Raw genomic sequence first — 57,514 nt, forward strand, 5'->3', positions numbered from 1 at the left:
TCAATCATGCGGTCGATCTGACCCGTGACATCCTCGGTATTCCCGCCACCCACCGCATCGGCATCGTGCCCGGCTCGGACACCGGCGCGGTCGAGATGGCGCTGTGGAGCCTGCTTGGCGCCCGCAAGACGACGATGGTCGCATGGGAGAGCTTCGGAGAGGGCTGGGTCACCGACGTCGTCAAGCAGCTCAAGATCGAGGCCGACGTCGTCAAGGCACCCTATGGCGCCCTGCCCGACCTCGCCGCGCTCGACCAGTCGACGGATATCGTCTTCACCTGGAACGGCACCACCTCAGGCGTGCGCGTACCGAATGGCAGCTGGATCCGCGACGACCGCGAAGGCCTGACCATCGCCGACGCCACCTCGGCCTGTTTCGCGCAGGACATTCCGTGGGACAAGCTCGATGTCGTCACCTTCTCCTGGCAGAAGGTGCTCGGCGGCGAAGGCGCGCATGGTATATTGGTGCTCGGCCCGCGTGCCGTCGAACGGCTCGAAAGCTACACCCCCGCCTGGCCGCTGCCGAAGATCTTCCGCATGACCAAGGGCGGCAAGCTGATCGAGGGCATCTTCAAGGGCGAGACGATCAACACACCGTCGATGCTGGCGATCGAAGATTATATCCACAGCCTCGAATGGGCGAAGTCGATCGGCGGCCTGTCCGAGTTGATCGCGCGTGCGGATGCCAATGCCGCGGCGCTGGACGCCTGGGTGCAGAAAACCGACTGGATCGACCACCTCGCTCCCGATGCGGCGACGCGGTCCAACACCTCGGTGTGCCTAAAGTTCGCCGACCACGCGGTCGAAGGACTCGACGAGGATGCGCAGTTGGCACTCGTCAAGAAGATCGCCGGCGCGCTGGAACTCGAAGAGGCCGCCTATGACGTGGCGGGCTATCGCGACGCGCCTCCAGGCCTGCGGATCTGGTGCGGCGGCACGGTCGACACGGCCGATGTCGAGGCGCTGGGGCCCTGGCTCGACTGGGCCTGGAACCAGGCTCGCGTTCCGGCTTGAGCTCTCGCCTCGCCTCTCCACACTCCGTCATTCCAGCGAAAGCTGGAATCTCCCTGCCCCCTTCGCGTCACGAAGAGAAGTGAGATCCCAGCTTTCGCTGGGATGACGTCCTGAGAATCAAGGACAAAAACGATGCCTAAGGTACTGATTTCCGACCAGATGGATCCCCTCGCCGCACAGATCTTCCGCAACCGCGGGATCGAGGTCGACGAGATTACCGGCAAGACCAAGGAAGAGCTGATCGCGATGATCGGCCAGTATGACGGCCTTGCTATCCGCTCCGCGACCAAGGTCACCAAGGAAGTTCTCGAAGCCGCCACCAACCTCAAGGTCGTCGGCCGCGCCGGCATTGGCGTCGACAATGTCGACATTCCCTCCGCGTCGGCCAAGGGCGTGGTCGTGATGAACACGCCGTTCGGCAATTCGATCACCACCGCGGAGCACGCCATCGCGCTGATGTTCGCGCTCGCGCGCGATCTGCCCGAAGCCGACAAGTCGACCCAGGCCGGCAAGTGGGAGAAGAACCGCTTCATGGGCGTCGAGGTCACCAACAAGACGCTCGGCCTGATCGGCGCCGGCAATATCGGCTCGATCGTCGCCGACCGTGCGCTGGGCCTCAAGATGAAGGTCGTCGCCTATGATCCCTTCCTGACGCCCGAGCGCGCGATCGAAATGGGCGTCGAGAAGGTTACGCTCGACGAGCTGCTGGCGCGCGCCGACTTCATCACCCTGCACACGCCGCTGACCGATTCGACCCGCAACATCCTGTCGAAGGAAAATCTGGCCAAGACCAAGAAGGGCGTGCGCATCGTCAACTGCGCGCGCGGTGGCCTGGTCGACGAGGCCGCGCTCAAGGAAGCGCTGGACAGCGGCCAGGTCGGTGGTGCGGCGATGGATGTGTTCGTCACCGAGCCGGCCAAGGAATCGCCGCTGTTCGGCACGCCGAACTTCATCGCCACCCCGCATCTCGGCGCCTCGACCAACGAAGCCCAGGTCAATGTCGCGATCCAGGTCGCCGAGCAGATCTCGGACTTCCTGCTGGGTGGCGGCGTCACCAACGCGCTCAACATGCCGTCGCTGTCGGCCGAGGAGGCCCCCAAGCTGCGTCCCTACATGGCGTTGGCCGAGCATCTCGGCGCGCTGGTCGGTCAGCTCGAGGGCGATGCGATCAAGGCGGTCGCTATCGAGGTTGAGGGCGCTGCCGCCGAACTCAACCAGAAGCCGATCACCGGCGCGGTGCTCGCCGGTCTCATGCGGGTCTATTCGGACACGGTGAACATGGTCAACGCGCCCTTCCTCGCGAAGGAACGCGGCCTCGACGTCCGCGAAGTCCGTCACGATCGCGAAGGCGACTATTCGACGCTGGTGCGGGTCACCGTCACGACCTCGGACGGCGCCAAATCGGTGGCGGGCACGCTGTTCGCCAACGCCGAGCCGCGCCTCGTCGAAATCTACGGGGTGAAGGTCGAGGCCGATCTCAGCGGCGACATGCTCTACATCGTCAACGTCGACGCGCCAGGCTTCATCGGCCGGCTCGGTTCGGCGCTGGGCGAGGCCGAGATCAACATCGGCACCTTCCATCTCGGCCGCCGCACGGCGGGCGGCGAAGCGGTGCTGCTGCTCTCGGTCGATACCAAGGTGGACGACGCGGTGAAGGCGAAGATCGCCCAGCTACCCGGCGTGAAATCCGCCAAGGCGCTGAGCTTTTCGGTCTAAACCATTGCCCCAGCGAACGCTGGGACGACGTCTCTCCCGGCTAGGCGACGACCTCGCTATACAGGTCGCCCCCAGCCGGGATTGGGCTCTCGTTCCAATTGATCTTTCATGCCCGCTTTCAGGCTTTGATCACAATCACGAAGGTTGAAGTTGAACCGCGTGCATTCGCCGCTATGAGCCTCAGCCGATGACTATCACCCCCGGCCTCCTGCCCGAAGGACTGCGTGATCGCCTGCCGCCGCAGGCGGAAGCCGGGTCGCGCCTGCTGCACAGGGTGATCGTCGCGATCGGCCGCCATGGCTATGCGCGCGTGTCGCCGCCGCTCGCCGAGTTCGAGGAAGGACTCGTCGCGCAGCTCAAATCGGCGCGCGCGCAGGATCTGTTGCGCTTCGTCGACCCTGTCTCGCAGCGTACGCTGGCGCTGCGGCCGGACATCACTGCGCAGGTCGGCCGCATCGCCGCTACCCGTATGGGCCACCGACCGCGCCCGCTGCGGCTCGCTTATGGTGGTCCCGTGCTCAAGCTGCGCGCCACCCAGCTACGCCCGGAGCGCGAACTGACCCAAGCGGGCGCGGAGTTGATCGGCAGCGACAGCCTTGCGGCGGTGATCGAGGTGTTGCGCGTCGCGGTCGAGGCGCTCGAAGTGGCCGGCGTCACTGGCATCACGGTGGACCTGACCTTGCCCGACCTGGTCGAAACGCTAGCCGCCGGCGCCATGCCGCTGCCACCCGAGAAGATCGACAGGGTGCGCGACATGCTCGACGCCAAGGACGCCGGCGGGCTCGCGGGTCTGGGCGCCGACGCCTATCTACCCTTCATCGAGGCCGCCGGACCCGTCGCCCCTGCCCTCGCGCGGCTCCGCGCCATTGCCGGCGCCACGGCGCTCGACAAGCGGATCGAAGCGATAGAGGCGATCGACGCCGCGCTCGGGACACAGGTCACGCTGACGCTCGACCCCACGGAACGCCACGGCTTCGAATATCAGAGCTGGATCGGCTTCTCATTGTTCGGCCGGGGGCTATCGGGCGAGATCGGCCGCGGCGGCAGCTATACGATCGTCCATCCCGACGGGCGCGAGGAAAAGGCGATCGGTTTCTCGCTCTTCATCGATCCGCTGGTCGATATCGGTCTCGGCGTCGTCGAGCATCGCCGCGTCTTCCTGCCGCTCGGCACCGATCCGGCCCTGGCGGCGCGGCTGCGCGCCGACGACTGGATCACCGTCGCCGCGCTCAGCGAAACCGACGAGGCGGCGGCGCTCGGCTGCACCCATATCCTTCGCGGCTCTACGCCCGAATCCCTTTGAATCCCGTGATGCGGGAAGTTGAACAGGACTGACTGATGGCCAACGTCACCGTGATCGGCGCCCAGTGGGGCGATGAGGGCAAGGGCAAGATCGTCGATTGGCTCGCCGAGCGCGCCGATGTCGTCGTGCGCTTCCAGGGCGGGCATAATGCCGGCCATACCCTTGTCGTCGGGGACCAGACCTACAAGCTCAGCCTGCTGCCCTCGGGCATCGTGCGCGGCACGCTGTCGGTGATCGGCAATGGCGTTGTGTTCGATCCCTGGCACTTCCGCGAAGAAGTGGCGAAGCTGCAGGGCCAGGGCGTTACCATCACCCCCGCAAACCTACAGCTGGCCGAAACCTGCCCGCTGATCCTGCCGATCCACCGCGACCTCGACGGCTTGCGCGAAGACGCCTCGGGCGCGGGCAAGATCGGCACCACGCGGCGCGGTATCGGTCCGGCCTATGAAGACAAGGTTGGCCGCCGCGCGATCCGGGTCTGCGACCTCGCCCATCTCGACGATCTCGAGCTACAGCTCGACCGGATCTGCGCGCATCACGATGCGCTGCGGGCCGGCTTCGGCGAGCAGCCGGTCGACCGCGAACGACTCAAGCGCGATCTCGCCGAGATCGCCGACTTCATCCTGCCCTTCGCCAAGCCTGTGTGGCTGACGCTCAACGAGGCGCGCAAGGCCGGCCGCCGCATCCTGTTCGAGGGCGCGCAGGGCGTGCTGCTCGATGTCGATCACGGCACCTATCCGTTCGTCACCTCATCGAACACCATCGCCGGCACCGCCTCGAGCGGGTCGGGGCTTGGCCCGTCGGCAGCAGGCTTCGTGCTCGGCATCGTCAAAGCCTATACCACCCGCGTCGGTTCGGGACCCTTTCCCTCCGAGCTGGAGGACGAGACCGGCCAGCGCCTCGGCGAACGCGGCCGCGAGTTCGGCACCGTCACCGGGCGCAAGCGCCGCTGCGGCTGGTTCGACGCGGTGCTGGTGCGCCAGTCGGCGGCGGTGTCGGGCATCACCGGCATCGCTCTCACCAAGCTCGACGTGCTCGATGGCTTCGAGCAGATCCGGATCTGCACGGGCTATACGCTCGACGGCAAGAGTTATGACTATCTGCCCCCGCATCCTCAGGATCAGGCGCGGGTCGAGCCGGTTTACGAGACCATCGAAGGCTGGAGCGAGTCCACCGCCGGCGCGCGCAGCTGGGCCGAGCTTCCTGCCCAGGCGATCAAATATATCCGCCGCGTCGAAGAACTGATCCAGTGTCCGGTCGCGCTAGTCTCGACCAGTCCCGAACGCGAGGACACCATCCTGGTCCGCGATCCGTTCACCGACTGAGCTGTTCTTCCTAAACTCGTTTTCTTGGCGACCGGATCTGGCCGCCGCCCGGTCCGCTGCGTCATTTCAACGGCTTGAGCCAGCGAGCAATGCCAAAGTGGCCTCGTCTGCCACGCCATCGAACCAGCGGCTGAGGGCACCGTCGAACACGGCGCCTCCGCCCGCTCGTGCGAACAGGGTCAACGAAGATCGCAGCTTGAGCGCGTCCACCGCCCCGAACGCAGCTTCCGCGTCGTGCCGGTCGAGATCCTGCAATTCTGTGACGCATGTACGCAGGCGTTCGCCCAGGATCGGATGCTGGAGATAGGCGCGAGCCTCGTCGAGCGAGCGGATCGCATAATGCCGGGCCATCGCGCTGTTACCGAGCCCGGCGAACTGCGGGAAGATGAACCACATCCAGTGACCGCGCTTCTGCCCATTCCGGATCTCGGCCAATGCGCCGTCGTAAATACTTGCCTGTGCGGACACGAACCGCTGCAGATCGAACCGGTCAGTCGTCACTGTCCTTTGTTCTTACTGTCCTGCGGTGCGTGGCGCCCTGCTAGCGCTGTCATTCGCCCGCTCAGCCACCGGAGCTGTCGGGCTCTCCTGCGTGGTGTGCACTTCGCTTGGGGGGCGCCGTACGCGACGCGAGGACGTAGCGGCTCAGTTCATGCCAGGCCTCGGAAGTGGGCTGCGTCCAACGGGGTCGCGATGTCCCAGACGCACGGCTCGCCTCGTACATGATGCTTCCTCCTGTTGCTCCCCTGCCTCCAGTATAGATGGTTCTCCACCGTTCGGCACGAGAATTCGCGTAACGAGCCAAGTTTCCGTAGCGGAACTGTTCAACCACGCTTGGCGGCGCGCATCTTGCTGTATTTGGTGGTGCGCGTTCCAGGCTTGCCGCCGGTCGCATGGGCTTTGACCGGCGCCCGATGCTCTTCGACCGGCAAGCCGAGCTCCTCCTGTTCGAGCCGGCGGATCTCGTCGCGCAGTCGGCCGGCCTCCTCGAACTCGAGATCGGCCGCCGCCGCGCGCATTCGCGCTTCGAGATCCTCGATATAGCCGCGCAGATTATGGCCGACCATGTGCGAACGCTCGTCGATGCCGGTGTCCACCGTCACCTGGTCCCGTGACGCGAGATGGCCGACGATGTCGGTGATGTTGCGCCGGATCGTCTCGGGCGTGATGCCGTGCTCCGCGTTGTAGGCGGCCTGCTTCTCGCGCCGCCGCGCCGTCTCGGCCATCGCGCGTTCCATCGATCCGGTAATGCTGTCGGCATAGAGGATCACCCGCCCATCGACATTGCGCGCGGCGCGGCCGATCGTCTGGATCAGCGAGGTTTCAGAGCGCAAAAAGCCTTCCTTGTCGGCATCGAGGATCGCGACCAGCCCGCATTCGGGAATGTCGAGGCCCTCGCGCAGCAGGTTGATGCCGACCAGAACGTCATAGACGCCAAGCCGTAGGTCGCGGATGAGCTCGATGCGTTCGAGCGTCTCGACGTCGCTGTGCATGTAGCGGACCTTGATGCCGGCCTCGTGCATATATTCAGTGAGGTCCTCCGCCATCCTCTTCGTGAGCGTGGTGACCAGCGAGCGATAGCCCTGCTTCGCGGTCTCGCGCACCTCATGGACGAGATCGTCGACCTGACTCTCGATCGGCCTCACCTCGACCGGCGGGTCGATCAGCCCGGTCGGGCGGATCACCTGCTCGGTGAAGACACCGCCGGTCTGCTCCATCTCCCAATTGCCAGGGGTAGCGGAGACAAACACGGTCTGCGGGCGCATCACCTCCCACTCGGCGAACCGCAGCGGACGGTTGTCGATGCACGACGGCAGGCGGAAACCATATTCGGCGAGGGTGATCTTGCGGCGATGGTCGCCCCGCGCCATTCCGCTGAGTTGTCCGACGGTCTGGTGGCTCTCGTCAACGAACAGCAGCGCGTTCTCGGGCAGATATTCGAACAGCGTCGGCGGCGGCTCACCCGGCAACCGCCCGGTCAGGAAGCGTGAATAATTCTCGATGCCGGCGCAGCTGCCCGTGGCGGCGATCATCTCCAGGTCGAAATTGGTGCGCTGCTCCAGCCGCTGCGCCTCGAGCAGCTTGCCCTCGCCGACCAGTTCCTTAAGCCGCTCGGCGAGTTCGAAGCGGATCGCCTCCATCGCCTGCTTCATCGTCGGCCCCGGCGTGACATAATGCGAGTTGGCGAACACCCGCACCGACTCGAGGCTGGCCGTCTTTTTGCCGGTCAGCGGGTCGAACTCCACGATCTCCTCGACCTCGTCGCCGAAGAAGGCGATACGCCACGCGCTGTCTTCGTAATGCGATGGAAAGATCTCGAGATTGTCGCCGCGCACGCGGAAGTTTCCGCGCGCGAAAGCGGCGTCGTTACGTTTATACTGGAGCGCCACCAGCTTGCGGATGATCTCGCGCTGGTCGACCGTCTCGCCCTTCTTCAGGTCGAAGATCATCGCCGAATAGGTCTCGACCGAGCCGATGCCGTAGATGCACGACACCGACGCAATGATCAGCACGTCGTCGCGTTCGAGCAGCGATCGGGTCGCCGAGTGGCGCATCCGGTCGATCGCTTCGTTCACCGAGCTCTCTTTCTCGATATAGGTGTCCGAGCGCGGCACATAGGCCTCGGGCTGGTAATAGTCGTAATAGCTCACGAAGAATTCGACGGCATTGTCGGGGAAGAACTGCTTGAACTCGCCGTAGAGCTGCGCCGCCAGGATCTTGTTGGGCGCGAGCACCAGCGCCGGACGCTGCAGCTGCTCGACCACTTTGGCCATCGTGAAGGTTTTTCCCGATCCGGTAACGCCGAGAAGCACCTGATCGCGCTCGCCCGCCTGCGCCTGCGCCGCCAGCTCGGCGATCGCGGCCGGCTGGTCGCCCGATGGCTCATAATCGGACACGAGCTTGAACGCCTTGCCCCCTTCGCTCTTTGCCGGGCGCTCGGGGCGATGGGGTATGAAGGTATGGCCGAGGTCGACATCGTCGAGGCTGGTGCGGATCTGGATCGACATGGAACAAATATAGGCCGAACGCCGCCTCTGACAATCTTGTTCGGCCCTATCCGCGTCGTCGACGAGGAACGACCGGGCGCGCCGGGACCAATCAGATCGCATATCGAATTGCGCGGCATAGCGGTGCTTATGGTGCTGGCCAGGCCAGGCCATCCCCCCAGTCCTGATCGCCACCTCCGCGCCTGCCCCATGACATCGATGATGAGATGGTGGATAAAGCCGCATGAGCATCCTCAGCTTCTCCGATCACCAGGGTGGGCCTGGCTTCGATGCGGCCCAATGCCGGAAGATCGGGGCCGGCCACGCAGCAGCCTATGCGGCAGCGCAGCCCTTCCCGCACATCGTGCTCGACGAGTTGCTCGATCCCGCGCTGTTGCGCGACATGGCCGCCCGATTCCCGTCGGCCGAGGGCAAGAGCTTCTTCGACCGCGATCAGGAGCGGCTCAAATTCCAGTTCGCCCCGGACGAGATCATCGATGCGCGCCTGCGCCATCTACTGCTCGAACTCAACGCCCCCGCTTTCCTGGGTTTCCTCGAAGCGCTCACCGGGATCGGAGGCCTCATCCCCGATCCCTATTATATCGGCGGCGGCCTGCACGAGACGCGGCCAGGTGGGCATCTTTCGATCCACGCGGATTTCAACCTGCACAAGCAGATGCTTGTCGAGCGACGGCTGAACCTGCTCATATACCTCAACGATGATTGGCTTCCCGACTATGGCGGCGATCTCGAACTCTGGGATCGCGACATGAAGGCGTGCGCCGCAAAAGTGGCGCCAATCCTCGGCCGCGCCGTGATCTTCAACACCGATGCCGATAGCTATCATGGCCATCCCGAGCCGCTCGCCTGTCCGCCCGGACGCTCTCGCCGCTCGATAGCGACCTATTACTATACCGCGCCCCAGACCGAGGATCTGCGCAGCCGCACAACCTCCTTCCGCCGCCGCCCGGGCAGCTCGGACCGTCGCGACATGCGGGTAGCGGTCGATCACCTGATCCGGAACTGGGTGCCTCCGCGCCTTCAGCCGCTGGCGCGCCGCCTCAACCGTTTCCGTTGACCCGGGCAAACTTGGTCGCGCCCGGCCGCCTAGGCCGCCCGAGCTGGGACGTGGCGTCAGGCCTTATTCCTTCTTTGGATCTTTGATCATCGGCCTTGGTCGCTGTGCTGAATTTATCGTCGGATTGTCAAAACAGCCTAAATTGGCGATGGACCTTGGATGACCTCGGATGCGGACCTTCGATCGATCACTGCATTTCTGACAGAGCGCTTCGAGGCCGTCGATGAACATTCCATATGTGCGATCAGTCAAGCAAAGCCCCGGCCTGATTCCAACTGCGCATTCCATGTCCGGATCGCCGGAATCCGCCATGTCTTGCTGCTTTCCCCCCAAGCATTTCCGAACCTGATCGAAGTGGAGCTTTTCAAGGCACACCGAATGCGAGAGGTGCTCGGCAAGGACGGTGATGTCCTCCTGCAGCCTTTCGATACAGGACGTCTCGCTGACCGAAGCTATGCAATCCTGCCCTATCGCAGACCTCTCTCCAATCGCCGGCTAATAGGTCGGCTGAGCGAGATGCGCGTACGCAGGCCAGTGCTGAATTGGCTGACACGGATCGCGCGCGATCGGCATAGCGTCATCGATCTCGCCGCTTATCGGAACGCGCTGCACTCCTTGAGTAGAACGGCCAAACCGGGGTGGCCGCCGGACGAACTGCTGAGCCGTTGCTACGCCCGCATCGGCAGGCCGGATTTCAGGCCTTTGGGCGTGCCGATGCATGGCGACATGTGGAAAGGCAACGTCCTGCGCGGCACAAAGGGCGCTGCATTCACCTTGATCGATTGGCGCGGATCGGAAGTCTGCGGCTTTCCTATATTCGACTTGGTCAGCACAGCATCGTCCTTTCGCCTGTCACCCGCCGCACTCCGAAGGGAGTTGAAGGCGCATCGAGCGGCACTGCACTGTATAGATGATGATTTGCCCGTTTATCTGCTCGGCGCATTGGGGCATTATGCGGCCCATCTCGACCATTTCCCGGTTCAGGATTTCCGGGCCATGGCGGCTGATTTCATCGGCCGCCTGGTTGACGCAATCGATTAGTAGCACCGTAGGCCGGTGGTCGCGTGAAGACGTCGCCCGGCCGCTGAGACTTGAACCCTCACCGCCAACCGCTAATGACGAGGATCCCGCCGCCTGGCCATCGAAAGAAGCCGAACATATGCGAATGCTGCCGACCGCCCTGATCGCATTCACCTTGGCGACGCCGGCCGCTGCCGACGGCTTCGCGCCGGGCGTCTGGCAGCATCAGACCAAGACGATCAGCGCCGACGTGCCCGGCGTTCCACAATGGGTGGTGAAGATGTTTGCCGGTAACAGCAGCCGCAAGGCCTGCTACACCGCACAGCAGGCGGCGAGCCGCCCCGAGGCCCTGCTGACCCAGGACGATGCCGCGGTCTGCAAGCTGCGCCGCCTGTCGCTCGTGGGAGGCAAGCTCGCCTTCGACACCTTCTGCGTCAACAAGCGCTTTCCCGATGGGCTGCTGGTCGCATCGAAGGGCAGCTATACCCCCGACAGCTACGAGATTTCGACGATGTCCACCGGCACCAAAGACGGCGAACCGGTCAGGATCGTGACGACCGGCACCGGCCACCGCACTGGCCCATGCAAATAAGCGCACCGATCGACCTCGACGGCTATCTCGCCCGCATTGGCCTTGGGCTGCGGCCGGCCGCCGACGCCGAGGGACTGGCCATCGTGCAGCGCGCGCACCGCCTGTCGATCCCGTTCGAAAATCTCGACGTGCGACTGGGGCGGGGCATCAGCCTCGATCCGGCCCATGTCTTTGACAAACTCGTCCACCGGCGCCGCGGCGGCTATTGCTTCGAGCAGAACCAGCTGTTTCTGCGGGCGCTGACCGCGATCGGCTTTGACGCGCGGCCGTTGCTCGCGCGAGTCTGGCTGGGGACGGTCGAGGTGCCGCCGCGGACCCACACCATCAACCTCGTCCGCATCGATGGCGAAGACTGGATCGCCGACGCCGGCTTTGGCGGCAGCTACGGCCCGCCTATGCGGCTGTTCGACGGATCCGAAGCGACCGCGCCCGATGGCGCCCGGTTCAGGCTATCGCGGACCGAGGATTATGGCTGGCTGCTCGAGCGGCGCGGCGATCCCCGATCAACCGACGGCCGCAGCCACAGCGAGGACTGGCAGGCGCAGTACAGCTTTACCCTCGACAAGGTCACGCCGATCGACCTCGAAATGTCGAACCACTGGACATCGACCCGACCAGGCGTGCGCATGACCTCGCTGTCGATCGTGAGCCTCTGCCTGCCCTCGGGCTTCGCTACCCTCACCGATCGCCATTACACCCGCCGCAACGGCGACCAATATGTCGAGGCCGACATCGAAAGCGCGACCGCATATCGGCTGCGGCTGAACTTCGTATTCGGCATCGCCCTCGACGATGTCGAGATCGGTGGGCTGGGGCTGTTTTGAGGCTGCTTCCGTCTCGCCCTGCGTTCCGTCATCCCAGCGAACGCTGGGATCTCCCTTGTTCTTCAATGCGGCGCGCGAGGCAGAGAGATTCCAGCTTTCGCTGGAATGACGAAATAAGGTGACGCCCGCCCGCCCCCGCAACGCCATCCGCTCGGTCGTCGGCGGATCGCTCGGCAATCTGGTCGAGTGGTACGACTGGTACATCTACTCCGCCTTCTCGCTCTATTTCGCGAAGAGCTTCTTTCCGAAGGGTGATTCCACCGCACAGCTACTGAGCACCAGCGTCGTGTTCGCGATCGGCTTCCTGATGCGGCCGCTTGGCGGCTGGCTGCTCGGCGTGCTGGCCGATCACTTCGGCCGCAAGAGAGCGTTGACGTGGTCCATCACACTGATGTGCGCGGGGTCGCTGATCATCGCCTGCACCCCCACCTATGCGTCGATCGGCATCGCCGCGCCGCTGCTGCTGGTGATTGCGCGGATGGCGCAGGGGCTCAGCCTGGGCGGCGAGTTCGGCACCGCAGCCACCTATCTCACCGAGATAGCGCCCCCCAACAGACGCGGCTTCTGGTCGAGTTTCCAATATGTCACGCTGATCGCCGGGCAATTGCTCGCGCTCGCGCTGCTGGTGCTGCTGCAGTTCGTGTTCCTGACCGAAACACAGCTCGAATCCTTCGGCTGGCGGATCGCGTTCGCGACGGGCGCGATCCTGGCCGTCACCGTCTTCTGGCTTCGCCGCGGGATCGATGAGACCCCCGATTTCCTCGAAGAGGGCACGCAGAAGCGCAAAGGCGGCCTCGTCACCCTCATCCGCGAGCAGCCGAAGCAGGTCGCGCTGGTGTTCGGCCTGTCGATCGGCAGCAATGTCAGCTTCTACGCTTTCACCACCTATATGCAGAAATATCTGGTCGCGAGCGCGGGCTTCGCCAAGGATCAGGCGTCGCTGATCTGCTCTGCGGCGCTCATCTTCTATATCGTCATCCAGCCGCTGCTGGGCGCGCTGTCCGACAGGATCGGCCGCAAGCCCCTGCTCTACTGGACGTGGATCCTCGGGGTCGTCGCCACCGTGCCGCTGTTCACCGCGATCGGCGCGGCGCAGAGCATGCTGAGCGCCTTCCTGCTGATCTGCCTCGCCTATCTGATCATCTCCGGATCGAGCGCCACCAGCGCCGTGGTCAAGGCCGAGCTGTTCCCGCCGCACGTCCGCGCGCTGGGTGTGGGCCTGCCCTATGCCGTCAGCCAGGCGATCTTCGGCGGCACCGCGGAATCGGTCGCACTGTCGTTCAAGGCGGCGGGGATCGAGGCTGCTTTCTTCTGGTATGTGGCGGCCTGCATGGCCATCGCGCTGGTCACCACCTTCTTCCTGCCCGAGACGCGCTGGCCCGGAGGCCGGCCCGTGCGCAAGGCCGCCGGCTGATCCTTGTCCGATCGGTTCAGCGGCGGGAAAGCGCAACTCCCTAGCAGGATCGCGATCGGGTTGCGGTACGCCGCCGCGGCCATTAGGGCCCGTCGATATGCGTCCGGCATTCAAACTTTCCTGGCCGGACAAGCGTCCCGATCTGCTCACCCGCCGCGCTGTCGGGCTGACGCTCGCCATCGCGGTCCACCTGATCGGCTTTCTCCTCGCCTTCCTCATGGCGCCGCCGCTCGCGGTCAGGAAGGCCGAGCCGGAGTATAAGAGCTTTCCACTGCTCGCGCTGCGCGAACCCAAGGCCGAGCGGAAGGCCGCGGCGCACAAGGCGACGCCCAAGCCTGTCGAAGCCGTGACCGCGCCGAAGCTCCCCGATCCGCCGCTGGCGGCTGCAGCACCGCTCAGGATGATGCTCGTCAGCAGCGACGTGTTCTCCGCGAGCGACATCGGCAAGATCCCCTCGCGCACGCAGGGGGCGAGCGGCACTGGTGGCACCGGCACCGCCGACAGCAGCGGCAATGGCGAGGGACCGGGCGGCGCACGGCTCTACAACGCCGAATGGTATCGCGAGCCGACGCAAGCCGAACTGGCCTATTATCTTCCGAAGGGCACGCCCCGATCAGGCTGGGGCGAGATCATCTGCCGGACGATCGCGGATTATCGCGTCGAGGACTGCCGCGAACTGGACGAAGGGCCGATGGGATCCGGCATGGCTCGCGCCATCCGGCAGGCCGCCTGGCAATTCCGCGTCCGCCCCCCACGCGCCGACGGCAAGCCGCTGATCGGCGCGTGGGTCCGCATCCACTATTCGCTGACCGTGAACGGGGAAAGGGGCGGGTGACGAATCTCAGTCTCGACGCGGAGCTAAGCCATTACCCATGTCCCTTTTCCTCGTCATCCCAGCGAAAGCTGGGATCTCCCTTGTTCTTCAATTCGGCGCGCAAGGCAGAGAGATTCCAGCTTTCGCTGGAATGACGGATTTAAGATTCGGTGTACGAGAAACTTCTCGGCCCGCGGCCTCGCGCCCCTCCCTCACCCAACCCTCTCACCACAGGGGAGAGGGTTAGAGTCGGTCCCCTACGCCGTCTCCAGCAGCTTCTCTCTCGCAATCTTCTCGCGCCACACCAGCGGGCCGGTGTGGTGGACGCTCTCGCCGGTCGCGTCGACGGCGACCGTCACCGGCATGTCCTTCACGTCGAACTCGTAGATCGCCTCCATGCCGAGATCGGCGAAGCCGACGACCTTGGCGCCCTTGATCGCGCGCGCCACCAGATAGGCCGCACCGCCGACCGCCATCAGATAGGCGGCCTTGTGCTTCTTGATCGACTCGATCGCGGCCGGGCCGCGCTCGGCCTTGCCGACCATCGCGATGAGGCCGGTCTGCTCGAGCATCATGTCGGTGAACTTGTCCATGCGGGTCGCGGTGGTCGGGCCGGCGGGGCCGACGACCTCGTCGCGCACCGGATCGACGGGGCCGACATAGTAGATCACCCGGCCCTTGAAATCGACCGGCAGTTCCTCGCCGTTCGCCAGCATCTCCTGGATGCGCTTGTGCGCGGCGTCGCGGCCGGTGAGCATCTTGCCGTTGAGCAGCAGCCGGTCGCCCGGCTTCCAGCTCGCGACGATCTCGGGGGTCAGCGTGTTCAGGTCCACGCGGATAGACTCCTTCGACGGCGCCCATTCGACCTTCGGCCATTCGTCGAGATTGGGCGGATCGAGATAGGCCGGACCCGAGCCGTCGAGGTGGAAATGCGCATGGCGGGTCGCCGCGCAGTTCGGGATCATCGCCACCGGCTTCGACGCGGCGTGGGTCGGATAGTCGAGGATCTTCACGTCGAGGATGGTCGACAGGCCGCCGAGCCCCTGCGCGCCGATGCCGAGCGCGTTAACCTTGTCGAAGATCTCGATCCGCAGCTTCTCGATATCGTTCTGCGGCCCGCGCGCCTTCAGCTGGGCCATGTCGATGTCGCCCATCAGCGATTCCTTGGCCATCGTCATAGCCTTTTCGGCGGTGCCGCCGATGCCGATGCCCAGCATGCCCGGCGGGCACCAGCCGGCGCCCATCTTCGGCACCGTCTCGATCACCCAGTCGACGATCGACTCGGACGGGTTGAGCATCGCGAACTTGGACTTGTTCTCCGAACCGCCACCCTTGGCCGCGACCGCGACCTCGACATGATGGCCGGGCACCATTTCGACGTTGAGCACCGAAGGCGTATTGTCCTTGGTGTTGACGCGGCTGAAGGCGGGATCCTTGAGGATCGAGGCGCGCAGCCGGTTCTCGGGATGGAGATAGGCACGGCGGACGCCCTCGTCGACGACCTCCTGCAGGCTGCGCTCCGAATCCAGCATGCACTGCTGGCCCCATTTGATGAAGACGGTGACGATGCCGGTATCCTGGCAGATCGGACGGTGGCCCTCGGCGCACATCCGGCTGTTGGTCAGGATCTGCGCGATCGCATCCTTGGCTGCCGGGCCCTGCTCGACCTCATAGGCCGCGCCCAGCGCCTTGATATAGTCCATCGGATGATAATAGCTGATATATTGGAGCGCGTCGGCGACGCTCTCGATCAGATCGGCTTCCTTGATGATGACGGTCATGGCCCCGGGCTCCCGCGATGCTGCTTTACGCATCCACATAGCCGCCAAAGCCAGCGCCGGTCAGCCCTAAAATGTGCCCGTAGCGGGCAGTGTAAATGGTATCATCTGTTGCTATATCGCTGTTATGCTCAAAACCAACGAGACCATAGCTCCTGCCCCGCCCCCAGGTGCCGCGGCCGACTGGACCATAGCCCAGGCGTGGGACGGCTATACGCCCGCCGAGCATGCAATGTGGGACCGGCTGTTCGCGCGCCAGTCGGCGATGCTGCCGGGCCGGGTCGCGCCGGCCTTCCTCGAGGGCCTCGATATGCTGCGGCTGTCGAAGCGCGGCATTCCCGACTTCGCCGAGCTGTCGGATCGGCTGATGAAGGCAACCGGCTGGCAAGTGGTCGCTGTCCCCGGACTGGTGCCGGAGGACGTCTTCTTCGAGCATCTCGCCAATCGCCGCTTCGTGGCGGGCCGCTTCATCCGCACGCCCGCACAGCTCGATTACCTCCAGGAACCCGACATATTCCATGATGTGTTCGGCCACGTCCCGCTGCTCGCCAACCCGGTGTTCGCCGATTACATGCAAGCCTATGGCCGCGGCGGCCTTCGCGCACTCGAACAGGGCGCGATCGACCGGCTGGCGCGCCTCTACTGGTACACCGTCGAGTTCGGCCTTGTCCGCGACGGCGCCGCGGGCGATGGCGGCCTGAAGCTCTACGGCGCGGGCATCGTTTCCTCCTATGGCGAGTCGATCTTCGCACTCGATGACCCCTCCCCCAACCGGCTCGGCTTCGACCTGAGGCGGGTGATGCGCACGCGCTACCGCATCGACGACTACCAGCAGAATTACTTCGTGATCGACAGCTTCGACGATCTGCTCCGCCAGACGATCGAAACCGATTTCGCGCCGGTCTATGAAGAGATTGCGCGGCAGGAAGACATCGAGCCGGGCGAGATCATGGCGGGCGACATGGTGATTACGCGAGGGACGCAGGCCTATGCACACGGACGGGAGAGGGCAGTCGTGCAGGACTGATAGAGAATGTCGGGCACTTGCGGACGGATTGTTCCTTAAATGATCTGATGGTGAAAGCAGGCATCCACATCATGGCATATCGAACAAGTTTTCTAGGCCGACGCTATGATGCCTGCCAGCGCAAGACGGCGCGTTGCGGATGGAGACTTGGAGTTACACATTATGTGCAGATGAAATCGCCATCGCTTGGGGGTAGGGTTATGATCTAACCGCTTCCTTGGGATCAGCACCATGCACAAAATCACGCGCTTGACCTTGATTGCCGCAACGCTGGGCTGGTGCTCGCTGTCGCTCCCCGCTTTCGCGGCCGGCAATCCCAACAATGGCAACAACGGGAACACGAACTCGAACGGCAATGCCGGTCATGGGAACCCGAACAACGGGAACAACGGGAACACGGGCTCGAACGGCAATGCCGGCGGTGGCGGCAACGGTGGTGGTGGTGGCAACGGCGGCGGTGGTGGTGGCAGCGCTCACGGCACTCCGGCGCCGATCGCCGGCATCGGCCTTGGCGCCCTCCTCCTCCTGGGGGCCGGAGGAAAGATGCTGACGCGGCGGCGCCGCAGCCAGCGCGATGCGGAGCGAGGGTGACCTGACACGGGCGGAGCGTTGACGGCCTTGTGTCGAGGATAGCGCTGAGGCGTTTGCCGTTATTGGCATAATGCCTCGTCAATGCGCTGGCGAGTTTCATCGACGCAAACCTGCTTCAACATATCCAACTCGCAATCGCGGGTTTGGTCGATCCGACAACCCGCACCAGATCGGATCAAACAACTGGAATCGAAGGATTACAGATATTGCCGTGGGTTGGCGGCCGTGATTAACCCGCTGCGATGGATACGAAGGAGTTGGTGCAACCGGACAAGACCGCCTTCAGCGCGTTTCTTCGGTTTTTCTCGGCCGTAATCATACTGCTATGCTCGCCGATCCGGCCGTTCTCGGTTGACGCACTGCGGGCCGCTACCCTTCCTGCCGACAGCCTAAAAGGCAGCGGGAAGAGCACCGCGCACCTTGCGCTGACACCCTTGCAGCTTTTCGATCTCGCGGAGCAGGCTGGTGAGCGAGGCAATCATGCTCTCGCCGAAAAGCTGCTGCGAGCGCTCGCCAGCAATCCCGACATCGAAACCCGCTCGGAAGCGCGCTTTCGCCTGGCGATGTTGTTGGCGCAGAAGGAACATAGGCTGCGGGACGCCGCCACGTTGCTGCGACAGATCCTGGATGAGAAGCCCAAAGCTGCTCGTGTGTGGATCGAACTGGCAAAGATCCAGACAGCTCTGGGCAACATCGCGTCGGCAGAAGCCGGATTGCGTGCGGCTCAGCTGGCAGGTCTACCGCCGGAGGTTGCGCGGGACGTTCGTTTTTTCATGCAGGCGCTGGATGCACGCCGTCATTTCGGCGCCAGCATCGAAGCCACTTTGATGCCCGATACCAACATCAACCGCGGCACGTCGGTAACAACGGTGGGTACGCAGCTGGGCGACCTGGTGCTGTCGCCAGATGCGCGAAAGCATGCCGGGTTGGGATTGAATCTGCGCGGGCAGACCTATGTAAGGCTGAACCTGTCCGATCGTGTCAGGTTTCTGGCGCAATTGTCCGGTGCCGGGACGGCCTATCGCGCAAGCAGGTTCGATGATTTCACCGCATCGCCTCTCGTTGGGCCGGAATTTTCGCTCCACGATGATCGTGTGACCGTGCTGGTCGGCCCGTCATGGCGCTGGTTTGGCGTCAAACCCTATACTGCAAGTGTCGTGACGACCGCCGCGTGGCAGCATGCGCAGTCCCCGCGGACGGCGTTACGCGTCGATGGCAGCTATGAACGGACTGCCAATCGACTGAACAGCGATGAAAGCGGGAGCAGCTATACGCTCGCTGTGGGATTTGACCGGGCTATCAGCACCCGATTGGGTGCCGGCGCGCAAGTGAGAGCCTTCAGAAGGCTGGCCAGACTGGCAGCCTACTCACTCACAGTTGGAGGCATTTCTGCTTATGCCTTTCGAGACATAGGTCATCTGACTGTTTCCGCCGTGGCAGCCTATTCGCATCTCGAGGCGGACGACAGGCTGATCCTGTTTCCACGCCGACGGATCGATGACGCGTGTAATCTGACGCTCTCTACAACCCTGCGAAATATCCGCCTGTCCAACGTGTCACCGGTATTTCGCATTCGCTACGAGGCGAATTTCTCTAGCCTGGAAATATACCAGCATCGTCGACTGTCCGCTGAGATAGGGCTCAGCACATCCTTTTAATGAAGACTCATGGAGACAATTTAATGAGGAAGATTGTGTCAGCCACACGGCGTTTGGCCGGCATTAGCATGCTTTTTGCGTTGACAGGATGTGGCGGGAGCGGCGGAGGCGGCGGGACCGTGAACAGTTTATCGAATAGCCTCCCCACTCCTGCACTGGTTACGCCCAGCACCATTTCGCCCAGTGCCTCATTTTCGAACACCCTGCAGAGCGGCGGCTTCGCGACGATCAGGGCGAGCGGCGATTTCACCCGCGCCGCCGGCGACGGCACTTCCAAAGCCAAGGCCGTCATCTCGCCGAACGATATGACGAACTTCATATCCTATGATGCCGCAACCAATACCTACGCTTTGAACTTTACCAATTCCTCGGGTCAGGCGAGCCAGCAGCTATTCGATCCGCAGCCGGCTGATCGACAGGTTACTGTGTTCGCCGATGGCAATCCTGATCCGACAGAAGTCCGCTATCAAAGGCAGGACTGCTACTTCAGTGGATGTTTTTCTGAGGATTACTTGATAACGCATGCCGGTAGCGGGTCATTCGCTTACACCTACACCGCTGTTGCCATGGTTCAGGACCGGCGAGATCCGGCGATTGGACTTGCGACTGTTCGCAATGATCTTGCGGTGTTCGGCATGCCCACGCCAACGTCTGCCGTGCCACGCACCGGCAGCGCGACCTATGCGTTGGACCTGCTGAGCAGCAGCTACACAGGCTCCGGTTCGGGCAGCGTCAACTTCGGCGCGGGAACCTATGATTTTTCGGGTACGATCAACCAGGTAATAGGGGCTTCTACAAATACCGGCACCTTTCAGTCTTCTGGCAAACTGGCGAGCGGGAGCAGCGGCTTCTCGGGCACCGTCGACCTCTCGGTGGCGAGATCCTACGCTTCGGGGATCCCCGGCGTGACGACAACTGAAAACTATGCGTATCGCGGTCGCATTGGTGGAAGCTTCTTCGGACCTGCGGCGCAGGAACTGGGCGGGGCTTTTGTAGCTCCGGCCACCTCCTTTACCAGCACCGCGGGATCTATCTCGGAACCACCCCCTGTATATGGCGCGATCCTCGGGCACAGGTAGTAACACCCCGCCGCGTCACCTACGCCCTCATCCGCCGCCGCAGATCCGCAACGCACCTTCCCGCCGTGCCCCCATCCCAATATTCCGGCCGCTTGCGATTCTGCTTCGGCTCGGCCAGCGCCGCCAGCAGCCGCTCCAGCAGATTGCCGGCGTTGACCAGCTGGGCCGTCCCCTCGCTGATCGTGATGGGGCGCTCGGTATTCTCGCGCAGCGTCAGGCAGGGGATGCCGAGATAGGTGGTTTCCTCCTGGATTCCGCCTGAATCGGTGATCACCGCCGCCGCGCCTGCGACCAGGCTCATGAAGCGGACATAGGCGGCGGGGCCGACCAGCGTGATGCCGGCGCCCTCAAGTCTCGCGATGCCGGCGTCGCCGAGCCGCTGGCGGGTGCGGGGGTGGACCGGGAAGATCAGCGGCAGCTGCGCCTGCACCGCGACCAGCGCGTCGGCCAGCCGGTCGAGCTGCTCGGGCACGTCGACATTCGACGGCCGGTGCAGCGTGACGACGCCATAGCCGCCGGGCTTGTGGCCGAGTTCGCCTGGATAATCCGCCGCCAGGATCGCGGGGCGGACCAGCTCGTAGCTGTCCATCATGATATTGCCGACGCGGGTGATTCGTTCACGCGGGATGCCCTCGGCGATCAGGTTCTCGTCGGCGTCTGGGGACGGCGTCCACAGCACGTCGGCGAGCACGTCGGTCACCAGTCGGTTGAGCTCCTCGGGCATATCGCGGTCGCGGCTGCGCAGGCCGGCTTCGAGGTGGACGATCGGGATGCGCAGCTTGCCCGCCGCCATGGATGCCGCCGCGGTCGAGTTGACATCGCCGACCACGATCAGCCAGTCGGGCCGCTCGGCGATCGCCAGCGCCTCATAGGCGATCATCACCCTGCCGGTCTGTTCCGCATGGCTGCCCGAGCCGATGCCGAGATGATGGTCCGGCACCGGCAGGCCCAGGTCGGCAAAGATGTCGTCGGACATCGCCGCGTCATAATGCTGGCCGGTGTGGACGATCACCGGCGCGAAATCGTCGGTTGCCTTCAGGGCATGCCAGAGCGGCGCGACCTTCATGAAATTGGGGCGCGCGGCCGCGATCAGGTGGACGATGGCGGGACGGGTCATGCAGCCCTCAATGATGATGCGCGGGCGCACAATCGCGCCTCTGGTCGGCGCAGGCGCCATGCTCGATCTGGAAGGTGGAGTGGCCGATCCGGAACTCTTCGCGCATCAGCTGCGCGGTTTCGGCAAGGAAGGCGTCGTTCTCGCCCGCCTCGCCCGGCGCCGGCATCAGCAGATGCGCGGTCAGCGCCACTTCGGTGGTGCTGGTCGGCCAGATATGGACATGATGGACGGCGCCGACGCCGGGCAGGCTGGCCAGTCGCGCGGTCACCTCGCCGGTGTCGATATCGCCGGGGACGCCATGCAGCGACATGCTCAGCGAGTCGCGGAACAGTCCCCAGGTGCCGGCGACGATGACCGCGACAATGACCAGGCTCATGGCAGGATCGATCCAGGACATCCCGGTCTCCGCGACGATCAGCCCCGCCACGACCACGCCCGCCGACACTGCGGCATCGGCGGCCATATGGAGAAACGCCCCCCGGATATTAAGGTCGTGCTCGCCGCCGCGCAGGAACAGCAGCGCGGTGCCCAGGTTGATGGCAATGCCGACCGCGGCAACCGCCATCATCGTGTCGCTCTCCACCGGCGCCGGGTGCAGCAGGCGCTGCACCGCGCCGAGTGCGATCGCGCCACAAGCGACCAGCAGGAGGATGGCATTGAACAGCGCCGCGAGGATCGACGATCCGCGCAGCCCATAGGTGTAGCGTGCGCTCGCAGGCCGTTTCGACAGGGCATAGGCGGCCCAGGCCATCAGCAGCCCCAGGACGTCGGACAGGTTGTGCCCGGCATCGGCGATCAGCGCGATCGATCCGGACAGCCAGCCTGCCCCACCCTCGACGATCACGAATCCCAGGTTGAGGGTCACGCCTATCGCGAAGGCGCGGCCGAACTCCTTGGGCGCGTGCGAATGCCCGTGGCCATGAGCATGGCCGTGCGTATGATCGGAATGCTCGTGATGGTGACCTGCCATGGCGCCGTCCTACGCCCTCGTGGAGAGCATGAGGAAGGCCGTAGCCGGCGCGCCGCGGAACACCGGCCTGGCGTCATCAGCGGCAACCGAGACACGGCTTTCAGGGGCAGGTTCAAGCGTCATTGCGCAGCCAAGCCATAGCGCCCGGCCAAACGCAAGCGCGGCGCGACCGATTCGCACCGGAAAAGCGACGAAACCCGTCAACAGCTTTTGATGATTTTATCCCATTTTTCATAGGCTTGATCGACCATATGGCCGCTGGGCGCCATGGGCTGCAGATCGCAACTTTACATAGCTGTTATCGCACCATATATCCGCGCCTCCGCTGCCCCATGGGACTTCCACCGCAAGGCAGCTTTCTTGCCAACGTTACACCCGGAGGTCCCTTGAGTTGCACAAGCATCATAGCGCGCTGGGGCTAGCTGCGTCCCTGAAGCCGGTTCAGCCGGTTACGCTCCTTCGTCCCCACGCCGCTGCGCGGGCTGCCCGGTTCTTCGTCGAGAAGTTCCAGGGACGTTCGATGTATGCGGTCAAGGCGAATCCATCGCCCGACCTGATCCAGATCCTGTGGGATAATGGCGTGACGCATTACGACGTCGCGTCGATCGCCGAGGTGCGTCTCGTTGCCGAGCTGCTGCCCGAAGCGACGCTCTGCTTCATGCATCCGGTGAAGGCCGAGGAAGCGATCGCGGAGGCCTATTTCACCTATGGCGTCCGCACCTTCTCGCTCGATTCGATCGAGGAGCTCGAGAAGATCGTCCGCGCCACCAAGGGTGCGACCGATCTGACGCTGTGCGTGCGGCTGCGCGTCTCTTCGGAGATGTCGAAGCTCAGCCTCGCGTCGAAGTTCGGCGTCGAGCTGACCGAAGCCAAGGAATTGCTGTTCCGCACACGCCAGGTGGCGGATGCGCTCGGCATCTGCTTCCATGTCGGCAGCCAGGCGATGAGCCCGTCGGCCTATGTGCAGGCGATGGAGAAGGTTCGCGCGGCGATCGTGCTCGCGGCGGTCACGGTCGACGTGATCGATGTCGGCGGCGGGTTCCCGTCGGTCTATCCCGGCATGGAGCCGCCCGAGCTCGAAGGCTATTTCGACGCGATCCACAAGAGCTTCGAAAGCCTGCCGGTCAGCTATTCGTCCGAACTGTGGTGCGAGCCGGGCCGTGCGCTTTCCGCGGAATATGCCAGCCTGTTGGTCCGGGTCGAACGCCGCCGCGACAATGAGCTGTACATCAACGACGGCGCCTATGGCGCATTGTTCGATGCGGCGCATATCGGCTGGCGCTTCCCGGTGAAGCTGCTGCGCGACCAGCCCTCGCGAGCGCGCGATCTGGCGTTCAGCTTCTACGGCCCGACCTGCGACGACATGGATCGCATGGCCGGCCCGTTCATGCTGCCTGCCGACATCGGCGCCGGCGATTATATCGAGATCGGCATGCTCGGTGCCTATGGCTGCGCGATGCGCACCGGCTTCAACGGCTTCACCGCCGGCGAGCGGGTGATCATGGACGACGAGCCGATGGCGAGCCTCTACATAGCCGACGACGAGGTCCGCGAGGCGGTTCCGTCGAACGTCATCAAGCTGTAAGGGCTGACGATCACATTACTCCGTCATCCCAGCGTAAGCTGGGATCTCTTTTCCTTGGCAGAAACAAGGGAGATCCCAGCTTTCGCTGGGATGACGACTGATATTTACGAGGTAAGACAATGACCGACGTGGCCATCAACGACACCCGCAAGGCCGAGCTGCTCTCGACCCAGGTCGAGCATATCGACATCAAGAGCTTCGACGCGCGCCCGATCATCGACGCAATGGGCAAGATGAGCTTCACCAGCCGTGATCTCGCCCGCGCCACCGGCATCTACAACCAGATGCTTGCCGATCCCGACTGCACCATCTTCCTGGTGATCGCGGGGTCGACCTCGGCCGGCGGCTGCATGGACGCCTATGCCGAGCTCCTTCGCTCGGGCATGGTCGATGCGGTTGTCGCCACTGGCGCATCGATCGTCGACATGGATTTCTTCGAGGGCCTCGGCCACAAACATTATCAGGCGCTCGAGGTGCCCGACGACGATACGCTGCGCTCGCTGCTGATCGATCGGATCTACGACACCTATATCGACGAGGAGCAGCTTCAGGACTGCGACCACACGATCTACGAGATCGCCAACTCGCTCGAGCCGCGTCCCTATTCGAGCCGCGCCTTCATTCGCGAGATGGGGAAATATCTGGTCGAGCACGGCAAGAAGGAGAACAGCCTCGTCAAGCTCGCCTATGAGCATGACGTGCCGATCTTCTGCCCGGCGTTCGTCGACAGCTCGGCGGGCTTCGGTCTCGTCAAACATCAGGTCGACTGCATGAAGGCGGGCCGCCCCTATATGGTGCTCGATGCGATCGCGGACTTCCGCGAGCTCACCGACATCAAGATCAAGGCGGGGACCAGCGGCCTGCTGATGATCGGCGGCGGCGTGCCGAAGAACTTCATCCAGGACACCGTCGTGTGCGCCGAGATTCTCGGCCATGATGACGTCCAGGTCCACAAATATGCAGTGCAGATCACTGTCGCCGACGTCCGCGACGGCGCCTGCTCGTCGTCAACGCTGCAGGAGGCGGCGAGTTGGGGCAAGGTCAACACCGGCATCGAGCAGATGGTGTTCGCCGAGGCTGGTTCGGTGGTGCCGCTGCTCGCGTCGGATGCTTATCATCGCGGTCACTGGAAAGGCCGCGCGAAGCGGGCCTGGGGCAAGATCTTCGATTGATCCGAACCTCGATGTGCGAAAAGACCGCCCGATGACGGGCGGGCGGCGAACAGGCCAATGAGCGATCTGATCGGCTTCGAGAGGGCGGCCTATGGCCGCTCGCCAGACCGCATGACGCGGATGATCGGCGCGCTGCGCAACATGACGGTTGGCACCCTCGTCGAGGATGCTGCCCAGCCCGACAAGGCGATCAACCACGGCGTCCTTATCCACCGTCTGGCCGCCGCGATCATCGCGGTCTTCGCCGATCCGCAGGTGGAACTCAGTGCCGAAGATGCTGACCGCCTGATGGTGGTGGCCGGCACGATGCGGCAGATTTTCGAGCTGTCCGGCTTTGGCGGCCCGGACGTCATCCTCCGCCTGCTGGGCGATACGCCGGTCAGCGCCCCGGTCGGGCAGATCGCGAAGCGGCTCGTCCTGCTCTCGCTGGAAACGCCGTTCGAGTGGGATCCGAAGATCCTGGCTGCGGCGGGGCCGCGTCTCGCCACCCAGCTGCTGGCGAGCCTGATCGCCACCAAGCCGGTGATGACCGTTCGGGGCCAGCAGCGCCGGAACCGGCTGCTCGAGGTTGCAGCGTCGCTGCCGATGGGCGCGTATCCGGCCGGCGTGGATCATCTGGTGCTGATCAGTTCGGCCTGGATGGTCTGCAGCTATGCCGGCACTGCCGGAAAGCATGCGATAAAACGGAACTTCAACGGCGTATTGCGCGACGTGGCGGCGGACCTTGGCTTCCACGACGCGGAGCTGCCGGCATGGCAGGCCGACCGGATGCGTCCGGTGCTGTTGTTCGCTGCGGAGATCATGCACAGCGTCCATGTCCAGTATCGCTATTTCGGCCAGTACCTGCGCCAGCTCCGCACCCGCTTCGACCTTGTGCTGCTGACCGAGAAGCGCGAGGTCGACGATGCCGTGGCGGCGCTGTTCGATCGGGTGCTGACGTTCGAGCGCGGTACGGACAGCGCCTATCTTCGCGACATCGCCCGGATGATCGCCGAAACCGCGGCCGACATTATCTTCTATCCCAGCGTCGGCATGCGGCATTGGGGCCCGCTGTTCGCAAATTTGCGGCTGGCGCCGATCCAGCTGACCGGCCTCGGCCACTCCGCGTCGACCTTCTGCGACACCATCGATTATTATCTGCTCGAGGAGGGCTATGTCTCCGATCCGGCGCTGTTCGGCGAAACCGTCATCACCCTGCCCGACGACAGCCTGATCTTCGAGCGAGCGCCACATTATGCACCGCTCCCCCCCCAGATCCGCGAAAAGCCGCAACCGCTCCGCATCGTCCTTCCCAGCAATGCGCTGAAGCTCAATCCAGCGTTCCTGTCGGTGATTGCACGAATCCGCGCCGAGGCAGGACGCCCGCTCGAACTGCATCTTCTCCCCAACGCGAGCGGACTGGAGCTCGATGCCCTTCGCAGGAGCGTTCAGCAGATCCTGCCCGGCGCGATCGTCCATCCGACACTACGCTACGACCGCTATCTCGAGATCATTTCATCCTGTGACCTGAACCTGAGTCCCTTCCCGTTCGGTGGACTGCACAGCGTGATCGATTCGCTGCGCCAGGGCATTCCGGTCGTCGCGATGGAGTGCCCGGAGCCGCACGGCCGCACCGACGCCATGCTTCTGCGCCGCCTCGGCATGCCGGAATGGCTCGTCGCACGGAACGAAGCAGAATATGTGGCGGCCTCGCTGCGCATCATCCGGGACGACGCGCTTCGGGTGGATCTGAGCAGGTACGCGCTCGCGCTCGATATCGATACGGTGATGTTCGGCGATGCAACGACGCCGCTGCGCAGCGAGGTGGCCGATGCGCTGTGGTGGCTCTACCGCCATCATGAATCCATCCAGTCGGACGGCCGTAAGCTGTGGAACCAAGCGGATCGGCAGGACCTGGGTTCAGCTTGACGAAGGCCTGCCGATCGGCGCCTGCTGTTTGGCGCTTTCCTGCGCCAGCATCCGCATCAGCTTGTACAGTTCCGCGGTCTTCTCGGCCATCGCGACGCTCTCCTGCTTGTTCAGCACGCTCGCGATGCGGTGGTCCATGTAGCTGGCAGTACCCCAATAGGCGAGGCCCCAGGCAGGGAAACGATAGCCATCGATCGGCTTGCGTTCGATGACGGTGACGCATTCGTGCCGCGGATCGTGCGCGATGCTAGCCATCAGTTCGTCCACCGCCACGTCCGGCCCCTCCAGCAATTGCCCGAAATGTCGCTCGGTGTAGATCAGCGCACCGCGCACGGCCAAATGGCCGTTGCGCGCCGTCGAGCCGTTGACGATGCTGCCAATTTCCACCTGCTGCGCACCACGTGCAATCAAGCTGCGGCTGACGTATATCAGGGATATCATCCTCATCGCCCGGTGATGCCATGATCAAGCGACCGGCGCACTTCGCAATTATACCAGTTTAACCATGATTTATGTCGCTCTCTGATGAGGACGCAGCCGCGCCCGGCGATCCGGATGGACAGCGTTGCCGCCAGCCGTCAGTCTGCGCAAATCGGGAGGATGGCGAGATGCACACACAGATTTTAGGCGCAGTCATCGCACTGGTGCTGTGGACTTGCGCGATGCTCGCCTGGCTTTTCGCCACCCGCATACCGGCCATCGTGAAGGGACGTATTGTCTATGATCCGCAGCGGCCGGTCAGCGAGTTCATGGACAAGATACCGGCGCGAGCGCGGTGGAAGGCGGACAATTACAACCATCTTCACGAGCAGCCGACGATCTTCTACGCCACCGCGATCGTCCTCGCCCTATTGGGCGCCGGCGGCGGCCTCAACGCGGCGCTGGCCTGGATATATGTCGGGCTGCGCGTGGCGCACAGCCTTGTCCAGGCGCTGTCCAACCATGTGGGTCTGCGCTTCATGATCTTCCTGGCAGCGTCGCTGGTGCTGTTCGTGCTGGCCGCAAGGGCGGCGCTGATCCTGTTGGCGGGTCCGGCTGCCTAACCCGGCACTCGGGCGAACGCGGCGACCAACTCGACATGGGTCGACCAGCGGAACTGGCCGACCGGGGTGATCCGCTCCAGCCGCCAGCCGCCCTCCACCAGGGTACGGGCGTCGCGCGCGAAGGTAGAAGGATTGCATGAAACATAGGCGATGCGCGCGACCTTGGTCGAAGCGGCGAGCGCCGCCACCTGCTCGCGAGCACCGGCGCGCGGCGGATCGAGCACGACCGCACCGAAGCGGTCGAGTTCGTCCGGCTGCAGCGGGCGGCGAAACAGATCGCGATGCTCGACGCCCACATGGCGCTGCGCCCGCTCGCCGGCAGACTTCAGCGCCAGCGCTGCGTCACGCGCGCCTTCCGCCGCATAGACCCGACGCTCGATGGAGAGCGGCAGGGTGAAGGTCCCCAGCCCGGCGAACAGGTCGGCGACCATGTCGGCATCGCCGACGATCGTTTCGACCGCTGCCGCCAAAGCCGCTTCGCCATCCCATGTCGCCTGGAGGAAGCCGCCGGCCGGGAACGCCACGGGGACCCCGCCGAGCGTGACCGTAGCCGGTTCGGGCTCCCACCGCGGCTGCGGACCGTAGCCGTCGTCGACCGAGAGCCGCGCCAGCCGATGTCGCTGCGCGAAATCGTTGAGCGCCTCGACCGCCGCCAGCCCCTCGACTTCAACCTTGTCGAGCAGCAGATCGACGCCTTGGTCGACGAGCGTCATCTGGACGCCGGCGGCACGCCGGTCGCGCAGCATGGGGTGCAGCAATTTACGCAGCGGATCGACCAGCGCGAACAGCGCCGGGTGCAGGATCACACACATCTTCATGTCGACGATGTGGTGGCTTTGCTCCTCATTGAAGCCAATCAGCATCCGCTTGCCCTGCCGCTCGGCGCGAAGCGAGGTCCGGCGGCGCGTCTCGGGCGCCGACAGGATCGCGGGCGCCAGTTCGGGGGCGGCGACTTTCTGCTGGCCCAGCGCGCTGACGATCCGCTGCCCGATGAACTCCGCGTAGCTGGAGTCGTCGACATGCTGCAGCTGGCAGCCGCCGCATTTCGGAAAATGCCGGCACGGCGGATCGATATGATGCGGGCCGCGGACCAGCGTGCCGTCCATAGCGAGCAGATCGCCGGGGGCGGACAGCGGCGAGTGCCGGCCATCCTCGGTAATGCCTTCACCGCGCGCAGCGATGCGGATGATCGGGACCATATCGTTCACAGGCACTCCGCCATTGCCGCGGAAAGATGCCCAATCAGGTCGTCAGCGATCAGTCCCGGACCCGCCAACTCGGCAGCGCGGCCATGCAGCCATATGCCCCCGCAAGCCGCCTCGAACGGTGGGAGCCCGCGTGCGCAGTTGGCTGCGATCAGCCCCGCCAGCACGTCGCCCGTCCCGGCGCTCGCGAGCCAGCCCGGCGCAGGCGCGGCTATCGCGGCCGCGCCATCAGGCGAGGCGACAACGGTGTCGGCCCCCTTGAGCACGACGACAGCGCGCGCTCGTGCTGCGGCGGCACGCGCCCGCTCGATCCGGCTGCCGGGCAGATCGCCGAACAGTGCCGTGAACTCGCCTTCATGCGGGGTCAGCACCGGCAATCCGGCGAGCGGGCCGGTGCCGGACAGCAGCATCAGCGCATCGGCATCGAGGACGAGCGACTTGCCGCTCGCCAGCGCTGTCTCGAGCAATGCCCGACCCGCCGTATCGCGGCCAAGCCCCGGCCCGGCCAGCACTGCGCCGACCCTCCGATCGGCAAGCAATTCACCCAGGTCGACATCGCGTCGAACGATCGCGGCAGGCCCGCCCGATCCGCGGCCGGCGAGCGTCACATAACCGGCGCCGCCGCGCTGCGCCGCCATCGCCGCCAGCAGCGCTGCACCCGGCATGGCGCCCTCGGCGACGACGACATGGCCGCGGCTATATTTATGATCGGCTGGTCCCGGCGCGGGAAGATGCGGCCGCGCGATTTCGACGAGCAGCGATTTCCCGGGAATGCCGATGTCCGCCACGACCAGCCGACCCATCAGCGCTGCAGCCGGCTGCAGCCGGTGCGCCGGTTTGAGGACTGCCAGCGCGACCGTCACGTCATATCGGATAGCCGGCCCGAGCAGTGCGCCGTCGTCGGTGCCGACGCCGCTCGGCAGGTCGACGGCTATCCGCCGCGTTGCCGCTTTCGCCAGCCGCGCCAACGGCTCCGCCACCGCTGCGTCGAGCGGCCGCGCCAGACCGGTGCCGAACAGCGCATCGATGATCACCGGCGCGGGCTGCGCGTCCGCCAGCGGCTCGACCACTCCGTCCCAGCGCGACCGCATGGCGCGCGCAGCGTCGCTCCTGGGCTCACTGCTGGCTGCAACGCGTACGCTGACGCCCCGCGCCTTCAGCAACCGCGCGATCACATAGCCGTCGCCGCCATTATTGCCGGGGCCGCACAGGATCAGTGTGGGCGCGCGTCCCGCATAGCGCCACGCCACGTCGGCGACCGCGCTGCCGGCGCGCTCCATCGCCTGTTCAACCGTGACGCCCTGCGCGAACACCGCCGCCTCGGCAGCGCGCGTTTCGGCGGCAGTGAGGATCGGCCGTCCAATCACGGCACGATCCGCGCGGGCAACCGATAGACGGCGCCGCCCGCGGCCACGTCGATGCTGTCTTTGCCTGGCTTTACCACGACAGGCTCAGCGCCGTCAGCCGCGATCACGCCACGACCGTCCTTGACGACCAGCAGCCGGCGGAACCCGCCGTCGGGCATGCGCGCCGTCAGAACGACACCATCGGGACTGCGCATCCTGTCGACCGTACAGACCTGGTCGAAGCCGCTCTTGCCGGGTAGTAAGCAGGCAATCGGCTCGCCGGCGATCCTGCCGCTATCGGCTGGGCCGCAGCCGGCCAGCAGCGCAAGCATTGCCCCACTCGCCGTCCGTAGCTCTTTCACACCAGGAGGGTGCGCCTTCATCTACGCAAAGGTCCACCGAAGCTGGGATGACGGTGCTCCAAGTTCAGATATCCGCGAACATGTGAGTCTCGGCCTTGCCGCCGGGATGGGTGACCGCGCCCGCCCAGGCCGGTCCGACATTCTGAGCATAGCGCCACAGCGCGCCCGACTGATAATCGTGCTGGCGCGGTTGCCATTTGGCCTTGCGCGCCGCCAGCACGTCGTCTGGCACGTCGAGGTCGATCGTCCCAGCCGTCGCGTCGATGCGGATGATGTCGCCATTTTCGATCAGCGCGATCGGCCCACCGGCCGCCGCCTCCGGCCCGACATGGCCGATGCAGAAGCCGCGCGTCGCCCCTGAGAAGCGCCCGTCGGTGATCAGCGCAACTTTCTCGCCCATACCCTGGCCGTAGAGCGCCGCGGTGGTCGCCAGCATCTCGCGCATTCCGGGGCCGCCCTTCGGCCCCTCGTAGCGGATCACGATCACCGAACCCTCGATGATCTGGCGCGCCTCGACCGCCGCGAAGCAATCCTCTTCACAGTCGAACACCTGTGCGGGGCCGGTGAACTCGAGCCGCGCCATGCCGGCGACCTTCACGATCGCCCCGTCTGGCGCCAGCGTGCCGCGCAGGCCGACGACGCCACCGGTGGGTGTGATCGGCGTCTTGACGTCGTAGATCACCTTCTGGTCGGGATTCCAGGTGACCTCGTCGATATTCTCGCCCAGCGTCTTGCCGGTGACGGTGATGCAATCGCCGTGCAGCAGCCCTTCGCTCAGCATCGTCTTCATCAGCATGTAGACGCCGCCGGCATTGTACATGTCCCTGGCGACATATTTGCCGCCCGGCTTGAGGTCGGCAAGATAAGGCGTGGTCTTGAAGATCTCGGCGACGTCGAACAGCGAGAAGTCGATCCCCGCTTCATGCGCCATCGCGGGCAGATGCAACCCGGCATTGGTCGAGCCGCCGGTCGCAGCGACGATGCGCGCGGCATTCTCGAATGCGTCGCGGGTACAGATGTCACGCGGGCGGATATTCTTGGCGATCAGGTCCATGATCTGGCGCCCGGCGGCGCGGGCGAACTCGTCGCGGCCGCGATAGGGCGCGGGCATCATGTTCGAGTTGGGCAGCGACAGGCCGATCGCTTCGCCAACGCAGGCCATGGTGTTGGCGGTGAACTGGCCGCCGCACGCACCATGGCCGGGGCACGCCGCCTTCTCGATGGCGGTCACTTCCGAGAGCGGGCATGCATGGGCCGAATAGCGCCCGACCACCTCGAACACATCCTGCACGGTCAGGTCGCGCCCCTGGTAGGTGCCGGGCAGGATCGAGCCGCCATAGACGAAGATCGACGGCACGTTCAGGCGCAGCATCGCCATCATCATGCCGGGCAACGACTTGTCACATCCGGCGAAACCGACGACGGCGTCGTAGCAATGGCCGCGCACCGACAGTTCGACCGAGTCTGCGATCACTTCGCGGCTCACCAGCGAAGACTTCATCCCCTGATGGCCCATTGCGATGCCGTCGGTGACGGTGATGGTGTTGAACCGCCGCGGCGTGCCGCCCGCCTCCATCACGCCTTCCCGGCAAACGTCGGCCTGCGCGTCCAGCGTCGTGTTGCAGGGCGCCGAGTCGTTGCCGGCCGAGGCGACTGCGACGAACGGCGCCGCAATCTGCTCCTCGGTCATCCCCATCGCATAATAATAGCTGCGCTGCGGCGCCCGCTCGGGGCCGACCGAGACATGGCGGCTGGGGAGCTTCGACTTATCGAATGTCTGCGTCATCGGGACTTCCTTGGTTGCGCGGAGCGCTCTAGGCGCTGCGGGGCGGTCGAGGCAAGGCCCCGGCAGGACGAGCTGCCAGAGCGCCTAACGACCTCGAGCGGTTTCAGGCCGACCTGGATGGCGTAATCACCGCCAGGGGAACCTGGCAGCATTATCGGCAGCGACATTCCTATGGTAGGAGGGCGACATGAAATCCCTGCCTTCCATATTCCGATTCGATGAACCGATGCCCATCGGCATTCCGATGGACGGTCGCATAGGCCATGCCTCGCCCAAGCGTGCCGCCATCCTGGCAACCACGCGCAGCATCATCGGTGAGTCCGGATGCGATCAGGTGAAGATGAGGATCGTCGCTGAACGAAGCGCGGTCACGCCGGCGACCATCTACGCACTGGTCGGAAGCCGGCACGACCTCCTGCACGGCGCGCTCCAGGAGGGTTTGCGCGTGAAATTCTCGATAGCAGATCGACGTGCGCTGTTGGAGGACGTCAACCCCTGCCTCGCCTTCGTTGCGACCAAGCTCGACGCGATCGAATCCAGCCCAGGCTATTACCGCCAGATCGATCGGGGATCGCGGCTGGCGATGCTCGATGGCTCGACCGTGCGGATGATCCTAGGTTCGATCGAGCGACAGTTCCTCACCTGGATCGAAGCCATGCAGGCACAGGGCGAGTTGAGCTTGCCTCGGGACATCGCGCTCCCCACCATCGCCAAGACGCTTGCGCACCAGTTGAACATCCCCATCGCTGGTTGGGCGGCGGGGGAATATGGCCTGACCACCCTGAGATCCGATCTGATCGCAGCGATGACCCTCCCGCTTTTCGCCATTGCAGGCGAAGCGGAGAAGGCGCGGATGAACCGCTGGCTCGATCGCAGCGCCTGAGCCGGGGCTGTACCTGTCAGGCGAGGGTAGCCAAAAGTCCCACATCGAATGGGTGCAATTCGTCGTAGCGCCCGTCGCGCACCTTCACGGGCCAATCCGGCTCGGCGATCAGAGCCCGTCCGACAGCAACGAGATCGAAATCACCGCGGGCATGCATCTCGAACAGCCGGTCGAGATTGGCGACGCCGGCGACTACGCTCGGATCCACTCCGGTTTCGAGAAGCTCGCGATCGAGCCCGACCGATCCGACAGTGATCGACGCTTTGCCAGTGATCTTCTTGGCCCAGCCGGCGAGATTGAGATCGCTGCCGTCGAACTCCGGCTCCCAGAACCGCCGTTGCGAGGCATGAAAGATGTCGACTCCGGCATCGGCGAGGGGAAGCAGAAATTGCTCCAGTTCCTGGGGTGAATGAGCCAGCCTGGCGCCGTAATCCTGCAGCTTCCATTGCGAGAAGCGAAGGATGATGGAGAAGTCCGGACCAACCGCCGCCCGGCATGCGCGGGTCATCTCGACCGCAAAGCGCACTCGACCGGCAATGTCGCCGCCCCAGCGGTCCGTCCGCCGGTTGGTCTCATGCCAGAGGAACTGGTCGACCATATAGCCATGGGCGCCATGGATCTCGACACCGTCGAAGCCCAGCTTCCTGGCTGTCGCAGCCGCCGTAGCATAGGCCTCGATCACGGCTTCGGCGTCGTCGTTGCTCATCCCCTCGGCGATCTTGTCGCCAACCGCTACATAGCCGGATGGACTGACCCGTCCCGAAAAGTCTTCTTCGACATCGTCATAGACATTCGACGCCTTCGGCCGATGGGTCAGCCCGACGTGCCAAAGCTGCGGCACGATCCGCGCACCGCCTGCATGAACCTCGCGGACGACCTCCGCCCAGCCTGCAAGCGCGTCCTCGCCGTAGAAGCGAGGCGCATTTTCTTCGTTGGATGCTCCGGGATGCGGAATCCACGTGCCCTCCGTGATGATGAGGCCGACGCCACCTTCCGCACGGCGTCTGTAATAGGCCGCCACGTCCGGCCCCGGAACGCCGCCGACCGAGAAGGTACGCGTCATCGGCGCCATCGCGATCCGATTGGGCAGGGACAGTGAACGATTTTCGAAGGGCTGGAAAAGGCTTTGATTGCGCATATTGACCTAACAGACTGATGATGTTGACTCTCGGGCACCGCTGTAAGCTGCGTCTATCGATGCTTCATCGTCTATCGCTATAACAGATGCGCCGGAGGTTATAGCATCCCTCGCTTGAGTCTCGCCCGCCGAAGCGAATATCCCCGGGCGGCGCGGGGACAGGGCGAGCCTGTTCGGATCACATCAGTTGCTCCAGGGCAGCCAGCAGGCGCCGCTCGCTGGTTGGCTTGCCGGCATTGGGCGCTCCGGCGAGAGCATCGCCCCCGAAATGCTCGGGCTGGGCGTAGGCGCTTGCCACGGCGAAGGGCACGCCGCGCGCTTTAAGGGCCTCGGCTACCGGCGTGATCAGTTCATCTCCCAAATGGACGTCGAGCAGGGCGACCGTCGGCAGTTCCTCTTCGATCAGGCGGAGCGCGGCATTCACCGTGGCCACAGGCCCGATGGCACGCCAGCCGCGGCCCTCGACCCACAGCCGAAGATCCATCGCGATCAAATACTCATCCTCGACGATCAAAACCGTCTTCTGCATGCCAGCCGCCATTTCAGGAGAGATGTCTCCTAAAAGCGGATGACGTTCTCGACCGCAAAACTATCGACTGCATAGACCTGTTCCAGCTTCTGCGGAAGCCCCCGGGGCAGCCATCCTTGCCGACGGGAGGGAGCCGGCGGCCTAGAAGCGACTGGCCACTTTGCCGATCACAGGCGCCAGCTTCTCCGCCCATGTCTCCGCGCCTGCATCGTCGCCGATCAGGTCCTGTCGCACCTCCAGCCCCAGATAGGCTATGCCGTTCCCTTCGGCATGCAGGTTCATCGTCGCGTTCAGAACCTTGCCCGAATAGGGCTCATTGTCGCCTGTGACGACCCCTGCCTCGCGCAGCGCTGCGATGCCCGGCCGCGCCGCGCGGTCATCCTGATTATACAGCACCCCGACCTGCCACGGCCGCTGCTCCTGCGGCCGGGTCGCGAGTTGCGGTGTGAAGCTGTGAAGCGAGATGATCAGCCGCGGGCGATCCGCGGCGACGCGCACGGCGATGCCGCTATGATAGGGGCGCCAGAACCGCTCGACCCGCGCGCGCCGGCCGGCTTCGTCGAGCAGGGCGTTGCCCGGGACGGCGAAGCCGTCGCTCTCGATCGGGATCAGGCCGTGCGCGTCCTCCTCGCGGTTGAGGTCGATCACCAGCCGCGACACCGGGCCGAAGATGCCTTCCATCCCGAGCCGAGCGCAGAGCAGCCGGCCGAGCGGTTCGACGCCGATGTCGATCGCCATATGCTGGTCCAGCAGCGATGGATCGACATCGAGGTCGATGTCGTCGGGCACATGATTGGATGCGTGATCGGCGACCAGCAGCAGCCCGCTCATCCGGCGAACACCGGCCGGCGCCGGGCGTGGAAGGCCGCGACGCCTTCGAGGAAATCGTCGCCGCCGAACGCGTCTTCAAACAGCCGGTCGGCGTCGATATCGTCGGCGAGGATCCGCTTGAGCCCGGTGACGCTCGACGCCGAGTTGACCGAAATCGTCTCCGCGAGCGACAACGCCGCCTTGTCCGCGATTGGCGCTCGCTCCTCGACCAGCCCGATCGCCAGCGCCTGATCGGCGTCGATCGTCATGCCCGACAGCAGCAGCCGGGTGGCCTGGCCGGATCCGACCAGCGCCTTCAGGCGCGCGACATCGCCGGCCGGATAGACGATGCCGACCTTCGCCGGGGTAATTCCAAACGCCGCCTTTGCGCCCGCGATGCGCATGTCGCAGGCCAGCGCCAGCGCCACGCCCGCACCATAACAGCCGCCGTCGATCGCAGCGATCGTCGCGATCGGCAGCGCCGCAAGCGCATCGAAGGTCGTCGCCATGCCGGTGCGAAAGCGGGTTCGCATCGCCGGATCGGCGCCAAGTGCCTTGAGATCGCCGATGTCCGCGCCGGAGCAGAAGATCCCTGACGCCGCGGACCGCAGGATCAACACCCTCGCCCCGGATGCGGCGACCTCCGCGATCGCAGCGGACAGTTGCCCCCAATGCGCAATGGCGATGGCATTGCGGGCTGCAGGCCGGTCGAGGTTGATCCGCGCGATGCGGCCGATCGAATCGATGGTGAACATCCGCCGACTGTTGCCGTTCCGCGCCGAAAATGTCACGACATCGCACGACATATGGAATCCTCGATGGCCCCAGCTGTTTCGCGCCGCCAGTTCGGGTATCTGCTCGGCAGCGCCGCCATCGTCCCAGCCTTGCCTGCCAGTGCCGGATCAGGCCGCCCAGGCCCCTGCCCGATCATCACGCCGATCGACGCGATCGCCGACGATCTGCTCGATCACACGCCGGAAACCGGCTGCTATGGCGGCGTGCCGCGCTCTGCCGGCGGCGGCCCGCTCGCGCGGCGGATGGACGATTATTCGCCCGAAGGGGAAGCAGCCTGGCGTGCCGCGCTCGGTGCGGCCGGCGCGGCGATCGAGCGCATCGACTGCAGCGGCGATCCACTCGGCACGCTGCGGCTGCGCATTGCCGCCGCGGTCATCGAAAACGGCACGCGTTCGGCCGCAATCGGCTATGGCCGCCCCAACCCCTTCTGGTTTTCCGGGCACGAACCCTACATCGTCAATCAGCTTTCCGGCCCCGCGGTCAACACGCCCAATGTGATGATGGCGCAGCAACCGCTGTCGACGCCCACCGAAGTCGACGCCTGGCTGGAGAAGCTCGACGGTTTCACGCCAGGCTTCGCGGGCGTCGTCGAGAAGACACGTTCGGACCAGGCGCTCGGCTGCATCCCGCCGAGAGTGCTGCTCGAAAAGGCCCTGCCCGTGCTCGAGAACTTCCTTGCCGGCCCGCCCGACAGCCATCCGCTGATCGTGGCGCTGCGCGACCGCATGGCGACCGCTGGGCTGGACAGCCGCATCCGCGCCGCCGCCGAACAGCGCGCGATCACCTCGCTCGAAAAGCGCGCGCGTCCCGCCTATGCGAAGCTGCGCGCGCGCGTTCGGGACATGCTCCCCGACGGGCGCGAGGAGGCCGGGATCTGGGCGCAGCCGGATGGCGAGGCGCTCTATGCCGCCAACATCCGTTCGGTCGGCGACAGCCCCTTGTCGCCCGAACAGATCCACCACCTCGGCCTCGATCAGGTCAAGCTGGTGAGTTCACGGCTGGACGCCCGGCTGCGACAGATCGGGCTGCGCAAGGGCACGCTACGCCAGCGGCTGGATACGCTGGCCGCCGATCCCCGGCAGCGTTTTCCCGACACCGCACAGGGCCGCCAGCAGGTCCTCGATTATCTCCGCGCGCTGGTGGCGGGCATGGAGGCGCGCCAGCCGAGCTTCCTGCCGCGCGCGATGATTCCCACCCAGCGGCTCGAGATCCGCGCGGTTCCGCCGGCAACGCAGAATTCGGCGCCCGGCGGCTATTATGACGGCCCCTCGCTCGATGGTTCGCGGCCCGGCGTCTACTGGATGAACCTGCGCGATATGGCCGGCATACATCGTTATGCGCTGCCGACGCTCAGCTATCACGAAGGCGTGCCCGGTCATCACACCCAGGGCGCCACCCTCTTGTCCCTCCCGCAGGCGCCGCTGCTGCTAAGGATCGCCAGCTTCAATGCCTATCAGGAAGGATGGGCGCTCTATGCCGAACGGCTGGCAGGCGAACTCGGAGCCTATGCCCGCGACCCGGCGGGCGATGTCGGGCGGCTCGCCGACGATCTGTTCCGTTGCGTGCGCCTGGTGGTCGACACCGGCCTGCATCAGCTAAGATGGACCCGCGAGCAGGCCATTGCCTATATGCAGGCGAATAGCGGCTCGCCGACGAGCGAGGTCGTCGCCGAAGTCGAACGCTATATGGCCTGGCCGGGCCAGGCGCTTGGCTACAAGCTGGGGCAGTTGCGGATATTGTCGTTGCGAGACCGTCTGAAGGCGCGGCTCGGCAGGCGTTTCGATCTCCGGCAATTCCATGCGATGGTGCTGGGCAACGGCGCCATGCCAATGGATCTGCTCGAAACCGTCGTTCTGCCACCGGTGAAGCGGCGGGGCTGATCCTGCAGCGGCGGTCGCTGCGCGAACGAAGCGTTTCCATTACCGCGATGGTCTGCACCCGTGCCTGCCGATAAGCTTCGCCAGGTGTTGAGCCAACCGCCCAAGGAGATACCGCATGAACGACCGCACCACCGACAGCCAGGTCGATCGCCTGTTCCTCGACCGCTGGTCGCCGCGCGCGTATGACGCATCGTCGCTCGATGAGGCCGAACTGCGCGCGCTGTTCGACGCGGCGCGCTGGGCGCCCTCCTCCTTCAACGCGCAGCCATGGCGTCTGCTCTACGCGGTGCGCGGCGACGCGAACTGGGACCGCTTTCTCAACTTGCTCGTACCGGGCAACCAGGCCTGGGCGAAGAACGCTTCGCTGCTGATTTTCTTCGTGTCGGCAACGACATCTCACGACCGGCCGTCGCACACCCACAGCTTCGACACTGGTTCGGCCTGGATGTCGCTGGCGCTGCAGGCGCAGCTGATGGGGCTCCACGCACATGGCATGGCAGGGATCGACTATGACGCCGCGCGGATTGAACTCGGCGTGCCCGACGATTTCCGGATCGAAGCGGCTGCGGCGGTCGGACGCCAGGCCGATCCCTCGATCCTGCCCGAAGCGCTGCGCGACAAGGAGAGGCCCAGCGGCCGCAAGCCAATCGAGGAGGTGGCCTTCGCGGGAAGCTTCGTGGCATAGCCGGCCGATGACCCGCCTGGCACAAGCATGATCGCAGCCTCTGCAATCGACTATCGCGAACTGGCCCGGCGACGGCTGCCGCGTTTCCTGTTCGATTATATCGATGGCGGCGCCTATGCCGAGGTGACACTGCGGCGGAACGTCGCCGATCTCGAAGACGTCGCGCTGCGCCAGCGGGTGCTGCGCGACGTTTCGCAGCTCGATCTCGGCACGACATTGTTCGGACAGAAGCTCGCGCTGCCGGTGGCGCTCGCGCCGATAGGGCTGGCCGGGCTGACGGCGCGCCGTGGCGAGGTGCAGGCGGCGCGCGCGGCCGAGGCCGCCGGTATCCCCTTCACCCTGTCCACGGTCTCCGCGTGCCCGCTGGCCGAGGTGACGCGGAGCGTCGCGGGACCGATCTGGTTCCAGCTCTACATGATCCGTGACCGCGGCTTCATGCGCGATCTGCTCGCGCAGGCGGCAGCGGCCGGTTGCTCGGCCTTGCTGTTCACGATCGACATGCCGGTACCGGGCTCGCGCTATCGCGATTATCATAGCGGGCTTGCCGGCGCGGCCGGGCTTCGCGGGCAACTTCGCCGGCTGTGGCAGGGGGCGATGCACCCTCGCTGGGCCTGGGATGTCGGCATGATGGGTCGCCCGCACCAGCTCGGCAACGTTGCGCCGCTGCTCGGCAGGAAGAGCGGCATCGAGGATTTCTTCGCCTGGTTGCGCGCCAACTTCGATCCGGCGATCCACTGGCGCGACCTTGAGTTCATCCGGTCGGAATGGCAGGGACCGCTTATCCTCAAGGGCATCCTGGATCCGGACGATGCGCGCGAGGCGGTTCGCAGCGGCGCCGACGGCATCGTCGTCTCCAATCATGGCGGACGGCAGCTCGACGGGGTCTTGTCGTCCGTCCGCGCGCTGCCGCCGATCGTTGACGCGGTTGGAGACGACATCACCATCGTGGTTGACGGCGGGGTCCGCTCGGGGCTCGATGTCGTGCGCATGCTCGCGCTCGGCGCGCGGGGCGTGCTGCTCGGCCGAGCCTGGGCCTATGCGCTTGCCGGCGGCGGACAGCGCGGCGTCGCGCATCTGCTGGCGCTGATCGAAGCCGAGATGCGCGTGGCGATGGCGCTGACCGGCGCCACATCCATCGCCGCGATCGATCGCACTATTCTGGCCTGAGCGATCTGCCCTTTCGAGACGGCGTCTTCACTGCCGCGTCCAGGCCAGCCAGCGCGGAGCGGCCGGCCGATCGACCGGCTCCTGCGGGGGGTCTACCGGATAGCCCAGGCTCCGCAGATCCCAGTCCATACGCTGCTCCAGCCAGCGGTTCGACCGCGAGAAGCGTGCGGCGATCCATTGCCGGAGTTCGCGATCGAGGCCGGCGGCGGGCCGCGGCACCGGCCCGAACAGAGGAGACCGGTTGAGCTGCCGGAACAGCCATTTTCGGGCCGCATACCAATAAGGGACATGGACCAGCCATCGCTTGTAGAGCAGCGACCGCGCAGTAAATAGGTTGGCAAGGCGCAGCAGCGGCAACAGGCCGGAGCGATAGGCGCCGTTCACGCGCTCGCCGCCAGGATCCTGCAGGTCGGTCCGCAGCAATGCGCCGACCCGCGCGAGCACCGCCGCGCGGTCCCGCGCCAATGCCTCATATGGCAGCACGGTGACATGTTCGCGCCCGTAGAGGCGGTCATATGTCTCGATCAGGCCGCGATAGTCGAGTTGCGCAAAGTCGAAGCAGGGGATCTTGAACGGCCGGTCCTTGCCCAGGAAGCGATATCGCTGCGGGAGCAGATAACGGCGCAACGACGCCGTGCCGCCCTCGCGGACATATTGGTGATACCAGGACAGCGCCGCCGTCGGCTGAGCCCGGACGAAGATCAGGATATTGGCTTCGGGCAGAGTCGCGTGCAGCCGCCTCGCCATCTCCTTGGCGACATAGGTGGAGGAGAGACCTTGATGGAGGATGCCGGACAGATCCTCTTCGCACAGGATCGCCGGTTCGCTCGCCTGATCCAGATCGAGCGCGCCGCGCGCTGCCACCGGGTCGAAATCGAAGGCGTCGCGACACATGAAGGCGATGCGGATTGCGCGCCGGTCGACAAGCCGGTGGGTGGTCAGACGCGGATAGACCCGCTTCTGGAACCAGCTGGTTCCGGTCTTGTGTACTCCGATATGGACCAGCGGCCGCACCGCACTATCCTCAGTCCTGCCCGTCGCCGGCGGGTGCCATCAGCCTCGGCACCTCGCGGGGCAGGTCCCGGGCAAGAAAGCCGATTGGCCCGATCCGCGCCGCCGCCGCCTGCCCCGCCTGGCCATGCAGCCACACGCCCCAGCCTGCGGCGGTTACCGGATCGGCCCCGCGTGCGGCCAGGCCCGCCATGATGCCGGCCAGCACGTCGCCAGACCCGCCAGTGGCCAGCCCGATACAGTCGCTGTCGTAGAGCAGCGCCTTGCCATCGGGTGCGGCGATGATCGTCTCCCCAGCCTTCAGCACGATCGCCGCGCCGAACGCGCGCGCGGCAGCGGTCGCGCTTCCCACGGGATCGGCGGCGATCTGCTCGGGCTCGCAGCCGGTAAGCCGGCCCATCTCGCCATGATGCGGGGTCATGATCACGCGGCCGTTGCGCGCGGCGACGATCTCTCGAAGGTCGGCGGCGCAGGCAATGGCCGCCGCGTCGAGGATCACGATCTGCTCGTCGCGCAGTTCGGCGAACAGCCCTTTAATCAAGGCGCGTGCGCTCGACTGGCTGACCATGCCCGGGCCGAGCAGCAGCGTGTCGCAATAGCGCGCTGCGTCGACGAGCCCGGCCGCGGCGTCGGGCGCGATCTCGCCGTCATCGTCGGTCGGCAGGCCGATCATCGCCGCCTCCGGCACCAGCACGCCGAGATGCATCGCCGCGTCATCCACCGTCGCGATCTGCAGCTTGCCCGCGCCCGCGCGCAGCACCGCTTCGCCGGTCAGCCCGAGCGCACCGGGCACGAACCTGCTGCCGCCGACCAGCAGCACCCGTCCGCGCGCATTCTTGTCGGTGCTCTGGCCATGGCCGGGCAGCGGATGCGCCGCACGCCACGCCGCGTCGAGCGGCGTCGCATTGGTTCTTCCTGTGTCTAGCGGCGGCGCATTGGTCATCCGCGCGCTGCCACGATCTGGTCGGGCGCGCGGGTGACGGGCGCATGCTCGTCCTCCATCGGCGCAGTGGCGTTGTAGCGGACCAGCACCAGATTGCCGTTCTTCCCGGCCTGCGGATCGAACGCATATTCGGTGACCGAGCAATTCGCGACATCGGCGGCGCGATCGATCGCGAGAATGCGCTCCTCGTCGAGATTCTCGATGATGTAGCGCAGGCACAGCACGACCACCTGGTGCGCGAAGATCATTACCCGCCGCTCGGCGTAATGGAGCGAGACGGTGTCGAGCAGCGAGCGCAGCCGCAGGATCACGTCGCACCAGCTCTCCCCGCCAGGCGGGCGATGGTAGAATTTGCCGAGCACCGCGCGGAAACCCGCCTGGTCGGGAAAGCTGTTGGCGATGCCGCTGGTCGTCAGCCCGTCCAGGATGCCAAATTCCTTCTCGCGCAATCGCTCGTCCATGCAGATCACCTCGTCAGGCGCGGCCCCGCCGGCATCGCGGAAGCGGCGGGCGGTCTGGAGCGAGCGGCGATAGGGCGACGACAGCAGGATATCGGGCCGCGCGTCCTCGTCATTTTCGGAAAACCAGTGCCCGAGTGCGTCAGCCTGTTGCTCGCCCAGAGAACTGAGCGGCACGTCGACGTCGCGGCCGCTGATTGCGATGCGGTCGAGCGACGCTTCCTGCGCGGCGTCGCGCGCGACATTGCCGGCGCTCTGGCCATGGCGGATGATCCACAGTCGGGCGGGCCAGCGTTGCCGCATCATCGCCCGCCGAACGTGTCGCAGCGGGCCGGATCTCCGGTCGACAGGCCCACCTGCAGCCACTTCCGCCGCTCGGCCGCGCTGCCATGGGTGAAGGACTCGGGCACCACATTACCCTGGCTCGCCTTCTGCAGCGTATCGTCGCCGACCGCGGCGGCGCCGCGCAGCCCCTCCTCGGCGTCGCCCGCCTCCAGCAGGTTCTTGTCGTTCGCCGCCCATACCCCGGCGTAGCAGTCCGCCTGCAGCTCGACCTTGACCTGGAGCGCGTTCGCCTGGGCTTCGCTCATCCGACCCTGCGCAGCATGGACCTTGTCGAGCGTGCCCTCGAGATCCTGGATATGATGGCCCACCTCATGCGCGATCACATAGGCCTGCGCGAAATCCCCTGGCGCACCGTAGCGGCTGGCCAACTCCTCGAAGAAGCTTGTGTCGAGATAGATCCGCTTGTCGGTCGGGCAGTAGAACGGCCCCGCCGAGGCGTTGGCAAAGCCGCAGCCCGCCTGGGTGCCGCCCGAATAGAAGACCAGCGTCGTAGGCGTATATTGGCCGCCCTGCCGCGCGAACAGATCACCCCACACCCGCTCGGTCGAACCGAGAACCTTGAGCGACATGCTCTGGATCGGCGTCTTCTCGCCGGGCGCGGCGCCCGGCTGGCCCTGCTCGACCACCGGAGCGCCATCCTGGCCGCCACCGATCAGTGACAAGGGGTTCACCCCGAGCACCAGCGAGATGATCCCGATCAGCAGCAGCGAGCCGCAGCCCAGCCCGCCGCGCCCTAGCGGTATCCCAATCGGCAGCCCAAAGCCGCGACCGCCGCCCGAGCGGACCTCGTAGTTGGAGCTTTCCTGTTCGTCATCGAGCCGCATGCGTGCCTCCGGTTCGGGGACAATGCGCCTAGGACGTTATGGTTGCGCGAAGCTAATCCTCCCTCGAAGGGGAGGCGAACCGGCGCAACCCGGTGGAGGGATATTCTCCGCGCGCGATACAGCCGATATGCCGCATCACGCTCTCGATGTCGGCAAGGACCTCCACCGCCCATATCCGGCAGACATTCACCCGCCCTTGCGCCTCGCCGTCAATTCGATTCGAGTGCGCATGCGGCCGGCGGCTTGATCTTCCCGGCATATTGGACCGACCCGGCGCAGCGCGCCGGGTCAAGCTAACTGCTCGTTAACCTCAACCGGGTAAGGCCAATGCCGACTGGAGTGAGCAATGGACATGTCTTCCATGCGGAAACCTACCGCGACTACCTATCTGCGCGATACCGAAATTGCGGAGCGCATTGCTCTCTATAGCAGTGATGGGCTGCTTCGACAGCGACTCGACTTGATGTGGGAACGGGCATCCGAACTCATCCTGGCAACGACCGAGGAATACTGGGCGCCGAGGCTGGAAGAGATCCGCCGCCTGAGCAATAACGATCCGGGCGTGACAGCCGCGCTCAAGCTCGAGGATGTTGTTCGCAACCGCCGCTACAGCTATTGCCATCCGATCAATGCCCGGTGGATCAACTCACTCAGCATGGCGGGCATCGTCATCCACCAGCTCAAGATGCCGATGGCCGAGGCGGTGCTCGATCTGGCGGCCGAGGCTTCGCTGGTGGCAGACCGCATTGCCGAACATTTCGCCGAAGATCCGGAATTCGTGTCGATAGCGCAACACACGAGCCATCTTCTCGGCCACATCAGACTGGAGCTTGCTCTTTCTCATATCAACGCGTTGTACAGGCAGCGGTCGCTGGACGCCCGCGAGCACGCCAGCACGATCTTCCGCGATGATCTCGGGGGCATATTGGGTACGACGCTCGAAAGCTCCGGGGCGCTGCGCGACCAGATGGTCCATGCGGCACGCTCGGCACGAGGGATGCTGGGGAAGACGGCTGATGTGGCGTCCGCCGCTGAGCAGTCGGCCACCGCGATGCGCGATGCGGCACAGACTTCTGCCGGGTTGATCCGCGCTATCGAGGAAGCCCGGCGCGAAGTCGATATTACCGTCACCGTGGCGAGCCGCGCGGCCGATCAGTCGGCCGAAGCCGTCACCGTCTCCCAGGCACTCACCAACCATGCCCATGCCATCGAATCGATTTTGGGGCTCATCCGCGACATCGCCGGACAGACCAACCTTCTCGCGCTGAACGCGACGATCGAGGCTGCTCGCGCAGGCGATGCAGGCAGAGGGTTTGCCGTGGTCGCCCAGGAGGTGAAGAATCTCGCGAGTCAGACCGCTCGAGCCACCGATGACATCGCCAGGAAGATCGCCTCGATCCAGACCGCAACCCGCCAGGCGGTCGATGCGAATGGCTCGATCCGCGACACCATCGGCGAAGTCGAGACGCTCGCAGGGCGGGTGCTGGAAGCGATGGATATCCAGGCGCGCACCGTGACGATGATCACCGCCGCCGTCGACGAGACGGCAATGGCGGCGGATTCGATGTCTTCGACGATCGCGGAGATCCGCTCCGACACTGAAAATGTCGCGGTCCACTTCGACAAGCTCGAGGCAGGCTTCCGCACCGTGGATGACAAGCTCGAACAGCTGAAGGACACCGCCCACGCATTCGCGGCGCACATCGCGGCTTGATTGATTTCAAGTCAGCCCGACTCGCCTGCCGGCTCGGAAATCACTGACGGGACTCGATCCCGCTCATATTGAACCGGCTCCAGTCCCGTTTCCTTTATCGCCGTGGTTTCCGGGTCGTCAGGTGATTCCACCTGACTTGAAATCGCTCTGGAAAATGCTCTCGTCACCCCTGCAAGGACAGGGATCTATGTCTCTCTCCATTGTCCATGATCCTAAGTGGATGGAGACATAGGCCGCCGACTCAGCCTCAGGCGGGAGTTTGTCGCTGAGCGCCTGCCTTGCAAGCAGTCGAAGGGCAGACGCGACGTAATCAATGAACTTCGGAATATCAGATCAGCTTGTCACCGCCCGTGGCGATGGCGCGCCGTCACGCCTGTCGTATGAGATCGCCGAGACGATTGGCGATGCTTTCCAGCGGCGCTGCCGCACTGGCGGCCTGGATGTCGGGTGAGCGCAGGATATCCGCCACCGAAGCGCAGCGCTGACCGACATGGTCCAGAGCCTGCAGCTTCGCAACGTGCGCCGTCGTTATCGCGACGTCCTGGCAAAGCGCCATGCCGAGCGTCTCGAGCTCTGCGCGCGCGTCGTCGAGCTCGGTCGCCAGCATCGCCAGCAGCGCCTTGTGATCGATCAGCATCTGGTTTCCCGGTCTTGAAGGGTTCAAGCAGCGTCGGCGATGCGGCGGCACGTTTCGAGCGCGACGACGCCAATCTCGCTGAGCGGCAGCTCGCGCTCGACGCCTCCAGCGGCGCATGCCGCGGCGGGCGCCTCATGAACTGCCGAGCTAGCGCTGTCCTGTGCCATGGTGAAGCCGCCCGCGGCGCGGAGCGCCTTCAGCCCCGCAGCGCCATCGGTGCCCATGCCGGTCAGAACGACGCCGACCGCGTTCGCGCCCGCGGTCTTGGCCATCGTCGCGAACAGGAGGCTGGCCGAAGGCCGAGCACCGTTGATCGGATCGGACTTCAGGAGACGCAGCGTGGGATTGGGCCATCGGCTCATCGCAGCATGGCTCGCCGGATCTGTGACCAGGTAGATCGTCCCCTGGACCAGGGGCTGATCATCCTCGGCGAGCACCACCTGAGCGGAGCAGGATGCCTTCAGCCGCTTGACCAGAGGATCGACGAAGCCGGGCTCGATCTGCAACAGCAGGATGGTAGGCGGACAGTTCTTCGGAAAGGTCGGCAGCATGTGCAGCGCTGCGTCGACGCCGCCGACGGACGCGCTCATCGCGACGACCTTGCCGTTCCAGTCATAGGCTGCCTCGGTGGCATGGCGGATCGGCTTGACCTGCTTCACACCGCCGTTGGACGCCGCGATCACGAGCGCCGCCAGCTTCGGCGCAAGCGCGTTGAATTCGTCCGGGGTGGCGCTCTTGGGCTTGGGGAAACAGTCGATGGCGCCGAGTTCCAGCGCCCGGAAGGACGTCTCCGCGCCCTTCTGCGTCAAGGTCGACAACATCACCACGGGGGTGGGTCGGTCGCGCATGATCTCCTCGAGGAATTCGAGGCCGCTCATCCCCGGCATTTCCACGTCCAGCGTTATCACGCTCGGCTTGAGCCGGATCATCATTTCGCGCGCCTCATCGGCATTGGCGGCCATTCCGACGACCTCAATTCCGCGTGCGCGCTCCAGCACGCCGCTGAACAGCGCACGCATCGTCAACGAGTCATCCACGATAAGAACTCGGGCAGTCGTCATCTCGGTAATCCTAGGTACGGGGTCAGGCGGCGGCTGCGAGGTCGGTGCCGGCAAGCTCAAGCGACAGATGATCGAGTGCCAGCACCATCACCATCCGGTCCTCGACGGAAGCGATGCCTTCGAGATAGGACGTGGTTGCGCTGTCGCCGACGTTCGGGGGCGGCTGCATGCCGGCATTGTCGATCGAGACGATGTCGTTGACCGAATCGACGATCAGGCCCTGAAGCTGCCCGCCGATGCGAACGACGATGATGACGTGCCGCGCGGTCGGCTCGGTGAGGCCCCAACCCAGCAGCGATGCCAGATCGATAACCGGCAGGACGGTCCCGCGCAGATTGACCACGCCGCGGACATGTTCGGGGACGTGGGGAAGAAGCGTGGTCGGCGTCCATGCCCGGATCTCGCGGATCGCCATGATATCGACGCCCAGATATTGTTCGCCGATCTGGAAGGTGATGAGCTGCCGCAGCATGATATTGTCCTTTCGGTGAGCTGATCAGAGGGTGACGCGGCGGATTGCCGAGGCGAGCTTGTCCGGATCGAAAGGCTTCACGATCCAGCCGGTCGCACCGACCTCACGGGCGCGGGCTTTCTTGGCATCCGAGCTTTCGGTGGTGAGCACCAGGATCGGCATCTCGCCGCGGCCGCGTTGAGCGCGCACCGCCTCGACCAGGCCGAAGCCGTCCATGCGCGGCATGTTGATATCGGTGATCATCAGATCGGGCTGGTCGTTCGCCGCCAGCCACTCGAGCGCGGCGATGCCATCCACGGCCTCATGCACCAAGTGCCCCTGCTGAACGAGGGTGTGCCGGAGCAGCATCCGCATGCTGGGCGAATCATCGACCGTCAAAATCGTCTTGGCCATAGTTTTCATCCTCGTTTCAGGGCGCCGCCCCAGCCACTGCAATTGGCGTTTGAATCACAACTACCCGTCTTTGGTTCAGAAAAGCTCAACGGCTCCTCCCCCCGTGCGCAAGGAGGCAGGAGGCGTTGCGATGGGAACATCCGCCTCGACCAACCGGCAGCGAGCCTGACCCGCCGTCGCGCGAAAATCGACGCGGCGCGCCAACACGCCGCCGAGATTGCTGTGCGCCAGCGGGATGCCGTCGCGGACGAGGAAGGCGCGTGCAAAATCGGCGTTGCTGGTGCCGATCGCCTGCATCCCCGCGTGAAGATTGGCGCCGCCATAGAGATGCGCTCGCAGACGGCTGCGGATCGCCCCCGCCTGAAGCATCTCGTTGATCAGTACCTCCATGGCGTATAAACCATAGCGCTCAGCTTCAGCCGTGCTGCACATCGTGCCTTCGCGCGGCTCCGCCAGCAGGAAATGATTCATGCCACCGACACGCGCGAGCGGATCGAACAGGCAGCAGGCGACGCAGCTTCCCAGCACGGTGGACATGACGACGTCGTCATTGTCCGTGACGCGGCAGCTGCCCTGGATGACATTGATCCGTATCTCACGGCTCAGCCCTCCATTGATGTCGTGTCTCAGAGGCTGCACAGGTCGAGCACCTTGCCTGCGATACGATCAATGGACAGGACGTCTTCGACAGCACCGATCTCATTAGCGACCCGCGGCATGCCATATACCACACAGCTGGCCTCATTCTGGCCAACCGTCCGGGCACCTGCCTGGCGCATCGCCAGCAGGCCTTCAGCCCCGTCGCGCCCCATGCCGGTGAGGATCACCCCGACGGCGCGTGCGCCGATGGTCTGGGCCACCGAACGGAACAGCACGTCCACCGACGGACGATGGCCGCTTACCGTGCCGGCGTCGATCAGCGAGCAATGCGGCATCGCGGTGCCGCGCACCATCAGGTGGCGCAAGCCGCCCGGGGCGATATAGACATGGCCCTGCTCGAGCGGGGCGTCTGGCTCGGCCTCCCTGACCTTCGGCGGGCAATTGGCATCGAGCCGCGCCGCGAACGAGGTGGTGAACGTCGCCGGCATGTGCTGGACGACAACCGTAGGCGGGCAATTCTCGGGAAATTGCTGCAGCACCGTCATGAGTGCCTCGACGCCACCGGTGGACGCGCCGATCGCGATGATCTTGTCCCCGGCACGATAATCCTTGCGCGGAGTCGAGGCCGACGTGTCGCGGACGAACGTGCGGTGGCGGCAGCGGGCAGCCCCCTTGACCATGGTCGCAAGCGTGCCGTCGTCGGTGGCGAGCAGATCCGCGAGGCCGCCGCAGGGCTTGGCATAGCAATCCACCGCACCCAGTTCGAGCGCGCGCACCGTAGCCTCCGCCCGCCTGGTCGTCAGCGTCGAGCACATCACGACGGGGGTGGGCCGCAGCCGCATCAGTTTTTCCAGGAAGTCGAGGCCGTTCATCCCGGGCATCTCGACGTCGAGGGTGATGACATCCGGGTTCAGTTCACGGATCATCTCGCGCGCCGACTGGGCACTGGCGGCGGAGCCGATCACCTCGATCTCGGGATCGCGGCGCAGCAGTCCGCTCAGGAACGCGCGCATGGTGGGGGAATCGTCGACGATCAGGCAGCGAACGGTCATGCCGCGCCCTTTCTGTAGATGGTCTGGCCGACCGACACGAGTTGCTGGGCGGCCGGACCGACCAGCCGCTCGGAATGGCCGATGTAAAGGATCCCGCCGGGTGCCAGCTGATCCGCCAGCCGCTTCAGCAGCAGCTCCTTGGTAGGCTCGTCGAAATAAATCATGACGTTGCGGCACAGGATCAGATCGAACTGGCCCTTGATCGGCCAGGCATTCAACAGATTGAGCCTGCGGAAGCGAACGAGGTCACGAACCGGCTGCGCTATAGTGAAGCGCTGCCCCTCGGATCTGGTCCAGATCTGCGCATAGCGGGTGGGAATATCTCCCTTCAGACTGGCGGGATAGACGCCTGTCTCTGCGGTGCGAAGCACATGCTCGGCAAGGTCCGTCGCCAGCAGGGCGACGTCGCCTTCGCAGATGCGTCGCGCTTCGGCCGGATCCGTACCGAGCAGGCACATCGCCAGCGAATAGATTTCCTCTCCACTCGATGCCGCCGACGACCAGATCCTGATCCTCTCGCCACGCGCCAGGCGATCGACATACCCCCGACGCACATGCTCCTCGAAATGCTCGAAATGGTGGATTTCGCGAAAGAATTTGGTGTGGTTGGTGGTCAGCGCCTCGATCGCGCGCGCGCGCTCCGCCGAATCGTTGCGAATGATGTTCACATAGTCGGCAAAGCTGCGAAGGTCTTTTTCGCGCAGGAACTTAGCCAGCCGCGAATAGATCAGCATCGCCTTGCCTTCGGGCATGCAGATGCCGGCATGGGCATGCACCATCGTCGCGATCGCTTCGAAGTCCCGCTCTGTGTACCGATATTCCTGGCCGTCCTCGAAGGTGCGGCTGTTGGTGAGATCGTTCATCCTGTCAGCTCACTTCACCGCGCGCAGCGACGGACGCTCGATCTGCGGCCGAGAAGCGCTGGTGATCGCCTCGACATCCAGGATGAGGGCAACACGTCCATCACCGAGGATCGTCGCACCTGCGACACCTTCGATCTGGCGATAATTGGATTCGAGGCTCTTGATGACGACCTGGCGCTGGTCGCGGATCTCATCGACCATCAGCACCGCCTGGCCCGTCGCTTCGGACTCCACCACGATCAGCACCGCATTCGAAGGATCGGTCTGGGCGCCCGGTATGGAAAGACCCTCGGCCACTGACTGCACCGGCAGCCAGGTTCCCCGCACGTTCAGCATGGGCTGGCTGTGCCCCATCATCTTCACATGGTCCTGTTCGGGGCGAAGGCTCTCGATGATGTGGGTCAGCGGGATGACGTAGGTCTGCTCGCCGACCGACACGATCATGCCATCGAGGATCGCTAGGGTCAGCGGCAGCGACATGGTGAAGGTCGAGCCTTCGCCGGGGCGCGAGGAGATGCTGATCCGTCCACCGAGCGCCTGAACGTTGCGGCGCACCACATCCATGCCGACGCCGCGTCCGGAAATGTTCGAAACCGATTCAGCGGTAGAGAAGCCGGCGGCGAAGATCAGATTGTCAATCTCCTCGTCGCTCAGCCGCGCATCGGGCGAAACCAGCCCGCGTTCGATCGCCTTGGCGAGAACGCGCTCACGGTCGATGCCGCGGCCATCGTCCGACACCGAAATCATGATGCGGCCCGAGCGATGCTCGGCCGACAACCGCACCCGGCCCTGCGGGTCCTTGCCTGCGGCAATCCGGTCCTCCGGCTTTTCGAGGCCATGATCGATCGCGTTGCGGATCAGGTGGGTGAGCGGTTCGCCGATCCGCTCGACGACGGTCTTGTCGAGTTCGGTGCCCTCACCTTCCACCTCGAGGAGGACGCGCTTGCCGGTGCTACCCTGGAGTTCGCGCACGATCCGCGGTACGCGGCTGAACACCGAGCCGATCGGTTGCGCGCGGATCGCCATCGCGCTGTCCTGCAGCTCGCGGGTCAAGTGGTCGAGGTCGCTCAGTTCGGTGATCTGGGCGAGGCCGCAGTTGAGCAAGCGCTGGGCTAGCATCGACTGGGTGATGACCAGTTCACCGACCAGGTTGACCAGGCGGTCGAGCTTCTCGAGATCGACGCGGATCGTCTGGGTCACGCCGACCGGTGCACTGGTCGCCTTGTTCTCAGGTGCCGATACCGGCTCCACCACGGCAACGGGCGTGACCACGGCGACGGGCTCCGCAATTGGAGCCGGCTTGGCGGCAACCGGAACGGGTATGGCGGGCTCGACCGGCTTCGGCGCAGCTGCGACGGCGAGTTCGACCGGCGCCGGGGCCGCTATGGAGGCGGGCTCGACACCGTCGAAGACGATCAGGCAGTCTTCGGCAACGAACTCGAATATTTCCTCGATGGTCGCCCGCTTGATCCCGTCGGGAAGATCGACATGCCATCCAAGATAGCATTCCTCGGGATCGAACTGCTCGATAGTGGGCAGCGCCGAACAATCGACCTCGCGTACTATGGCGCCGAGATCGATCAGCTCGCGGATCAGCAGCAGCGGCTCGCCGCCATGGACCATGGCGCCGCGCGACGGCCGGACGAACAGGGTCGACTCGGCAGAGCCGGGTTCCGGCACTTCCTCTATTGCGCCCTTCTCCCAATCCGCGGCAGGAGCCGCGCCATCGTCGAGTTCATCCATCAGGCCGGCGATATCGAAGTCGAGGCCGGCGTCGTCGTTCACTTCCTCGGCCGGCGGCAACCCTTCTTCAGCTGCCGGCGTGCCCGATGACACGGCTTGGAGACGGTTCAGCACCTCGGTATCGTCCGGCGTCGGAGCCTCCCCGCCGATCGCCGCGACATGGTCGGAGAGCATGTCGAAGCCGGCGAGTAGCACCGAGACGAGGCTCGGCGTTATCGCGTGATCGCCGCTGCGGACCTGATCGAGAAGCGTTTCGAAGTGATGGGTGAAATGCTGAAGCCCGGTGAAGCCGAAGGCGCCCGAACCGCCCTTGATCGAGTGAACCGCCCGGAAGATCGTGTTGATCGTCTCGGAATCGTGCGAGCCCGACTGCAGCGCCAGCAGACCTTCTTCCGCCTGCACCAGCCCTTCGGCGCATTCCTGGAAGAAGATGTCCTGAATCTCTTCGATTTTCATGACGATGCTCCGTCTGCGGGGAAGAGGATCTGCTCCATGCCGGCTAGCCGGGCGGTCGCAAGCAGGGTGTCGCCGGTGCCCGACAGCACCACACCTGTACCGCGCTCCCTGCCAGTGCGGACGGCGCAAGCCAGGAGTTGAAGCCCGGCAAGGCCGATTTGCTCGACCGCCTCGCAGGCGATCTCGATGGGTCCGGTTCCAGCGAAGGCAGCCTTCAATTCATCGAGATAAGCGGTGACCGCGCTGCGATCCATGATCGGGGTAAGGGTGATGCGGGTCATGCGAGACGCTCCATGAACAGGTCTTCTATCGTGTAGGACGGGCCGGAAGAGCTCTCAGAACTCATTCCAGTCGTCTTCCGATGCGATCGCGAGTGCCGCGTTGCCGCGTGAGAGCGGAGCGCTGCGGACAATACGGGCCGCGACCGGGCTTGCGGCGTGGTGCACTTCGCCACGCACGGGCTCGATCCTGGCGCCGCTGCCGACGTCGAAGCGCGAAACCTGACCGACCAGCTGTTCGGCTTCGGTGGAGAGGCTCCGCGCGGCGGCCGCACATTCCTCGACCATCGCGGCATTGCGCTGGGTGACGCTGTCCATCTCGGTGATGGCGGTGTTGACTTGTTGCAGGCTGGCGGACTGCTCCTGTGCCGCGGTGGCGATGTCGGCGACGAGGCCGCTCACCTCGTTCACGCGCTCGGAAATCCGCTCCAGCGACTTGCCGGTTTCTCCGACCAGCCTGACGCCGCTTTCCACCTGGCTCGAGCTCGCCATGATGCGGGCCTTGACGTCCTTCGCCGCCTCGGCGGCGCGCTGCGCCAGCGCCCGGACCTCGGATGCCACAACGGCGAAACCCTTGCCGGCATCCCCTGCCCGCGCCGCTTCGACGCCAGCGTTCAACGCCAGCAAATTGGTCTGGAAGGCGATGCCGTCGATGACGGTGATGATGTCTGCAATTTCCTGCGAGCCGCGCTCGATGCCATTCATGGCCTCGATGGTTTGCTGGACGACCGCGCCGCTCTTGTCGGCATCGGCCTTCGCCTGCGCAACCGCCGCATTGGCCTTGGTCGCGCTCTCTGCGGTTTCCTTCACGGTTGCGTTGATCTGGTTCATCGCAGCAGCGGTTTCCTCGAGGCTCGCCGCCTGGCGTTCGGTACGCCGCGACAGATCGCCCGAGGCCTGGTCGACCTCGCCTGCACCGGTTCGGATACCGCCGCTGCTCGACGAAATGGCGAGCATCGCGGTGCACAGCCCCTGAACCGCCGCGTTGAAATCATGCTCGAGCTTCGCATAGCCGCTGGGAAAACCGCTCAGCGAGGTGGTCAGGTCGCCTTCTGACAGCCTGGCGAGACCGCTGGCGAGCTGGTCGACGATCAACTGCTGCTCGGCGTCAGCCCGCAGCTTGTCCGCATCCGATTTCTCCTTGGCGATCGCCGCATCGCGGAACTGCTGGACAGCCGCCGCCATTCCACCGAGTTCGTCGCCGCGATCGATGCCGGGAACCTCCGACCGGGTATCGCCCTCCGAGAGCGCAGTCATGCGGCTCGCCAGGGCACCGATCGGCACCGAGATCCCGCGACGCGCGATCGTCAGTCCTGCGGCGATGCTGAGGATGACGCCGATGATGCCGCTCGAAACGATAAGCTTGATCGTGGAAGCGGTATCGACCGACAACGCCTCGGCGTCCTCCGCGACGGTCTTGCTCAGCTGGTCGTTGAGCGCCACCACGGACTTCGAAAGGGCTTCCATATCGCGATCGACGTTAGATAGCGCGATCCGCGCTTCATCCTTGCGATCGGCCAGCCCAAGGCTGATGGCCGCATCGTTCGCCTGTGCAATTTCCTTCATCTCGGCGCGAATGGGCATAGCCTCATCCGAGATGTCCGGGTTGAACTTGACGGCCTCGTCGAGGGTCGCAATAGCAGCCTCTCCGCTCTTCCGCGCGATGTCTGCGGATTTGCGAGCTTCCTCACTTGCGCCGGGATAGGCCATGACCCGATAGCCGCCATAGACCATATCCACGCCTTGCCGAAGCGAACGCGTCATGCGCTGCACCGATGGCTGAACATGATTGGTCAGCTGGCCATAGGCTGTGTCCATCTTGATGAAGCGGGCTGTAGCGAGGCCGGTGATGCCGAGCGCGAAAGCTGCCAGCAAGCCGACGACCAGACCGATCTTCTGAGAGACGGAATAGTTGCTGAGGTTGAACATCGGTATTTCCTCGAATTGCGAAAATTAGGAATACGCTCGACACAACAGACGTGCGCCGCGCCCGCAGGGTGAGACGTTCAAGGGGATCGCACCAGGCCTTCGGATGGATTCCAGCGCTCTTGCCGGCAGACGGACGACGGCGACGCCTCGCCTGCCCGCGGGCAGTGGCGTTGGGAAAGATGCCGCTTCGCTCGTTTCGATCGAGCCGTTCTGATAAGGATGCATCGGGCCGCCTGCGACTTGGATATGTGCAGGTTGCTAGGACCTCGGGGTTAACAAGAGGCTAAGTATAGGCCCGGGATTTTTACCACCTATTTTTACCGATCTGGATCACAGAGCGGTTTCAGCGGCCTCGGCCCTCCAGTGCACTGTTTTATTTGTGAGAAATTGGGCACCGAGCTTGCAAAGATGCTGAGAGCCGGCCTGGGCCGGATCGCAGCGTCGCCCCGCCGAGGCGACTATCGGCTGCCTCCGCATTCATCGCGCCAGCCATGGCAACCCGATTGATTCGGTTCGCTTTGACCGGCTAGCACCTGCGCAGAGAATGACTGGAGCTGCCTAGCCGGCGATCAGCTTCGCCGCGAAGGCGATCTTCAGGACGTCGGCGACGCTGTCTACCGCCAACCGGTCCATGAGCGCCGCGCGGTACAGTTCCACCGTCCGTACGCTCAGGCCCAGCTTGTACGCGATCATCTTGTTGGGATGCCCTTCGACAAGCCCCATCATCACATCCTGTTCGCGCGGCTTGAGGCGGGAGACCTTGGCTTCGGCCTCAGCGGTCCGGGCGCGGCTCTGGGCGCTGCTGCCCAGCCGCTCGATCGCATCCACGATCGCGATCTCGAGCTGTTCGAACAGCACCGGCTTTTCGATGAAATCAGTCGCCCCATTGCGCATGGCTTGCACTGCCAGGGCGATATTTCCCTCGCCGGTCAGCATCACGACCTGATGCGCCGATTTTCGTCCCTGCATTTCCTGCAGGACCTGCATACCGGTCATCCCCGGCATGCTGAAATCGAGCAGCACGCAACCCGGCACCGCCGATCGTTCCTCCTCGAGCCACGACAGGCCATCGGAGTATGCTTTCAGCTTCCACGGCGTCCGGGTCGACAGCAGATCGACCAGCGACTCGCGAAGATCGTCATCGTCATCGACGATGTACACACAGGCTGGATCAGCCATTCTTTCCCTCCTCGTTCACGGCGGCTGGAAGGATCAATGAGAACCGGGCGCCCCTCTCCACTGTTGGCGTGTAAAGGAGCTGGCCGCCATGCGCTTCCATGATGCGTTTACTGATCGACAGGCCCACGCCCATCCCTCCCAGCTTTTCGGTGGAGAAGGGCGTGAAGATCTCGGCCGCCCGCTCGGCTGTGAGCCCCGGGCCGTTATCCTCGACCGCGATTTCGATAAGTCCATTGGGCAACCGCCGCACCGCCAACGAGATCTCCGGCTTCACCGTTCCCGGCTGCTCGAGCGCTTCCACAGCGTTGCGCAGCAGATTGAACAATACCTGCTGGATCTGCACGCGATCCGCGAGCACCACAGCCTGCGGCTCGTCGATCTTGATCTTGAGCGACATGCCCTTCTGCCGAACGGCGCTGGACAAGAGCGACGTCGCTTCGTGCACGATCGCAGCCACCGGTTCGATCCGCTTGTCCGCCTCTCCCTTCTCGACGAAGGAGCGCAGCCGTTTGACGATAGCGCCGGCTCGCATGGAATGATCGCTGGCCTTCCGGATCGCATCCAGCAACCGCTGGTGATTTTCCGGGTTATTCGATTGCGCCAGGAAGTCCGCAGTCGAAAGCTGGTTCACGACCGCGCCTAGCGGCTGGTTGAGTTCATGGGCCAGGGCCATGCTCAGCTCGCCAACGGCGCTCAGCCGGGCGACATGGATGAGATCGTTCTGCAGCATCTGCAGCTTGGCCTCGGTTTCGAACCGCTTCGTGTGATCGCGGATAAACCCGGTGAACAGCCGCTCGCTGTCGGTGGACGCATCGCCTACCCACAATTCGATCGGAAATTCGGTACCATCGGCCCGGACCCCGTACATGATCCGGGACTGGCCCATGATCCGCGCTTCGCTGGTCTTGAGATAGCGCAGAAGATAACCCGCATGCTCGGAGCGATAGGGCTCTGGC

At 64.8% G+C, this 57,514-nt stretch carries 53 protein-coding genes (2 of these 53 running past the window's edge); 23 read left to right on the forward strand and 30 right to left on the reverse strand.

Translation table 11 applies throughout. The annotated features are described in order from the left end of the window. From AAC645_RS08905 to AAC645_RS08920, 4 genes are all read left to right on the forward strand, one after another. Positions 1–1,013 carry the 3' portion of a phosphoserine transaminase gene (locus tag AAC645_RS08905; RefSeq protein WP_340315361.1) on the forward strand. Its footprint begins 148 nt before the window's first position, so only the last 1,013 of its 1,161 coding nucleotides appear in the window; its start codon lies off the left edge, out of view; it ends in the stop codon at positions 1,011–1,013. A gap of 132 nt (positions 1,014–1,145) precedes the next feature. After that, the gene (serA, locus tag AAC645_RS08910; RefSeq protein WP_340315362.1) at positions 1,146–2,729 is read left to right on the forward strand and encodes a phosphoglycerate dehydrogenase; all 1,584 of its coding nucleotides are present in this window, start codon (positions 1,146–1,148) and stop codon (positions 2,727–2,729) included. Between the two features lie 187 nt (positions 2,730–2,916). Then, on the forward strand, positions 2,917–4,032 hold the full coding sequence (locus AAC645_RS08915; protein ID WP_340315364.1) for an ATP phosphoribosyltransferase regulatory subunit: 1,116 nt from the start codon (positions 2,917–2,919) through the stop codon (positions 4,030–4,032). A 35-nt stretch (positions 4,033–4,067) separates the two neighbouring features. Then, complete coding sequence (locus AAC645_RS08920; RefSeq protein WP_340315366.1) at positions 4,068–5,357, forward strand: adenylosuccinate synthase; 1,290 nt, start codon at positions 4,068–4,070, stop codon at positions 5,355–5,357. Between the two features lie 66 nt (positions 5,358–5,423). Here the strand turns inward: AAC645_RS08920 and AAC645_RS08925 are convergent, their stop codons facing one another. Together AAC645_RS08925 and uvrB are read right to left on the reverse strand one after the other, a co-directional pair. Next, entirely contained in the window at positions 5,424–5,858 is a 435-nt protein-coding gene (locus tag AAC645_RS08925; RefSeq protein ID WP_340315368.1) for a DUF1810 domain-containing protein, read from the reverse strand. A gap of 323 nt (positions 5,859–6,181) precedes the next feature. Further along, positions 6,182–8,365, reverse strand: a complete 2,184-nt coding sequence (gene uvrB / locus AAC645_RS08930; RefSeq protein ID WP_340315369.1) for an excinuclease ABC subunit UvrB — start codon at positions 8,363–8,365, stop codon at positions 6,182–6,184. Positions 8,366–8,588: 223 nt separating this feature from the next. Here uvrB and AAC645_RS08935 point away from each other — a divergent pair, with 223 nt between their 5' ends. From AAC645_RS08935 to AAC645_RS08960, 6 genes are all read left to right on the forward strand, one after another. Then, positions 8,589–9,422 (forward strand): 2OG-Fe(II) oxygenase, encoded by an 834-nt coding sequence (locus tag AAC645_RS08935; RefSeq protein WP_340315370.1) that lies wholly within the window; start codon positions 8,589–8,591, stop codon positions 9,420–9,422. A gap of 378 nt (positions 9,423–9,800) precedes the next feature. Next, the gene (locus tag AAC645_RS08940; protein ID WP_340315371.1) at positions 9,801–10,463 is read left to right on the forward strand and encodes a phosphotransferase; all 663 of its coding nucleotides are present in this window, start codon (positions 9,801–9,803) and stop codon (positions 10,461–10,463) included. A gap of 118 nt (positions 10,464–10,581) precedes the next feature. Further along, entirely contained in the window at positions 10,582–11,034 is a 453-nt protein-coding gene (locus tag AAC645_RS08945) for a DUF3617 domain-containing protein (protein WP_340315372.1), read from the forward strand. Next, positions 11,025–11,858, forward strand: a complete 834-nt coding sequence (locus tag AAC645_RS08950) for an arylamine N-acetyltransferase family protein (protein WP_340315373.1) — start codon at positions 11,025–11,027, stop codon at positions 11,856–11,858. Before AAC645_RS08945 ends, AAC645_RS08950 begins: the two co-directional genes overlap by 10 nt. Positions 11,859–11,976: 118 nt before the next feature. Next, positions 11,977–13,272 carry an MFS transporter gene (locus tag AAC645_RS08955; RefSeq protein ID WP_340315374.1) on the forward strand — a complete coding sequence of 432 codons (1,296 nt, stop codon included), beginning with the start codon at positions 11,977–11,979 and terminating at the stop codon, positions 13,270–13,272. 97 nt (positions 13,273–13,369) lie between these two features. Further along, positions 13,370–14,107, forward strand: coding sequence for a hypothetical protein (locus tag AAC645_RS08960; RefSeq protein WP_340315375.1), 738 nt, complete (start codon positions 13,370–13,372; stop codon positions 14,105–14,107). A 236-nt stretch (positions 14,108–14,343) separates the two neighbouring features. Here AAC645_RS08960 and AAC645_RS08965 read toward each other — a convergent pair whose 3' ends face one another. Next, on the reverse strand, positions 14,344–15,867 hold the full coding sequence (locus tag AAC645_RS08965) for a fumarate hydratase (RefSeq protein WP_340315377.1): 1,524 nt from the start codon (positions 15,865–15,867) through the stop codon (positions 14,344–14,346). Positions 15,868–15,991: 124 nt separating this feature from the next. Here AAC645_RS08965 and phhA point away from each other — a divergent pair, with 124 nt between their 5' ends. The 4 genes from phhA to AAC645_RS08985 all read left to right on the forward strand — a co-directional run bounded on the left by phhA (position 15,992) and on the right by AAC645_RS08985 (position 20,219). Then, positions 15,992–16,891, forward strand: coding sequence for a phenylalanine 4-monooxygenase (phhA, locus tag AAC645_RS08970; protein ID WP_340315378.1), 900 nt, complete (start codon positions 15,992–15,994; stop codon positions 16,889–16,891). A gap of 231 nt (positions 16,892–17,122) precedes the next feature. Continuing rightward, a complete protein-coding gene (locus tag AAC645_RS08975; RefSeq protein ID WP_340315380.1) occupies positions 17,123–17,482 on the forward strand; it encodes a hypothetical protein in 360 nt (119 codons plus the stop codon). 242 nt (positions 17,483–17,724) lie between these two features. Further along, on the forward strand, positions 17,725–19,140 hold the full coding sequence (locus AAC645_RS08980) for a surface lipoprotein assembly modifier (RefSeq protein ID WP_340315382.1): 1,416 nt from the start codon (positions 17,725–17,727) through the stop codon (positions 19,138–19,140). A 119-nt stretch (positions 19,141–19,259) separates the two neighbouring features. After that, a complete protein-coding gene (locus AAC645_RS08985; RefSeq protein WP_340315384.1) occupies positions 19,260–20,219 on the forward strand; it encodes a HupA family protein in 960 nt (319 codons plus the stop codon). A gap of 19 nt (positions 20,220–20,238) precedes the next feature. Here the strand turns inward: AAC645_RS08985 and wecB are convergent, their stop codons facing one another. Together wecB and AAC645_RS08995 are read right to left on the reverse strand one after the other, a co-directional pair. Beyond that, complete coding sequence (gene wecB, locus AAC645_RS08990) at positions 20,239–21,336, reverse strand: non-hydrolyzing UDP-N-acetylglucosamine 2-epimerase (RefSeq protein ID WP_340315386.1); 1,098 nt, start codon at positions 21,334–21,336, stop codon at positions 20,239–20,241. 7 nt (positions 21,337–21,343) lie between these two features. Further along, on the reverse strand, positions 21,344–22,306 hold the full coding sequence (locus tag AAC645_RS08995) for a cation diffusion facilitator family transporter (RefSeq protein ID WP_340315388.1): 963 nt from the start codon (positions 22,304–22,306) through the stop codon (positions 21,344–21,346). Positions 22,307–22,697: 391 nt separating this feature from the next. Between AAC645_RS08995 and AAC645_RS09000 the strand changes: the two genes are divergently transcribed. The 3 genes from AAC645_RS09000 (at position 22,698) to AAC645_RS09010 (ending at position 26,971) form a co-directional block, all read left to right on the forward strand. Next, positions 22,698–23,891 carry a type III PLP-dependent enzyme gene (locus AAC645_RS09000; protein ID WP_340315390.1) on the forward strand — a complete coding sequence of 398 codons (1,194 nt, stop codon included), beginning with the start codon at positions 22,698–22,700 and terminating at the stop codon, positions 23,889–23,891. 119 nt (positions 23,892–24,010) lie between these two features. Further along, entirely contained in the window at positions 24,011–25,063 is a 1,053-nt protein-coding gene (locus AAC645_RS09005) for a 1,9-bis(guanidino)-5-aza-nonane synthase (protein ID WP_340315391.1), read from the forward strand. Between the two features lie 57 nt (positions 25,064–25,120). Further along, positions 25,121–26,971 (forward strand): hypothetical protein, encoded by a 1,851-nt coding sequence (locus AAC645_RS09010; protein ID WP_340315393.1) that lies wholly within the window; start codon positions 25,121–25,123, stop codon positions 26,969–26,971. On the opposite strand, the gene AAC645_RS09015 is transcribed toward AAC645_RS09010, so the two are convergent. After that, complete coding sequence (locus AAC645_RS09015) at positions 26,963–27,412, reverse strand: BLUF domain-containing protein (protein ID WP_340315395.1); 450 nt, start codon at positions 27,410–27,412, stop codon at positions 26,963–26,965. The genes AAC645_RS09010 and AAC645_RS09015 overlap by 9 nt on opposite strands. A 167-nt stretch (positions 27,413–27,579) precedes the next feature. Here AAC645_RS09015 and AAC645_RS09020 point away from each other — a divergent pair, with 167 nt between their 5' ends. After that, positions 27,580–28,014: an MAPEG family protein gene (locus AAC645_RS09020; protein WP_340315397.1), complete on the forward strand. Its 435-nt coding sequence runs from the start codon at positions 27,580–27,582 to the stop codon at positions 28,012–28,014. Here the strand turns inward: AAC645_RS09020 and AAC645_RS09025 are convergent. The 4 genes from AAC645_RS09025 to ilvD all read right to left on the reverse strand — a co-directional run bounded on the left by AAC645_RS09025 (position 28,011) and on the right by ilvD (position 32,713). Beyond that, positions 28,011–29,213, reverse strand: coding sequence for a class I SAM-dependent RNA methyltransferase (locus tag AAC645_RS09025; protein WP_340315484.1), 1,203 nt, complete (start codon positions 29,211–29,213; stop codon positions 28,011–28,013). The genes AAC645_RS09020 and AAC645_RS09025 overlap by 4 nt on opposite strands. Before the next feature lie 5 nt (positions 29,214–29,218). Further along, positions 29,219–30,586 carry an NAD(P)H-hydrate dehydratase gene (locus tag AAC645_RS09030; RefSeq protein WP_340315399.1) on the reverse strand — a complete coding sequence of 456 codons (1,368 nt, stop codon included), beginning with the start codon at positions 30,584–30,586 and terminating at the stop codon, positions 29,219–29,221. Continuing rightward, positions 30,583–30,897 (reverse strand): hypothetical protein, encoded by a 315-nt coding sequence (locus tag AAC645_RS09035; protein WP_340315401.1) that lies wholly within the window; start codon positions 30,895–30,897, stop codon positions 30,583–30,585. The genes AAC645_RS09030 and AAC645_RS09035 overlap by 4 nt, the downstream gene beginning before the upstream one ends. A gap of 94 nt (positions 30,898–30,991) precedes the next feature. Then, a complete protein-coding gene (ilvD, locus tag AAC645_RS09040; RefSeq protein ID WP_340315403.1) occupies positions 30,992–32,713 on the reverse strand; it encodes a dihydroxy-acid dehydratase in 1,722 nt (573 codons plus the stop codon). Positions 32,714–32,900: 187 nt separating this feature from the next. Between ilvD and AAC645_RS09045 the strand changes: the two genes are divergently transcribed. Continuing rightward, the gene (locus AAC645_RS09045) at positions 32,901–33,596 is read left to right on the forward strand and encodes a TetR/AcrR family transcriptional regulator (RefSeq protein ID WP_340315405.1); all 696 of its coding nucleotides are present in this window, start codon (positions 32,901–32,903) and stop codon (positions 33,594–33,596) included. 16 nt (positions 33,597–33,612) lie between these two features. On the opposite strand, the gene AAC645_RS09050 is transcribed toward AAC645_RS09045, so the two are convergent. From AAC645_RS09050 to AAC645_RS09065, 4 genes are all read right to left on the reverse strand, one after another. Next, positions 33,613–34,734, reverse strand: a complete 1,122-nt coding sequence (locus AAC645_RS09050) for an NADH:flavin oxidoreductase (RefSeq protein ID WP_340315407.1) — start codon at positions 34,732–34,734, stop codon at positions 33,613–33,615. A gap of 178 nt (positions 34,735–34,912) precedes the next feature. Continuing rightward, positions 34,913–35,275, reverse strand: a complete 363-nt coding sequence (locus tag AAC645_RS09055) for a response regulator (RefSeq protein ID WP_340315409.1) — start codon at positions 35,273–35,275, stop codon at positions 34,913–34,915. A gap of 129 nt (positions 35,276–35,404) precedes the next feature. Next, on the reverse strand, positions 35,405–36,094 hold the full coding sequence (locus AAC645_RS09060; RefSeq protein ID WP_340315410.1) for an N-formylglutamate amidohydrolase: 690 nt from the start codon (positions 36,092–36,094) through the stop codon (positions 35,405–35,407). Then, complete coding sequence (locus AAC645_RS09065; RefSeq protein WP_340315412.1) at positions 36,091–36,828, reverse strand: enoyl-CoA hydratase/isomerase family protein; 738 nt, start codon at positions 36,826–36,828, stop codon at positions 36,091–36,093. Before AAC645_RS09065 ends, AAC645_RS09060 begins: the two co-directional genes overlap by 4 nt. A 63-nt stretch (positions 36,829–36,891) precedes the next feature. Here AAC645_RS09065 and AAC645_RS09070 point away from each other — a divergent pair, with 63 nt between their 5' ends. From AAC645_RS09070 to lldD, 3 genes are all read left to right on the forward strand, one after another. Continuing rightward, positions 36,892–38,748, forward strand: a complete 1,857-nt coding sequence (locus AAC645_RS09070; protein WP_340315413.1) for a DUF885 domain-containing protein — start codon at positions 36,892–36,894, stop codon at positions 38,746–38,748. A gap of 115 nt (positions 38,749–38,863) precedes the next feature. Further along, entirely contained in the window at positions 38,864–39,433 is a 570-nt protein-coding gene (locus AAC645_RS09075) for a nitroreductase family protein (RefSeq protein WP_340315415.1), read from the forward strand. Positions 39,434–39,460: 27 nt separating this feature from the next. Then, positions 39,461–40,600, forward strand: coding sequence for an FMN-dependent L-lactate dehydrogenase LldD (gene lldD / locus AAC645_RS09080; RefSeq protein ID WP_340315417.1), 1,140 nt, complete (start codon positions 39,461–39,463; stop codon positions 40,598–40,600). Between the two features lie 27 nt (positions 40,601–40,627). Here lldD and AAC645_RS09085 read toward each other — a convergent pair whose 3' ends face one another. From AAC645_RS09085 to ypfJ, 4 genes are read right to left on the reverse strand one after another with little or no spacing between them, the layout of a single operon-like run. After that, complete coding sequence (locus AAC645_RS09085; RefSeq protein ID WP_340315418.1) at positions 40,628–41,614, reverse strand: hypothetical protein; 987 nt, start codon at positions 41,612–41,614, stop codon at positions 40,628–40,630. 10 nt (positions 41,615–41,624) lie between these two features. Further along, the gene (locus AAC645_RS09090) at positions 41,625–42,554 is read right to left on the reverse strand and encodes an NAD(P)H-hydrate dehydratase (protein WP_340315420.1); all 930 of its coding nucleotides are present in this window, start codon (positions 42,552–42,554) and stop codon (positions 41,625–41,627) included. Next, the gene (locus tag AAC645_RS09095) at positions 42,551–43,318 is read right to left on the reverse strand and encodes a histidine phosphatase family protein (protein WP_340315422.1); all 768 of its coding nucleotides are present in this window, start codon (positions 43,316–43,318) and stop codon (positions 42,551–42,553) included. Before AAC645_RS09095 ends, AAC645_RS09090 begins: the two co-directional genes overlap by 4 nt. After that, on the reverse strand, positions 43,315–44,181 hold the full coding sequence (gene ypfJ, locus AAC645_RS09100; protein ID WP_340315423.1) for a KPN_02809 family neutral zinc metallopeptidase: 867 nt from the start codon (positions 44,179–44,181) through the stop codon (positions 43,315–43,317). Before ypfJ ends, AAC645_RS09095 begins: the two co-directional genes overlap by 4 nt. A gap of 361 nt (positions 44,182–44,542) precedes the next feature. Here ypfJ and AAC645_RS09105 point away from each other — a divergent pair, with 361 nt between their 5' ends. Then, positions 44,543–45,895, forward strand: coding sequence for a methyl-accepting chemotaxis protein (locus AAC645_RS09105; protein WP_340315424.1), 1,353 nt, complete (start codon positions 44,543–44,545; stop codon positions 45,893–45,895). Between the two features lie 367 nt (positions 45,896–46,262). Here AAC645_RS09105 and AAC645_RS09110 read toward each other — a convergent pair whose 3' ends face one another. The 12 genes from AAC645_RS09110 to AAC645_RS09165 all read right to left on the reverse strand — a co-directional run. Then, a complete protein-coding gene (locus AAC645_RS09110; protein ID WP_340315426.1) occupies positions 46,263–46,532 on the reverse strand; it encodes a hypothetical protein in 270 nt (89 codons plus the stop codon). 23 nt (positions 46,533–46,555) lie between these two features. Further along, positions 46,556–47,593: a chemotaxis-specific protein-glutamate methyltransferase CheB gene (gene cheB, locus AAC645_RS09115; RefSeq protein WP_340315428.1), complete on the reverse strand. Its 1,038-nt coding sequence runs from the start codon at positions 47,591–47,593 to the stop codon at positions 46,556–46,558. Between the two features lie 22 nt (positions 47,594–47,615). After that, positions 47,616–48,065 carry a chemotaxis protein CheW gene (locus AAC645_RS09120; protein WP_340315430.1) on the reverse strand — a complete coding sequence of 150 codons (450 nt, stop codon included), beginning with the start codon at positions 48,063–48,065 and terminating at the stop codon, positions 47,616–47,618. 24 nt (positions 48,066–48,089) lie between these two features. Next, complete coding sequence (locus AAC645_RS09125) at positions 48,090–48,458, reverse strand: response regulator (protein WP_340315432.1); 369 nt, start codon at positions 48,456–48,458, stop codon at positions 48,090–48,092. 75 nt (positions 48,459–48,533) lie between these two features. Next, positions 48,534–48,995: a chemotaxis protein CheD gene (locus AAC645_RS09130; protein WP_422785815.1), complete on the reverse strand. Its 462-nt coding sequence runs from the start codon at positions 48,993–48,995 to the stop codon at positions 48,534–48,536. An 89-nt stretch (positions 48,996–49,084) separates the two neighbouring features. Next, positions 49,085–50,110 (reverse strand): protein-glutamate methylesterase/protein-glutamine glutaminase, encoded by a 1,026-nt coding sequence (locus AAC645_RS09135; RefSeq protein ID WP_340315434.1) that lies wholly within the window; start codon positions 50,108–50,110, stop codon positions 49,085–49,087. Beyond that, the gene (locus tag AAC645_RS09140; protein WP_340315435.1) at positions 50,107–50,973 is read right to left on the reverse strand and encodes a CheR family methyltransferase; all 867 of its coding nucleotides are present in this window, start codon (positions 50,971–50,973) and stop codon (positions 50,107–50,109) included. Before AAC645_RS09140 ends, AAC645_RS09135 begins: the two co-directional genes overlap by 4 nt. A 9-nt stretch (positions 50,974–50,982) precedes the next feature. After that, a complete protein-coding gene (locus AAC645_RS09145) occupies positions 50,983–53,172 on the reverse strand; it encodes a chemotaxis protein CheA (RefSeq protein ID WP_340315436.1) in 2,190 nt (729 codons plus the stop codon). After that, positions 53,169–53,453 carry an STAS domain-containing protein gene (locus AAC645_RS09150; RefSeq protein WP_340315439.1) on the reverse strand — a complete coding sequence of 95 codons (285 nt, stop codon included), beginning with the start codon at positions 53,451–53,453 and terminating at the stop codon, positions 53,169–53,171. The genes AAC645_RS09145 and AAC645_RS09150 overlap by 4 nt, the downstream gene beginning before the upstream one ends. Positions 53,454–53,507: 54 nt before the next feature. Further along, the gene (locus AAC645_RS09155) at positions 53,508–55,379 is read right to left on the reverse strand and encodes a methyl-accepting chemotaxis protein (RefSeq protein ID WP_340315440.1); all 1,872 of its coding nucleotides are present in this window, start codon (positions 55,377–55,379) and stop codon (positions 53,508–53,510) included. Positions 55,380–55,937: 558 nt separating this feature from the next. After that, positions 55,938–56,558 (reverse strand): response regulator transcription factor, encoded by a 621-nt coding sequence (locus AAC645_RS09160; protein WP_340315441.1) that lies wholly within the window; start codon positions 56,556–56,558, stop codon positions 55,938–55,940. Continuing rightward, positions 56,551–57,514, reverse strand: partial view of an ATP-binding protein gene (locus AAC645_RS09165; RefSeq protein ID WP_340315442.1) — the 3' portion only. The gene runs 539 nt beyond the window's last position; the window shows 964 of its 1,503 coding nt (coding positions 540–1,503); its start codon lies off the right edge, out of view; the stop codon is at positions 56,551–56,553. Before AAC645_RS09165 ends, AAC645_RS09160 begins: the two co-directional genes overlap by 8 nt.

The organism is Rhizorhabdus argentea (assembly GCF_037861105.1).
Taxonomy (GTDB): domain Bacteria; phylum Pseudomonadota; class Alphaproteobacteria; order Sphingomonadales; family Sphingomonadaceae; genus Rhizorhabdus; species Rhizorhabdus argentea.

Coding starts and splice junctions, on each gene's coding strand:
- AAC645_RS09135 (WP_340315434.1), bottom strand. CDS start 50,110: ATGACCGTTCGCTGCCTGATCGTCGACGATTCCCCCACCATGCGCGCG.
- AAC645_RS09025 (WP_340315484.1), bottom strand. CDS start 29,213: ATGGTCCCGATCATCCGCATCGCTGCGCGCGGTGAAGGCATTACCGAG.
- AAC645_RS09150 (WP_340315439.1), bottom strand. CDS start 53,453: ATGACCCGCATCACCCTTACCCCGATCATGGATCGCAGCGCGGTCACC.
- AAC645_RS08950 (WP_340315373.1), top strand. CDS start 11,025: ATGCAAATAAGCGCACCGATCGACCTCGACGGCTATCTCGCCCGCATT.
- AAC645_RS09070 (WP_340315413.1), top strand. CDS start 36,892: ATGGCCCCAGCTGTTTCGCGCCGCCAGTTCGGGTATCTGCTCGGCAGC.
- AAC645_RS09145 (WP_340315436.1), bottom strand. CDS start 53,172: ATGAAAATCGAAGAGATTCAGGACATCTTCTTCCAGGAATGCGCCGAA.
- AAC645_RS09130 (WP_422785815.1), bottom strand. CDS start 48,995: ATGTCCACCGTGCTGGGAAGCTGCGTCGCCTGCTGCCTGTTCGATCCG.
- lldD (WP_340315417.1), top strand. CDS start 39,461: ATGATCGCAGCCTCTGCAATCGACTATCGCGAACTGGCCCGGCGACGG.
- uvrB (WP_340315369.1), bottom strand. CDS start 8,365: ATGTCGATCCAGATCCGCACCAGCCTCGACGATGTCGACCTCGGCCAT.
- AAC645_RS08980 (WP_340315382.1), top strand. CDS start 17,725: ATGGATACGAAGGAGTTGGTGCAACCGGACAAGACCGCCTTCAGCGCG.
- AAC645_RS09050 (WP_340315407.1), bottom strand. CDS start 34,734: ATGCGCAATCAAAGCCTTTTCCAGCCCTTCGAAAATCGTTCACTGTCC.
- AAC645_RS09105 (WP_340315424.1), top strand. CDS start 44,543: ATGCGGAAACCTACCGCGACTACCTATCTGCGCGATACCGAAATTGCG.
- AAC645_RS08975 (WP_340315380.1), top strand. CDS start 17,123: ATGCACAAAATCACGCGCTTGACCTTGATTGCCGCAACGCTGGGCTGG.
- AAC645_RS09160 (WP_340315441.1), bottom strand. CDS start 56,558: ATGGCTGATCCAGCCTGTGTGTACATCGTCGATGACGATGACGATCTT.
- AAC645_RS09090 (WP_340315420.1), bottom strand. CDS start 42,554: ATGACCAATGCGCCGCCGCTAGACACAGGAAGAACCAATGCGACGCCG.
- AAC645_RS09015 (WP_340315395.1), bottom strand. CDS start 27,412: ATGATATCCCTGATATACGTCAGCCGCAGCTTGATTGCACGTGGTGCG.
- AAC645_RS09045 (WP_340315405.1), top strand. CDS start 32,901: ATGAAATCCCTGCCTTCCATATTCCGATTCGATGAACCGATGCCCATC.
- AAC645_RS09075 (WP_340315415.1), top strand. CDS start 38,864: ATGAACGACCGCACCACCGACAGCCAGGTCGATCGCCTGTTCCTCGAC.
- AAC645_RS08995 (WP_340315388.1), bottom strand. CDS start 22,306: ATGGCAGGTCACCATCACGAGCATTCCGATCATACGCACGGCCATGCT.
- AAC645_RS09020 (WP_340315397.1), top strand. CDS start 27,580: ATGCACACACAGATTTTAGGCGCAGTCATCGCACTGGTGCTGTGGACT.
- AAC645_RS09155 (WP_340315440.1), bottom strand. CDS start 55,379: ATGTTCAACCTCAGCAACTATTCCGTCTCTCAGAAGATCGGTCTGGTC.
- AAC645_RS09005 (WP_340315391.1), top strand. CDS start 24,011: ATGACCGACGTGGCCATCAACGACACCCGCAAGGCCGAGCTGCTCTCG.
- AAC645_RS09125 (WP_340315432.1), bottom strand. CDS start 48,458: ATGGCCAAGACGATTTTGACGGTCGATGATTCGCCCAGCATGCGGATG.
- AAC645_RS09010 (WP_340315393.1), top strand. CDS start 25,121: ATGAGCGATCTGATCGGCTTCGAGAGGGCGGCCTATGGCCGCTCGCCA.
- ilvD (WP_340315403.1), bottom strand. CDS start 32,713: ATGACGCAGACATTCGATAAGTCGAAGCTCCCCAGCCGCCATGTCTCG.
- AAC645_RS08965 (WP_340315377.1), bottom strand. CDS start 15,867: ATGACCGTCATCATCAAGGAAGCCGATCTGATCGAGAGCGTCGCCGAC.
- AAC645_RS08935 (WP_340315370.1), top strand. CDS start 8,589: ATGAGCATCCTCAGCTTCTCCGATCACCAGGGTGGGCCTGGCTTCGAT.
- AAC645_RS08915 (WP_340315364.1), top strand. CDS start 2,917: ATGACTATCACCCCCGGCCTCCTGCCCGAAGGACTGCGTGATCGCCTG.
- AAC645_RS09120 (WP_340315430.1), bottom strand. CDS start 48,065: ATGCTGCGGCAGCTCATCACCTTCCAGATCGGCGAACAATATCTGGGC.
- AAC645_RS08940 (WP_340315371.1), top strand. CDS start 9,801: ATGCGAGAGGTGCTCGGCAAGGACGGTGATGTCCTCCTGCAGCCTTTC.
- phhA (WP_340315378.1), top strand. CDS start 15,992: ATGCTCAAAACCAACGAGACCATAGCTCCTGCCCCGCCCCCAGGTGCC.
- AAC645_RS08960 (WP_340315375.1), top strand. CDS start 13,370: ATGCGTCCGGCATTCAAACTTTCCTGGCCGGACAAGCGTCCCGATCTG.
- ypfJ (WP_340315423.1), bottom strand. CDS start 44,181: ATGCGGCTCGATGACGAACAGGAAAGCTCCAACTACGAGGTCCGCTCG.
- cheB (WP_340315428.1), bottom strand. CDS start 47,593: ATGACGACTGCCCGAGTTCTTATCGTGGATGACTCGTTGACGATGCGT.
- AAC645_RS08945 (WP_340315372.1), top strand. CDS start 10,582: ATGCGAATGCTGCCGACCGCCCTGATCGCATTCACCTTGGCGACGCCG.
- AAC645_RS09060 (WP_340315410.1), bottom strand. CDS start 36,094: ATGAGCGGGCTGCTGCTGGTCGCCGATCACGCATCCAATCATGTGCCC.
- AAC645_RS08920 (WP_340315366.1), top strand. CDS start 4,068: ATGGCCAACGTCACCGTGATCGGCGCCCAGTGGGGCGATGAGGGCAAG.
- wecB (WP_340315386.1), bottom strand. CDS start 21,336: ATGACCCGTCCCGCCATCGTCCACCTGATCGCGGCCGCGCGCCCCAAT.
- AAC645_RS09055 (WP_340315409.1), bottom strand. CDS start 35,275: ATGGCGGCTGGCATGCAGAAGACGGTTTTGATCGTCGAGGATGAGTAT.
- AAC645_RS09095 (WP_340315422.1), bottom strand. CDS start 43,318: ATGATGCGGCAACGCTGGCCCGCCCGACTGTGGATCATCCGCCATGGC.
- AAC645_RS09110 (WP_340315426.1), bottom strand. CDS start 46,532: ATGCTGATCGATCACAAGGCGCTGCTGGCGATGCTGGCGACCGAGCTC.
- AAC645_RS09140 (WP_340315435.1), bottom strand. CDS start 50,973: ATGAACGATCTCACCAACAGCCGCACCTTCGAGGACGGCCAGGAATAT.
- serA (WP_340315362.1), top strand. CDS start 1,146: ATGCCTAAGGTACTGATTTCCGACCAGATGGATCCCCTCGCCGCACAG.
- AAC645_RS09065 (WP_340315412.1), bottom strand. CDS start 36,828: ATGTTCACCATCGATTCGATCGGCCGCATCGCGCGGATCAACCTCGAC.
- AAC645_RS09035 (WP_340315401.1), bottom strand. CDS start 30,897: ATGCTTGCGCTGCTGGCCGGCTGCGGCCCAGCCGATAGCGGCAGGATC.